Source organism: Knoellia pratensis (assembly GCF_042666395.1).
Taxonomy (GTDB): domain Bacteria; phylum Actinomycetota; class Actinomycetes; order Actinomycetales; family Dermatophilaceae; genus Knoellia; species Knoellia pratensis.
Genome location: NZ_JBHTDJ010000003.1, coordinates 1013881 through 1070185, shown reverse-complemented (window position 1 = coordinate 1070185; position 56305 = coordinate 1013881). Strand labels below are relative to the sequence as shown.

52 protein-coding genes (1 of these 52 cut by a window edge) are annotated in these 56305 nt (G+C 69.0%); 20 read left to right on the top strand and 32 right to left on the bottom strand.

What is annotated here, in order from left to right; translation table 11 throughout:
* On the bottom strand, positions 1-283 hold the 5' end (the start) of the coding sequence (gene map, locus ACFQRE_RS14975; protein ID WP_380123742.1) for a type I methionyl aminopeptidase. It extends 491 nt beyond the left edge of the window; 283 of the gene's 774 nt are visible here — the first part of the coding sequence; the start codon lies at positions 281-283; its stop codon lies off the left edge, out of view.
* Between the two features lie 215 nt (positions 284-498).
* Between map and ACFQRE_RS14970 the strand changes: the two genes are divergently transcribed.
* Positions 499-897, top strand: a complete 399-nt coding sequence (locus ACFQRE_RS14970; protein ID WP_380123740.1) for a VOC family protein — start codon at positions 499-501, stop codon at positions 895-897.
* A 105-nt stretch (positions 898-1002) separates the two neighbouring features.
* Here the strand turns inward: ACFQRE_RS14970 and lpdA are convergent, their stop codons facing one another.
* The 8 genes from lpdA to ACFQRE_RS14930 are packed head-to-tail and all read right to left on the bottom strand — an operon-like array spanning position 1003 to position 9093.
* Positions 1003-2400 (bottom strand): dihydrolipoyl dehydrogenase, encoded by a 1398-nt coding sequence (gene lpdA, locus ACFQRE_RS14965; protein WP_380123737.1) that lies wholly within the window; start codon positions 2398-2400, stop codon positions 1003-1005.
* A 43-nt stretch (positions 2401-2443) separates the two neighbouring features.
* Positions 2444-2857, bottom strand: coding sequence for a type II toxin-antitoxin system VapC family toxin (vapC, locus tag ACFQRE_RS14960; protein WP_380123734.1), 414 nt, complete (start codon positions 2855-2857; stop codon positions 2444-2446).
* A complete protein-coding gene (locus ACFQRE_RS14955) occupies positions 2854-3087 on the bottom strand; it encodes a type II toxin-antitoxin system VapB family antitoxin (protein WP_380123731.1) in 234 nt (77 codons plus the stop codon). Before ACFQRE_RS14955 ends, vapC begins: the two co-directional genes overlap by 4 nt.
* Positions 3088-3133: 46 nt before the next feature.
* Positions 3134-5152: a penicillin-binding protein 2 gene (mrdA, locus tag ACFQRE_RS14950; protein ID WP_380123728.1), complete on the bottom strand. Its 2019-nt coding sequence runs from the start codon at positions 5150-5152 to the stop codon at positions 3134-3136.
* On the bottom strand, positions 5149-5637 hold the full coding sequence (mreD, locus tag ACFQRE_RS14945; protein ID WP_380123725.1) for a rod shape-determining protein MreD: 489 nt from the start codon (positions 5635-5637) through the stop codon (positions 5149-5151). Before mreD ends, mrdA begins: the two co-directional genes overlap by 4 nt.
* The gene (mreC, locus tag ACFQRE_RS14940; protein WP_380123723.1) at positions 5634-6473 is read right to left on the bottom strand and encodes a rod shape-determining protein MreC; all 840 of its coding nucleotides are present in this window, start codon (positions 6471-6473) and stop codon (positions 5634-5636) included. The genes mreD and mreC overlap by 4 nt, the downstream gene beginning before the upstream one ends.
* A complete protein-coding gene (gene mreB, locus ACFQRE_RS14935) occupies positions 6470-7501 on the bottom strand; it encodes a rod shape-determining protein (protein WP_380123719.1) in 1032 nt (343 codons plus the stop codon). Before mreB ends, mreC begins: the two co-directional genes overlap by 4 nt.
* Positions 7502-7533: 32 nt before the next feature.
* Positions 7534-9093, bottom strand: a complete 1560-nt coding sequence (locus ACFQRE_RS14930; protein WP_380123717.1) for an MFS transporter — start codon at positions 9091-9093, stop codon at positions 7534-7536.
* A 100-nt stretch (positions 9094-9193) separates the two neighbouring features.
* On the opposite strand from ACFQRE_RS14930, the gene ACFQRE_RS14925 reads away from it, so the two are divergent.
* The gene (locus tag ACFQRE_RS14925; RefSeq protein WP_380123713.1) at positions 9194-9946 is read left to right on the top strand and encodes a TetR/AcrR family transcriptional regulator; all 753 of its coding nucleotides are present in this window, start codon (positions 9194-9196) and stop codon (positions 9944-9946) included.
* A 147-nt stretch (positions 9947-10093) separates the two neighbouring features.
* Here ACFQRE_RS14925 and ACFQRE_RS14920 read toward each other — a convergent pair whose 3' ends face one another.
* The 4 genes from ACFQRE_RS14920 to ACFQRE_RS14905 form a co-directional block, all read right to left on the bottom strand.
* Positions 10094-12175, bottom strand: a complete 2082-nt coding sequence (locus ACFQRE_RS14920) for a M14 family zinc carboxypeptidase (RefSeq protein WP_380123709.1) — start codon at positions 12173-12175, stop codon at positions 10094-10096.
* Between the two features lie 124 nt (positions 12176-12299).
* A complete protein-coding gene (ndk, locus tag ACFQRE_RS14915) occupies positions 12300-12722 on the bottom strand; it encodes a nucleoside-diphosphate kinase (RefSeq protein WP_380123707.1) in 423 nt (140 codons plus the stop codon).
* A gap of 9 nt (positions 12723-12731) precedes the next feature.
* Positions 12732-13127, bottom strand: coding sequence for a DUF4233 domain-containing protein (locus ACFQRE_RS14910; RefSeq protein ID WP_380123704.1), 396 nt, complete (start codon positions 13125-13127; stop codon positions 12732-12734).
* Positions 13124-13390: a hypothetical protein gene (locus tag ACFQRE_RS14905; protein WP_380123702.1), complete on the bottom strand. Its 267-nt coding sequence runs from the start codon at positions 13388-13390 to the stop codon at positions 13124-13126. Before ACFQRE_RS14905 ends, ACFQRE_RS14910 begins: the two co-directional genes overlap by 4 nt.
* A 99-nt stretch (positions 13391-13489) precedes the next feature.
* On the opposite strand from ACFQRE_RS14905, the gene ACFQRE_RS14900 reads away from it, so the two are divergent.
* Entirely contained in the window at positions 13490-14071 is a 582-nt protein-coding gene (locus ACFQRE_RS14900) for a cation transporter (protein ID WP_380123698.1), read from the top strand.
* 98 nt (positions 14072-14169) lie between these two features.
* Here the strand turns inward: ACFQRE_RS14900 and ACFQRE_RS14895 are convergent, their stop codons facing one another.
* The 6 genes from ACFQRE_RS14895 to ileS all read right to left on the bottom strand — a co-directional run bounded on the left by ACFQRE_RS14895 (position 14170) and on the right by ileS (position 21615).
* Positions 14170-15561, bottom strand: coding sequence for a bifunctional folylpolyglutamate synthase/dihydrofolate synthase (locus ACFQRE_RS14895; RefSeq protein ID WP_380123695.1), 1392 nt, complete (start codon positions 15559-15561; stop codon positions 14170-14172).
* A 51-nt stretch (positions 15562-15612) separates the two neighbouring features.
* Positions 15613-16056 carry a VOC family protein gene (locus tag ACFQRE_RS14890; RefSeq protein ID WP_380123693.1) on the bottom strand — a complete coding sequence of 148 codons (444 nt, stop codon included), beginning with the start codon at positions 16054-16056 and terminating at the stop codon, positions 15613-15615.
* 23 nt (positions 16057-16079) lie between these two features.
* A complete protein-coding gene (locus tag ACFQRE_RS14885) occupies positions 16080-16544 on the bottom strand; it encodes a helix-turn-helix domain-containing protein (RefSeq protein WP_380123691.1) in 465 nt (154 codons plus the stop codon).
* The gene (locus tag ACFQRE_RS14880; protein WP_380123689.1) at positions 16541-17146 is read right to left on the bottom strand and encodes a class I SAM-dependent methyltransferase; all 606 of its coding nucleotides are present in this window, start codon (positions 17144-17146) and stop codon (positions 16541-16543) included. Before ACFQRE_RS14880 ends, ACFQRE_RS14885 begins: the two co-directional genes overlap by 4 nt.
* 74 nt (positions 17147-17220) lie before the next feature.
* Positions 17221-18138, bottom strand: a complete 918-nt coding sequence (locus tag ACFQRE_RS14875) for a sterol desaturase family protein (protein ID WP_380123686.1) — start codon at positions 18136-18138, stop codon at positions 17221-17223.
* 138 nt (positions 18139-18276) lie between these two features.
* Positions 18277-21615, bottom strand: coding sequence for an isoleucine--tRNA ligase (ileS, locus tag ACFQRE_RS14870; RefSeq protein WP_380123684.1), 3339 nt, complete (start codon positions 21613-21615; stop codon positions 18277-18279).
* Between the two features lie 526 nt (positions 21616-22141).
* Between ileS and ACFQRE_RS14865 the strand changes: the two genes are divergently transcribed.
* The 6 genes from ACFQRE_RS14865 to ACFQRE_RS14840 are packed head-to-tail and all read left to right on the top strand — an operon-like array spanning position 22142 to position 28861.
* Positions 22142-23647 carry a hypothetical protein gene (locus ACFQRE_RS14865; RefSeq protein WP_380123682.1) on the top strand — a complete coding sequence of 502 codons (1506 nt, stop codon included), beginning with the start codon at positions 22142-22144 and terminating at the stop codon, positions 23645-23647.
* Complete coding sequence (locus tag ACFQRE_RS14860) at positions 23644-24555, top strand: hypothetical protein (RefSeq protein WP_380123680.1); 912 nt, start codon at positions 23644-23646, stop codon at positions 24553-24555. The genes ACFQRE_RS14865 and ACFQRE_RS14860 overlap by 4 nt, the downstream gene beginning before the upstream one ends.
* A gap of 21 nt (positions 24556-24576) precedes the next feature.
* Complete coding sequence (locus ACFQRE_RS14855) at positions 24577-25761, top strand: energy-coupling factor transporter transmembrane component T (protein WP_380123678.1); 1185 nt, start codon at positions 24577-24579, stop codon at positions 25759-25761.
* Positions 25758-27431, top strand: a complete 1674-nt coding sequence (locus ACFQRE_RS14850) for an ABC transporter ATP-binding protein (protein ID WP_380123676.1) — start codon at positions 25758-25760, stop codon at positions 27429-27431. Before ACFQRE_RS14855 ends, ACFQRE_RS14850 begins: the two co-directional genes overlap by 4 nt.
* Positions 27428-28291, top strand: coding sequence for an ECF transporter S component (locus tag ACFQRE_RS14845; protein ID WP_380123674.1), 864 nt, complete (start codon positions 27428-27430; stop codon positions 28289-28291). The genes ACFQRE_RS14850 and ACFQRE_RS14845 overlap by 4 nt, the downstream gene beginning before the upstream one ends.
* Before the next feature lie 30 nt (positions 28292-28321).
* Entirely contained in the window at positions 28322-28861 is a 540-nt protein-coding gene (locus ACFQRE_RS14840; protein WP_009775455.1) for an NUDIX hydrolase family protein, read from the top strand.
* Between the two features lie 185 nt (positions 28862-29046).
* Here the strand turns inward: ACFQRE_RS14840 and ACFQRE_RS14835 are convergent, their stop codons facing one another.
* From ACFQRE_RS14835 to eccCa, 6 genes are all read right to left on the bottom strand, one after another.
* Positions 29047-29811: a lysophospholipid acyltransferase family protein gene (locus tag ACFQRE_RS14835; protein WP_380123671.1), complete on the bottom strand. Its 765-nt coding sequence runs from the start codon at positions 29809-29811 to the stop codon at positions 29047-29049.
* A 30-nt stretch (positions 29812-29841) separates the two neighbouring features.
* The gene (locus ACFQRE_RS14830) at positions 29842-30261 is read right to left on the bottom strand and encodes a hypothetical protein (protein WP_380123669.1); all 420 of its coding nucleotides are present in this window, start codon (positions 30259-30261) and stop codon (positions 29842-29844) included.
* A gap of 1 nt (position 30262) precedes the next feature.
* Positions 30263-30979 (bottom strand): hypothetical protein, encoded by a 717-nt coding sequence (locus tag ACFQRE_RS14825; RefSeq protein WP_380123667.1) that lies wholly within the window; start codon positions 30977-30979, stop codon positions 30263-30265.
* Between the two features lie 11 nt (positions 30980-30990).
* A complete protein-coding gene (locus tag ACFQRE_RS14820) occupies positions 30991-31308 on the bottom strand; it encodes a hypothetical protein (RefSeq protein ID WP_380123665.1) in 318 nt (105 codons plus the stop codon).
* A gap of 24 nt (positions 31309-31332) precedes the next feature.
* Positions 31333-32082 carry a YbaB/EbfC family nucleoid-associated protein gene (locus ACFQRE_RS14815; RefSeq protein ID WP_380123663.1) on the bottom strand — a complete coding sequence of 250 codons (750 nt, stop codon included), beginning with the start codon at positions 32080-32082 and terminating at the stop codon, positions 31333-31335.
* A 95-nt stretch (positions 32083-32177) separates the two neighbouring features.
* The gene (gene eccCa, locus ACFQRE_RS14810) at positions 32178-36146 is read right to left on the bottom strand and encodes a type VII secretion protein EccCa (RefSeq protein ID WP_380123659.1); all 3969 of its coding nucleotides are present in this window, start codon (positions 36144-36146) and stop codon (positions 32178-32180) included.
* 137 nt (positions 36147-36283) lie between these two features.
* Between eccCa and ACFQRE_RS14805 the strand changes: the two genes are divergently transcribed.
* Positions 36284-37921 (top strand): hypothetical protein, encoded by a 1638-nt coding sequence (locus ACFQRE_RS14805; protein WP_380123657.1) that lies wholly within the window; start codon positions 36284-36286, stop codon positions 37919-37921.
* A gap of 71 nt (positions 37922-37992) precedes the next feature.
* On the opposite strand, the gene ACFQRE_RS14800 is transcribed toward ACFQRE_RS14805, so the two are convergent.
* From ACFQRE_RS14800 to ACFQRE_RS14780, 5 genes are all read right to left on the bottom strand, one after another.
* The gene (locus ACFQRE_RS14800; protein WP_380123655.1) at positions 37993-39489 is read right to left on the bottom strand and encodes a hypothetical protein; all 1497 of its coding nucleotides are present in this window, start codon (positions 39487-39489) and stop codon (positions 37993-37995) included.
* Positions 39482-40924 carry a S8/S53 family peptidase gene (locus ACFQRE_RS14795; protein ID WP_380123653.1) on the bottom strand — a complete coding sequence of 481 codons (1443 nt, stop codon included), beginning with the start codon at positions 40922-40924 and terminating at the stop codon, positions 39482-39484. The genes ACFQRE_RS14800 and ACFQRE_RS14795 overlap by 8 nt, the downstream gene beginning before the upstream one ends.
* Before the next feature lie 2 nt (positions 40925-40926).
* The gene (locus ACFQRE_RS14790) at positions 40927-41469 is read right to left on the bottom strand and encodes a hypothetical protein (protein ID WP_380123651.1); all 543 of its coding nucleotides are present in this window, start codon (positions 41467-41469) and stop codon (positions 40927-40929) included.
* Positions 41470-41619: 150 nt separating this feature from the next.
* Entirely contained in the window at positions 41620-41913 is a 294-nt protein-coding gene (locus tag ACFQRE_RS14785) for a WXG100 family type VII secretion target (protein ID WP_380123649.1), read from the bottom strand.
* On the bottom strand, positions 41913-42233 hold the full coding sequence (locus ACFQRE_RS14780; RefSeq protein ID WP_009775463.1) for a WXG100 family type VII secretion target: 321 nt from the start codon (positions 42231-42233) through the stop codon (positions 41913-41915). Before ACFQRE_RS14780 ends, ACFQRE_RS14785 begins: the two co-directional genes overlap by 1 nt.
* A 224-nt stretch (positions 42234-42457) precedes the next feature.
* On the opposite strand from ACFQRE_RS14780, the gene eccD reads away from it, so the two are divergent.
* From eccD to ACFQRE_RS14755, 5 genes are all read left to right on the top strand, one after another.
* Positions 42458-43789 carry a type VII secretion integral membrane protein EccD gene (eccD, locus tag ACFQRE_RS14775; protein WP_380123646.1) on the top strand — a complete coding sequence of 444 codons (1332 nt, stop codon included), beginning with the start codon at positions 42458-42460 and terminating at the stop codon, positions 43787-43789.
* A 9-nt stretch (positions 43790-43798) separates the two neighbouring features.
* Complete coding sequence (gene eccB / locus ACFQRE_RS14770) at positions 43799-45139, top strand: type VII secretion protein EccB (protein ID WP_380123644.1); 1341 nt, start codon at positions 43799-43801, stop codon at positions 45137-45139.
* Entirely contained in the window at positions 45136-46353 is a 1218-nt protein-coding gene (locus tag ACFQRE_RS14765) for a S8 family serine peptidase (protein WP_380123642.1), read from the top strand. The genes eccB and ACFQRE_RS14765 overlap by 4 nt, the downstream gene beginning before the upstream one ends.
* A gap of 113 nt (positions 46354-46466) precedes the next feature.
* Entirely contained in the window at positions 46467-49145 is a 2679-nt protein-coding gene (gene valS, locus ACFQRE_RS14760; RefSeq protein WP_380123640.1) for a valine--tRNA ligase, read from the top strand.
* Positions 49142-49852 carry a lysoplasmalogenase family protein gene (locus ACFQRE_RS14755; protein ID WP_380123637.1) on the top strand — a complete coding sequence of 237 codons (711 nt, stop codon included), beginning with the start codon at positions 49142-49144 and terminating at the stop codon, positions 49850-49852. The genes valS and ACFQRE_RS14755 overlap by 4 nt, the downstream gene beginning before the upstream one ends.
* On the opposite strand, the gene ACFQRE_RS14750 is transcribed toward ACFQRE_RS14755, so the two are convergent.
* On the bottom strand, positions 49841-50674 hold the full coding sequence (locus ACFQRE_RS14750; RefSeq protein WP_380123635.1) for a hypothetical protein: 834 nt from the start codon (positions 50672-50674) through the stop codon (positions 49841-49843). The genes ACFQRE_RS14755 and ACFQRE_RS14750 overlap by 12 nt on opposite strands.
* On the opposite strand from ACFQRE_RS14750, the gene ACFQRE_RS14745 reads away from it, so the two are divergent.
* The 5 genes from ACFQRE_RS14745 to ACFQRE_RS14725 are packed head-to-tail and all read left to right on the top strand — an operon-like array spanning position 50653 to position 54777.
* Positions 50653-51357 carry a DUF4129 domain-containing protein gene (locus tag ACFQRE_RS14745; protein WP_380123632.1) on the top strand — a complete coding sequence of 235 codons (705 nt, stop codon included), beginning with the start codon at positions 50653-50655 and terminating at the stop codon, positions 51355-51357. The two genes, ACFQRE_RS14750 and ACFQRE_RS14745, sit on opposite strands and share 22 nt — an antisense overlap.
* On the top strand, positions 51354-51851 hold the full coding sequence (locus ACFQRE_RS14740; protein ID WP_380123630.1) for a hypothetical protein: 498 nt from the start codon (positions 51354-51356) through the stop codon (positions 51849-51851). The genes ACFQRE_RS14745 and ACFQRE_RS14740 overlap by 4 nt, the downstream gene beginning before the upstream one ends.
* A complete protein-coding gene (locus ACFQRE_RS14735; protein ID WP_380123628.1) occupies positions 51852-52847 on the top strand; it encodes an AAA family ATPase in 996 nt (331 codons plus the stop codon). It abuts the gene before it with no gap.
* A complete protein-coding gene (locus ACFQRE_RS14730) occupies positions 52844-54235 on the top strand; it encodes a DUF58 domain-containing protein (protein ID WP_380123626.1) in 1392 nt (463 codons plus the stop codon). The genes ACFQRE_RS14735 and ACFQRE_RS14730 overlap by 4 nt, the downstream gene beginning before the upstream one ends.
* Positions 54232-54777, top strand: a complete 546-nt coding sequence (locus tag ACFQRE_RS14725; RefSeq protein WP_380123624.1) for a hypothetical protein — start codon at positions 54232-54234, stop codon at positions 54775-54777. Before ACFQRE_RS14730 ends, ACFQRE_RS14725 begins: the two co-directional genes overlap by 4 nt.
* A 90-nt stretch (positions 54778-54867) precedes the next feature.
* Here the strand turns inward: ACFQRE_RS14725 and clpX are convergent, their stop codons facing one another.
* Positions 54868-56142, bottom strand: coding sequence for an ATP-dependent Clp protease ATP-binding subunit ClpX (gene clpX, locus ACFQRE_RS14720; RefSeq protein ID WP_009775476.1), 1275 nt, complete (start codon positions 56140-56142; stop codon positions 54868-54870).
* Positions 56143-56305: the final 163 nt, after the last annotated feature.

The window sequence follows — 56305 nt, the reverse complement described above, 5'->3', positions numbered from 1 at the left end:
CACCGCCGGCGAGTGCGTAGTCGTGCGGGAGTCCGTGAAGGACAGCGTCATTGACCGAGGTGCAGATGTAGTGACCGAACGGCCCACGCCCGAAGGACGGCTCGTAGTCCACGTAGCAGGACTGCGCTCCGGCCTCGAGCATCATCGTCCTGGCCCACTGATCGATGTCGAGCAGGTTGGTGCCGACGGTGGCGCGGGCCCTGAGCGCTTGGAGGATGTCGGCCACGAGGGCGCCGGTGCCTCTGGCTCGCTCGAGCTCGGTCGCGTTCAGGATCTCGATCATGCGGTGCCTCCCGGCTGACATACCCCTGTTTCGGCTCTTGGTCAGCGTGCCATCCGGCGCCGGCGAGAGCGATGCCGGGGCTCCTGTCCCGGACGGAGTGGCCCGGCAGGGCCCCGACGGGGGTCGGATAGACCCATTGCTTTGGCACAGACCGCACTTCTAGGCTCGAGTGGGCCGATCGTGCGAAGGTCGTCCGGTCCGCCCGAGGAGAGATCATGATTGGCGACCACACCCCTGTCACCACCCTCGGCGTCTCGGACCTCCAACGCGCCCGGGACTTCTACGAGGGCACCCTGGGGTTCGCCCCCGGGACCGAGATGATGGACCAAGGCATCACCTACCAGTCAGGTTCTGGCGCCTTCTTCGTCTACATGTCGGGTTTCGCCGGCACGAACAAGGCCACCGCCATGATGTTCGAGGTCCCCGGCGACGCCTTCGACGCCGAGATCGCGACCCTGCGCGAGAAGGGCGTGACGTTCCAGACCTTCGACCTGGAGGGCACGGAGTGGGACGACGGCGTCGCGAGCATGGGCGAGGGAGACAGCGTGTTCCGCAGCGTCTGGTTCGCGGACCCCGACGGCAACATCCTCAACCTCGGCTCCGGCATGAGCTGACCCGGCCACAAGACGTGGGTAGGCCGCCCGCCCAGGTGGGCGCGGGTCCCACGCTCTGCGTGGGCCGGCATACCGAATCCGTTGCGGCACAGGGCCGCTCAGGCCTCAGAGGTTGATCATGTGGCCGACGATTCCGTGGACCGACTCCTTGACGGCCTCGGACAGGGTCGGGTGCGCGAAGACGTTGCGGGCAACCTCGTCGGCGGTGAGGTCCCACTTCTGCGCGAGGTTGAGCACGGGGAGCAGCTCGGTGACATCGGGGCCGATCATGTGCGCACCGAGGATCTCGTTGTGCTTGGCGTCGGCGACGATCTTGACGAAGCCGACAGCGTCGCCGAGCCCCATCGCCTTGCCGTTGGCGCTGAACGGGAAGGTCGCCGTCTTGACGTCGTAGCCCTTCTCCTTGGCCTGCGCCTCCGAGTAGCCGAACGAGCCGATCTGCGGGTGGCAGTAGGTCGCACGCGGGATGAAGTCGTACTCGATCGGCATGGTCTCGGCGCCCGCGATGGTCTCGGCTGCGACGATCCCCTGGGCCTCGGCGACGTGCGCGAGCATCAACTTGGCGGTGCAGTCACCGATGGCGTAGACGTTCTCGACGTTGGTGCGGCAGAAGACGTCGATCTCGATGGCGCCGCGGTCGGTGAGCTTCACGCCGGCGGCCTCGAGCCCATAACCCTCGGTGCGCGGCGCGAAGCCGATGGCCGAGAGGAACTTGTCGGCCTCGAGCACTTGGGAGTCGCCACCAGCGGCCGGCGAGACCGTGACCTTGACGCCGGATCCGGTGTCCTCGACACCATCGACCTTGGTCGACAGCAGGACCTTGACCCCGAGCTTCTTGTAGTGCTTGAACAGCTCCTTGGACACGTCGGCGTCCTCGGTGGGCACCATGCGGTCGAGGAACTCGACGATCGTGACGTCGACGCCGAAGTTCTTCATGACGTAGGCGAACTCGACCCCGATGGCACCCGAGCCGGCAATGATCATGGAGCCGGGCAGGTTCTCGTCGAGGATCTGCTCCTCGTAGGTCACAACGTTCTGCGAGACCTCCACGCCGGGCAGCATCCGGGTGACGGCGCCGGCCGCGATGATGAGCTTGTCGAACGTGATGGCACGCTTCTCGCCCGAGTTGAGCGCGACGTCCATCGAGGTCGGGCTGGTGAGCGTGCCCCAGCCGTCGATCTCCTCGATCTTGTTCTTCTTCATGAGGAAGTGGACGCCCTTGACGATGCCGGCCGACACCGTGCGCGAGCGCTTGTGGGTCGGGCCGTAGGACATCGTCGCGTCACCCTCGATGCCGTACTTCGCCTTGTCGTGCTGGAGTGTGTGCGCCAGCTCGGCGTTCTTGATCAGCGCCTTGGACGGGATGCACCCGACGTTGAGGCAGACACCGCCCCAGTACTTGGACTCCACGACAGCGGCCTTGAGACCCAGCTGCGAGGCGCGGATCGCCGCGACGTACCCGCCGGGTCCGGCACCGAGGACGACAACATCGAAATCAGCCATGCGCAAAGACTAGTTGTATGCCGTCCGCCCCCGTCGCGCTCCCCTACCTCTCGACCAAGGAGCGCGTCTTCAGGTCGGAGATGCAGGCGATGACCTCGAAGTCCACGTCGCGGTGAACAAGGGTCGCCCCGGTCCGGATCGCCACGGCGGCGATCAGGCAGTCATTGAGCTTGCGGACTGTTCGACCGCTCTGACGAGCCGCACGGTGGAGAGCAGCCGCAGCTGGGAAGTCAAGGGCAGGGACGATCCTGACAAGAGTCAGGCTGTCAACGAGCTGGGCGACCTTCGCCAGGGCGAGCTCGTCCGCCGGCCCGGCAAGCAGCTCCATCCCGACGGGTTCGGTGGTCGAGATCGTCGATGGGTCGGCGATCAGGCGCGCTTCGACGTAGCGACAGGCAGTCGATTCGGTCCCCCGGAGGAACTCGATCCAGACGGAGGTGTCGAAGAGCTCGTTCACTGATGAGCAGTCTCGGTTCGCGGCTCATCCTGAACATCCGCACCTCGCATCTCGTCAAGGTCACCGTCCCACCCGATGCCTTTGAGGCTCCACGCAAAGTCTGGCGTGATCGACGAACCCGCGGCCTTGCGCAGCGCAAGGTCAACCGCTTCCCGCTTCGAGGACAGGGCGTACTTCCGGATCACCTGAGCAACCAGGTCGTCGTCAATCTCAATGTTCGTACGCGTCATACACCAAAGATACACCCTGATGGTGTATCGATCGCAGAGTGAAGGCTCACCGTGGGAGCAGCCGCAGGGCTTCGTGGATCGAGCGCGAGATCGGTGCGGCTGTGTCGGCTCCGTGGCCACCCTGGCTCACAGCGACGGACACGGCATACCGCGGCGTATTCGTCGGCGCGTAGGACTCGAACCACGACGTGTCCGACTTCCCGAAGACCTCCGCGGTCCCCGACTTCCCCGACACCGGCCAGTCGGCCGGCATCCCGGCAAACGTCAGTTCCCCGGTGCCGGACACGACGACGGCCCGAAGGGCATCACGCACGTATGCCGCGACGTCCTTGGGGAGCGCGGCGGCGTGCGTCGGACCAGCCGGAATGGCCTGTGCCACACCGGAAACCGGATCGACGATCTTCACTCCCACGCGCGGAGTCCGCACGACTCCCCCACTGGCGATCGCGGCATACGCGACTCCCATCTGCAGCGGCGTCGTCGCGACGTCACCCTGACCGATCGCGAAGTTCGCCGCATCACCGGCACGGAAGTCGGCGCCGGTCGCGCAGTTCTCCTTCGCCAAGGACCTCAGGTATGCCGCTCGCGCAGGATCGTTCTTGGCCACCTCCGGGTACCCGGAGGTTGCCCTCTTGCAGGTTTCGTCCTTGGTGGACTCCCACACCGACCGCTTCCATGCCCTGTCCGGGATCCGCCCTGCGGATTCGCCCGGGAGGTCGATGCCGGTCCGCTTGCCGAGTCCGAAGTCACGAACGGTCCTGATGAACGGGTCCTTGGCGTCGGAGGCCCTGAGGCCACCCAGCGCGAGCCAGGACCGGTAGGCGACGTCGTAGAAGACCGTGTCGCACGAGACCTCGAGCGCCTTGTGGAAGGTGATCGGCCCATAGCCGCGCGACTCGAAGTTCTGGAAGGCGCGGTTCCCGATCTCGTAGCTCGAGCCGCATTCATACGTGCCGGTGAGCGAGTTGCCTGCGGCCACCGCCGCGGGGACGCTCAGCGCCTTGAGGGTCGACGCCGGCGACATCGCCGCTGCAGTGGTGCGGGAGAGGAGTGGCGTCCCGGCATTCGGCGAGGTCAGGGCGGCGTACTCCTTGGCCGAGATGCCGCCGGTCCAGACGTTGGGGTCGTAGGTCGGGGCGCTCGCCGAGGCCACCACCTGCCCGTTCGTGACGTCAAGGACCACGACGCCACCGGAGTCCGCCGGTTGCCCGCGCTTGCGCGCCGCGGCCATCTCGCGGGCCAACGCCTTCTCGGTGGCGGCCTGAACGGCGGCGTCGATGCTCGTCACGAGGTCGCGCCCGGGGACGGGGTCGGTCTGCGACACCACCCCGGTCACGAGCCCACGCGGGTCAACCGAGACCGTCGTCCGACCCGGTGTCCCGCGCAGCGCCGAGTCGTACTGCTGCTCCAGCCCGGCTCGACCCACGAGGTCATCGCCGGTGACTCGACCGTCCGAGGCCGAGACCTCCTTCTCGGTGGCGCGGCCGAGATAGCCGAGGAGGTGAGCAGCATTGACTCCGAGGGGCGCTGGATAGCGGCGCACGGGCACGGCCTCGACGGCCACCCCGGGATAGAGGTCCGGACGTTCGACGAGGCTGAGGGCACGCTGCGGGTCGACACCACTCGCCACGGGGATGGGCACTTGTGGTGAGCCTGCCCAGCACGCGGGCGCTGGCGGCGCTTCGGGTTCACCGCACAGGTGGGTCCGCGCGAGGAGGTCGTCGACCGGGAGTTCCAGGGTCTTGGCCACTCTCGTCAACAGTGCTCGGGCCCCGTCATCGCTCTCGGCGACGACCCGGCGTTCGAGCGTCACCACAGTGACAGAGGTGTTGTCCGCCAACGCTTTTCCCGTCCGATCGAGAATGCGTCCTCGCACTGCTGGAACGACGATCTCGCGTGTGTTGAGGGTGGAGGCGGCTGCCGCATAGTCCGCGTGGTCGGTGAGCTGCACCTGCCCGAGCCGACCGAAGAGGACGACGAAGAGCAGGGCGACCACGGCGCCAGCGGCAAGGAACCGGCCCTGGTGTGCCGACCCGTCACGCGGGCGGATCCCGATGTTCGTCATGCGAACCGCCGCTGCTCGGCGTGCCGCTCCACAGCGGTCACGAGTGGCACGACGACGAGGGCCACGGTCGCCGTGGCCAGCACTCGGCCCAGCGACGATGCCAGGTCCACCGGCACTCCCTGCGCCAGGGCGATCAAGGCCCGCACCGACTCGAGCCCGCACCCGGCGCACGCGACCACGGTCACGACCCACACGAGCGACACCTGACCGGGGCGGCGGGCGAGTCCGAGACCAAGTCCGCACACGGCATACAGGAGGGCTTGGGTGCCGAGCACCGGCGAACCCGGCGGCAAGAGGTCGAGGAGCCAGCCGCCGACGAGCCCGGTCGCGACTCCGACTCGCGGCCCGGAGCGCAGGGCGGCGGAGGCCACGACGACGAGAACGAGGTCGGGCAGGGGCGCGAGGTGGCGAGCCCCGAGGGTCACCGCGAGCACCGCTCCGACGAGAAGCAGCGCGCCTCGCACCATCACACCCGCCGGGGTCACGGCGCCTCCCCGGTGACCGCGGCCCTCGGCGCCGCCCGAGGCGCGGTGAGCAGGACGCCGACGATGGACAGGGCGCCGACGTCGACTGCCGGGCGCACCGTGCCCGACGGTGCGAGCCGACCTCGTTGTGGCTCCACGGCGCTGACCGTGCCGACGACGACGCCCGGAACGAAGGGCCGACCGTCGACGCTTCCGAGAGTGCGGACCTCGTCGCCAATGCGCAGAGCGCCGGTCTGGACGAGGGTGAGCCCCAGTTCACCCGGGCGCCGCTCCGCAGCTGAGGCGGCCGACCCCCCGACGGTGGCCAGCGCGCCAGCGGCTCCCACGCGCACGCCGACGGCGACGTCGGGTCCGCCGACGACGAGGACGTCGCTCGTCCAGGGGGCGACTGACGCCACTCGTCCGACCAGCCCGTCGCCGGACACGACGGTGCGGTCCGTTGTCACGCCGTCGCGACTACCCACGTCGATGGTGATGCGCACAACGCCCTGCGGACCCGGTGCACCGACCCCGACGACCCTCGCCGGGACGACGCGTGCGCCGGCCGTGGAAGGTGCGGCGAGCAGAGCCTTCAACGCGGAGGCGTCGGCTCCGGCCAGCTGCGACTCGCGCAGGTCGCTGGCCAACCGGTCGTTCTCACGGCGCAGCTGCTCCTCGTTCGGGCGCCCGGCGGGAGCCAGCACGCGTTCGAGCGGGCCCAGCACCGTGGCAGCGCCGCGGCGCAACAGCCCCGGGCCCGGCCCACCGACGAGGTCGACCAGCACGAGGACCAGGGTGAGCAGCACCGCGACCGCGACGAACCGACGGCGTCGACGGTCGGACGCGTCGCCCCTCACGGCCGACGGTTGTCGACGAGGACGCGGTGCAGCGTGTCGAACTCCTCGACACACTTGCCAGCGCCCCGGGCGACGGCGCGCAGCGGATCGTCAGCGACGACAACGGGGACACCCAACTCGTGGTGCATCCGCTCGGCGAGGCCCCGCAGCAGCGCACCACCCCCGGTGAGGGTGATTCCCCGGTCGAGGATGTCGCCGGCGAGCTCGGGCGGGCAGACGTCGAGGACGGCCCGGGCCAGCTCGACCATCTGGAGGACGGGTGCCTCGATGGCCCGGCGGACTTCCGCCGACGAGATCGACACGGTCTTGGGCAGCCCGGACACGAGGTCTCGCCCGCGCACCCGCTCGCTCAGTTCGTGACGCATCGGGAAGGCCGACCCGACCGCGACCTTGATCTGTTCGGCGCTGCGTTCACCCATGAGCAGGGAGTACTCGGACTTCACGTGGGCGATGATCGCCTCGTCGATCTCGTCACCGCCGATGCGGATCGATCGTGACGTGACGATGCCGCCGAGGCTGATGACGGCGACGTTGGTGGTGCCGCCACCGAGGTCGACGACCATCGAGGCGTTGGTCTCCTCGATGGGCAGGTCCGCACCGATCGCGGCCGCCATCGGCTCCTCAATGACGTGGACGCGGCGAGCGCCGGCCCGCAGGGTCGAGTCCTCGAGCGCGCGGCGTTCGACGCTCGTGATGTCGCTCGGCACGCACACGACCATCCGCGGCCGGAAGATCCGTGACGGCGCGACCTGGTCGACGAACCAACGCAGCATCCGTTCGGTGACGTCGGCGTCGGAGATGACCCCGTCGCGCAGGGGGCGGATCGCGCTCACGGAGTCGGGGGTGCGGCCGAGCATCTCCTTGGCGCGATGGCCCGCAGCGAGCAGTTGGGAGGTCCCAGTGCGGACGGCGACGACCGACGGCTCGTCCAGGACGACCCCCCGACCCCGTTCGTAGATGACCGTGTTGGCGGTCCCGAGGTCGATCGCGAGGTCTCTCGCGCGCACCCATCGGTCCAGTCCAGCCACGTCCGCGATGCTACGCGTGGAGCCACGCCGGGTCAGTCGCCAACACGCGCAGGAACGGGCTCATCTGTCGATCGAGGCAGCCGCGTGAGGGCCACGAGCACGCCCACCAGCATGAGCGCCGCCGCCGCGACGTCGGCGATGTGCATTCCTGCCATGTATGCCGTCCGGCCGGCTGCCGTGAGCAGCTCACCCGGGATTGAGGGCAGGTGGCTGGCCACCGCGAGCGCGCCGGCCAAAGACTGGCTGGCCTCGTGCAGGTCGGCGTGGGGCAGAGACACGGTCGACGGAACCTCGAATCCGTGGCGGTAGCCGGCGTTGAGCATGGACCCGAGCACGGCGATGCCAAGGGCGCCGGCCATCTCTGAGGTGGTCTCGAGGAAGCCAGCCACCGAGCCGGAGCGGTCGGCGGGCACGGTGCCGACGACGTACTCCGTCACCAGGGTCGCCACGGAGACGATGCCAGCGGCGACGAGGGTCGCGCCGATGAGGCAGACCCAGACCGAGGAGTCGGCCTGAGCCCGGGTGAGCTCGACGAAGCCTGCCGCAGCCAGTGCCAGCGCCACCGCGATCACGCGAGGGCGACCGATGCGCGCGGCCATGGCACCCGCCGCAGGCGCGACCCCCGCGACGACGAGGCTCGGCGCCAGGCTCCACAGCGCCGCCCGCAGGGGGCTGAGTCCGAGAACCTGCTGGAGGTACTGGGTCAGCAGGATCGCGTTGCCGATGATCCCCGCCTGGGCGATGACGTTGACCGCGATCGACCCACCGAACCCGCGCCGGGCGAACAGGGAGAGATCGAGCAGGGGCTCGGCGCTGCGCAGCTGACGCACGACGAACAGGGAACCGCTGGCCACGCCGACGACGAGGCCCACTCCTGCGGGCACCGACCAGCCGACGGCCGCCGCCTCCTTGACGCCCCAGATGAACGGAAGCACCGCCGCCAGCACGAGGAACGCGCTGAGGACATCGATCCGGTGAGGGCGCTCGGAGCGGGACTCCGGCAGAAGCCGCGGCGCGACGACGAGCAGGGCAATCATGACGGGCACGTTGACCAGGAACACCGATCCCCACCAGACGTGCTCGAGGAGCACTCCGGCCAGGATCGGGCCGAGCCCGACTCCCCCTGCCATGACCGCCGACCAGATGCCGATGGCCTTCGCGCGCTGGACCTCGTCGTGGAAGATCGTGCGCACCAGGGCCAGGGTCGACGGCATCAGCGTGGCCCCTCCGACTCCCATGAGGGCGCGGGCAGCGATGAGCATCTCCGCGCTCGTCGACCAGGCCGCGAGCAGTGATGCCGCCGAGAACGCGACCGCTCCGATCAGGAGCAGGCGCCGCCGACCGATCCGGTCGCCGATCGCACCCATGGTGAGCAGGAGCCCAGCGAGGACGAACCCATAGATGTCGAAGATCCACAGCAGCTGGGTCGCGGACGGTTCCAGATCCTCGGCGATGAACGGCACGGCAAAGAACAGCACGGAGACGTCCATCGAGACGATGAGCAACGGGAGGCACAGGACCGCGAGTGAGATCCACTCGCGGCGGCCGGCCCTCGGCGGGCTCACCGTGGACGGTGAGGTGGTGTTGGTCATGGCAGAACCTTTCTGTGTACGACATATAGGTATATGCAATACGCAGAAAGTACCCCAGCATCCGTGTACGACGCAAGCAGTAATGCCCTAGGCTGGAATCATGCCCACCCCGAACCCGCCCCATGCGCCGATGCAGCCTCCGCTCCCCCGCTACCTGCAGCTGCTCTGGGACATCGAGCCGTCGGGTCGTCGCGGCCCCAAGCCGGGGCGCAGCATCCAGGAGATCGGCGCCGCTGCAGTGGGTCTCGCCGACCGCGAAGGACTCGAGGCGGTCTCCATGAAGGCGGTGGCAGCCGAGCTGGGCCTCACCACCATGTCGCTCTACCGCTACGTCGACTCCAAGGACGAGCTCGGGGCGGTCATGCTCGACGTCGCCTACGGACCGGTGGCCGATCGGCTCACCCATCGAGGGCGCTGGCGCACCCGGGCGGAGGCGTGGGCCCGAGCGGTCGCCGGGCTCTGCCGCGAGCACCCGTGGATCGTCGACCTCTCCCTCCCCGGACCGCCCCTCACCCCCAACGCCATCGACTGGATGGAGGCCGGGGTGCGCGCGCTCGCGCCGACGCCCCTCACCGGACAGCAGCAGCTCTCCTCCCTGCTGGTCATCGACGGCTACGTGCGCGACCACGTGCGCATGTGCGTGAGGTTCGGATTCCTTGGCGAACCCCGGGACGACGGACAGCTCTACGGCGCCCGCCTCGCCCAGCTCATCGACCCGTCCAGGTTCCCGCTGGTGAGCGCCGCGCAGGGCGCGTTCGAGGAAGACGACACCGACTTCTTCGAGACGGAGCTGACCTTCGGCCTGGGCCTGCTGCTCGACGGCATCGGTGCCATGGTCGACCGCGCCGGCTGAGTCCCTTCACGGCGGTGCTTGCGTCCGGCACTTCGACGACCTGGCCACCAAGGTGACGGACGCACGTGGCACAGACGCAAAAGGTATGCCGTCCGCGCACGTGCGCGGATGGCATACCTCAGGCGTGGTCTCACCTCAGGAGTGAGCTCACTTCTTGCGGTTGCACGGGTTGCCGACGTCCACGGACTGGCCGCGGTCGACGACGATGCTGCGCGTGCCCATCACCTTGCCCTGCTTGTTCTCGCAGGTGAGGTTCCAGGTCTCCTTGACGCCGGTGACGATGGCCGGGGTCGGAGGCTCGAACGACATCGTGCCGGTCCAGTCGGCACTGGCGCCGTTGGCGTAGTTGATGGCCTCGACGCGGTAGCCACCGGGCACCGGGTCGAGGGCCGCAGCGATCTCGGGGTTGGCGAGAGTCGCGGCCGACGCGACCTGGTTGCCGGCCGAGTCATAGATGTAGAAGTCCCAGTCGACATTCGGATCCGGGTTCGGGCCAGTCCAACCGAAGGTGAAGAGCACCTTGCCGTTGTCGTAGGTCGGCAGACCCTGGATGGTCACGTTGGAGAACTCGGACCCATTCACGGCGGGGATTCCTGCAGGGTTGGCGATCGGGGCGCTCGGCTGCGTCGGTGCGACCGGGTCACGTCCGTAGCGGCCAGCGACGAGCGGACGCGTTGACGGGTTGACCGCCCACGAGAACGCCCCGCCCTTGCCCACGAGCGACGAGGTGAGGACGTCGGTGAACGGGATCGGCGCTCCTACGGTGCCGTTCGGCTGGATGACCGGTGAGGTCATGCCCTGGTACGTCTTGCGGATGGTGAGCGTGGTGTTGGCCGGTGCCTTGCCCGTGATCGTGGAGTGCATCGACGGATCCACCGTGGCCGCTGCCATCCTGTAGTACGCCTCACGGTTGCCGCCCTTGCCGGCTCCGGCCGCGGGGGCCAGGCCCGCGTACTCGGCGACGACTCCGGTCTCGAACGTCGGGTGGAAGCCCTCGGTGCCGATCTCGAAGGTGAAGCCGAGGCCACCGGTGTTCCAGTAGCTCCAGTCCTCGGTCGACCCTGAGGTGTCATAGAGGCCGAACGACGGGATGTTGGCGTAGTCGTTGTGCTCGGCCATGTCGGCGCCGAGCGCGCGGTACTTGATCTCGTCGGGGCTGAAGCCGGTCGAGGCCAGCGATGGCGGCCGCAGGATGAGGTTGCTGTAGGTGTGGTTGGTGATGAGGTTGGTCACCTGGCGTCCGCTCACGAGCTTGCGGATGTTGTCGACCTCGGGCTCGCTGCCCGGAGCGTCGCCGCGGAAGGTGTCGCTGCGCCAGTTGGTCGATGCTCCGGGACCGCCCCAGAAACCGGGGTAGTTGCGGTTGGGGTCGGTGCCACGGAGACGACCAGCGAGGTTGTTGTCACACGTGCCGGGGATGTATGGCGCCGGTGTGGCGGCGCTGATCGCGCAGTTCTTGCGCTTCATCTCGTAGTCGAAGGTGCCGAAGTCGCCGATCGGCGAGGCCTCACGAGAGATCTCGAACCCGTCGACGTTGACCACCGGGACGACGATGGTGCGCATGTTCTTGAGCAGTCCGGCGTTGCGGGCGTCACCGCTCTCGAGGAGGTCGTAGGCGAACTCCAGAGCGTGCTCGGACGACGGCCACTCGCGGGCGTGGTGGGCACCCATCATGAGGAAGACTGGCTTGCCATCCTTGATGTTCGCGGCGTTGTCGGTGATCTCGATGCCGTGCACAGGCTTGCCGAGGACCGAGGTGTTCTCGAGCGTGAGCGGCTTGACCCGGGTCGGGTACTTCTGGGCCAGCGCCGCCATCTCCGCGTTGTAGTCCGCGAGGTGCCGATAGCTCGTGCGACCGCTGGGGAGCTGGGACATGGCCACGCTGGCGGCGTAGGCCTTGTCCTTCCTGGCGTTGGCGCGCGTCACCGCGGCGAGATCTGCCACCTTGACCGTCCATCGCTTCCCTGAGGCGCGCAGTCGGGCCACGTCAGCTGCTCCGTGCAGAACGACGTCGACACCGGTGGCGTCGGCGTGCTCGGTGGTGTCGAGCCCCAGGGCGTCGACTGCCGAGCGCTCCTTCTGCGTGGAGGCGTGGACGGTGACGATCTGCACCTTGTCGTCCTGCGCACTGGGCCGTGGCGCCGCGGTAGCGACTCCCGCACCCGCGAGACCGGCGGCGACCAGCGCGACGGCCGACACCACCCCCGGCCCGACTCGAGTGATCCTCATGCTTGCTCCTTCGATCAAGAGTGCGGCCCGAGGGGGACGCTGGACTCAACCTAGGGCGCTACTGCCGAGTTCGACCCTCGCAGAATCAACCGCTCTGGAGCGGAGGGTTCCAGCCGGGCGCGGCTCAGAGCTCGGGGAACCAGATCGCAATCTCGCGCGCAGCCGACTCCGGGGAGTCCGAACCGTGGACGATGTTCTTCTGGACTGATCCGCCCCAGTCGCGGCCGAGGTCGCCGCGGATGCTGCCGGGCGCCGCCTCGGTCGGGTTCGTCGCACCAGCGAGCGAACGGAAACCGGGGATGCAGCCCTGACCCTCGATGACCGCAGCGGTCACCGGGCCGGACGACATGAACTCAAGGAGCGGCTCGTAGAACGGCTTGCCCTCGTGCTCGGCGTAGTGCGCCGCGAGCATCTCGCGGGTCGGGGACGTCACCGCGAGGGCAGCGAGGGTGTAGCCCTTGGCTTCGACGCGACGCAGCACCTCCCCGGTGAGGCCGCGGGCGTAGCCGTCAGGCTTGACGAGGACGAGCGAGCGTTCGATGGTCACGCGGTCAGCCTAGCGAGCGGTCTCGGCGTCGCGTGCGCGGGCCGCCATCATCGCGTCGACCTCCTGGCCCTTGACGAGGCAGAGCACCCACAGTCCGGTGAAGACGAGGCCGACGCCGATCATCGCGGGCACCACGAACGCGCTGAGCCAGGTCAGCAGCTGGACGAGCCAGCCGAGCGGGAGCCCGAGCGGTCCGCGCAATAGTCCGGCCGCGACGAAGGCGAGGACAGCGAGTCCGCACCCGGCCCACAGGAGGGTCTGGGCGTTGTCGGCGCCGTCGGCGATGGCGTGCCCGCGTGCGAGCAGGGCGCCGAGAAGGATGATCAGGGCTTGGCCGCCGAGCACGCTCGCGAGCATCCGCCAGGTCATCTTGCCCGTCTGGCCGAAGAGGGGAAGGCGGGTCATCCGCGCTTCCACTCGCGCACGTCGATGGCGGCCTTGGCAGCCTCGAGCGGAGCCTTGGTCGCCTGCCGGTAGAGCTTGATCGCCGTGATCTTCTTGCCCTTGGCGAGAGCGAGGTCGATCGACTGCTGCACCTCGAGTGGCAGATCCTCGACCGGCCGGAAGCTGACCTTGTCGCCGCGCGTGTTGTCACGGAACTTGGTCACGAGCCAGAACACCAGCGCCGCGATGGCGATGATGAGGACCAGTTTGGTGAGCGGATGCATGCCACGAGGGTATGCCGCGTGCACTGGTTTGATGGACGGGTGCCTGTCCCAGCGTCGCCACCCCCACCTCGGCAACCCTCACCTTTGCGCCTGCGCCGGGTGGTGCTCGCGGTTGCGGGTCTGAACTTCGCGTGGTTCTGGGTCGAGATCGCGGTGGCCCTCGCCATCGGGTCGGTTGCGCTCTTCGCCGACAGTGTCGACTTCCTCGAGGACACCTCCATCAACCTGCTCATCGCGCTCGCCCTCGGGTGGGGTGCACGCCATCGAGCGATCGCCGGCAAGGTCCTGGCCGGGATCCTGCTGGTGCCGGCAGGGGCGGCGCTGTGGCAGGCGGTCTCCAAATGGGGCGACCCTGTGCCGCCGGACGTCGGGTGGCTGGTGGTGACCGCCGGGTCTGCCGCGCTCGTCAACGGGTTCTGCGCGTGGCTCCTCGCACGAGTCCGGACGACCGGCGGCAGTCTGTCGCGGGCGGCCTACCTGTCGGCTCGCAACGACGTCCTCGTGAACCTAGCGATCATCGCCATGGCCCTGGTGACCGCTCTGACGGGGTCAGGCTGGCCCGACCTCGTCCTCGGTCTCTTCATCGTCGTGATCGGCATCCACGCAGCCGCCGAGGTCTGGGAGGTGGCAAGTGAGGAGCACCTCGCCGCCAAAGCCCTTGCCGGCGAAGAGATCGACTGACCACCCCCGACCCGACTTCGTGCCCCTGACGGACACACGAGAGGGCCTTCGGCCCGACCGTCGTGTCCGTCAGGGGCACGAAGTCGAAAGAAGGTGGGTCAGACGTCGGTGACGCCGAGCAGCATGCGGACCTCGGCGGCCGTGATGACGGAGCCGGTTGCGAGGACTCCCCCACCGACGCCGCTCTCGTCGGCGATGCCGGCCGCACGGTCGAGGGCGTCGGGCAGGTCGTCGACAACCGTGACGCGACCCTCGCCGAAGATGCCCTTGGCGATCTCGCCGAGGTCGTTGGGACGCATGGCCCGGGCCGACGTGGTGCGCGTGATGATGACCTCGTCGAGGACCGGCTCGAGGATCTCGAGCATCTCGGAGGCGTCCTTGTCCTTGAGGATCGCGACGACGCCCACGAGCTTGGTGAAGGTGAAGGCCTCCTGCAGTCCGTCGCGCAGGGCGATCGCACCGGCCGGGTTGTGCGCGGCGTCGACGAGGACGGTGGGGCTGCGGCGCACGACCTCGAGCCGGCCCGGGGACGTTGCTGCAGCGAGTCCGGCCTTGAGGACGTCGAGGTCGAGCTCCTGCTCGCCGCCACCGAGGAACGCCTCGACCGCAGCGATGGCGAGCGTGGCGTTCTGGGCCATGTGCGCCCCATGGAACGGTAGGAAGAGATCGCCATAGGTCGTCGACAGGCCACGGACCGTCAGGGCCTGACCACCGAGGGCGACGTCGGCACCCTCGAGGCCGAACTGTTCTCCCTCGACGGCGATCTGTGCGCCGACTTCTTCGGCTCGCTCGGCCAGGATCGCCGTGACCGCCGGATCGCCCTGGTCGGCCGAGATGGCGATGCCACCAGCCTTGATGATCCCGGACTTCTCCAGGGCAATGTCGGTCACCCGGTTGCCCAGGAAGTGCTGGTGGTCGAGGGCGATGGGGGTGATGACGGAGACGACTCCGTCTGCGACGTTGGTCGCGTCCCAGCTGCCGCCCATGCCGACCTCGATGATCGCGACGTCCACCGGCGCATCCGCGAACGCTGCGTAGGCCACGGCCACGAGCACCTCGAAGTAGGTCATCCGTGGCTCGTCGTTCTGCGCCGACTTCGCGTCCACGAGGTCGATGAGCGGGATGACCTCGGCGTAGGAACGCAGGAACTTCTCGGCCTCGATCGGCCGACCACCGATGGCGATCCGCTCGAGCATGCTGTGCAAGTGCGGGGAGGTGAATCGCCCCGTCGTCAGGCCCATCTCGCGCAGAATCGACTCGACCACGCGAGCCGTCGTCGTCTTGCCGTTGGTGCCGGTGAGGTGGATGACCGGGTAGGTCCGCTGGGGATCACCGGCGAGCTCCATGACGGCCTGGATGCGGTCGAGAGAGGGCTCGAGGTCGTGCTCGGGTGCGCGAGCGAGGATCGACTCCTCGACCTCACGCAACCGCTGCATGATCTCGAGGTTGCGCGCTGCTTCGCGCTGGGAAGAGTCAGGAGCCGGTGCCATGCCCTCATTCTCTCAGCCTGGCACCGGCGCCTCGACCCACACGGTGTGCGCTCAGTCGAAGGAGACGCCTTCGAAGTCCTCCGGGGTGTACTCCCGAGGCTCGACGAGCACCATCCAGTTGCCGGAGTTGTCGCGCATGAGCGCCTCGACGCCGTAGGGCCGGTCCTCGGGTTCCTGGAGGAACTCCACCCCCTTGGCCTTGAGGTCCTCGACCGTCTTGCGGCAGTCGTCGACGTGGAGGCCGACTCCGGGGAGGCCGCCTTCCAGCTGCGCGCGCTGCATCGCGCCGATGAGCTCGTCGGACAGGGGCTTGCTCGGGGTTGTGAGGTGCAGCGAGAGCTCGGGCTGGCTCGGGTGGGTCACGGTGACCCAGCGGAAGTCCTCCCCGAGGACGATGTCGTCGCCGGCAGCGAAGCCGAGGACGTCGGTGTAGAAGGCGAGGGACTCATCGAGATCCTTCACCCAGACGGACACGAGGGACACGTTGGTGATCATGTGATCGACGGTATGCCGCCGTGTCAGGGTCGTGCTTCTCCCGAATTGCTGCGTATGCCGTCCGCTCCCGTTCCGGGGTCGACGCGCTTCTCCACGAGACCGGCCATGAACACCCAGCAGCCCGGGATGCGCGGGGCGCCGCTCACGGCATACCGGGATTGAAATGCGCTGGGAGTCTCGCCCACGATCTCGCGGAACCGACTGCTGAACGACCCGAGACTCGAGTAGCCGACCGCGTGACAGACCTCGGTGACGGTGAGGTTCGTCGTGCGAAGCAGATCCTGGGCTCGCTCGACCCGCCGCTCCCCGAGATGGGCGAGTGGGGTGAGGCCGTAGACCTTCGCGAAGGACCGGAGGAAGTGGAACTTGCTCAGCCGGGCGATCGCCGCCAGCTCTTCGAGGTCGAGTTCCTCGGCAAAGTGTCGGTCGATGTGGTCCCGCGCTCGACGCAGGTGCACGAGGACGTCACCGGGTACGCGTCGGGTCACCTCGTCGCCACGATGACGTGCCAGAGGAGACCCCGGTGAAGGTGCTGCGCGGTGAACCCGTGGTCCCGCAGGGTGGCGATCAGGTCTGCGGGTGGATGGGCGAAGGATCGGTACTCCCGCCCCATGACACGCAACCCGATGTTCTCCACCGCGGCGACAGCGCGAGCGACGACATTGCCCGGCGGATGACTGAGGACGACCATCGCGCGCGCGTGGTCGGCGGCGGCGCCGAGCAGCCGGTCTGCGTCCGGGTAGCAACAGATCACCCGGTGCATCACGACGACGTCAGCGGACTCTGCGACCGCACCGTCGGCGGCAACGTCCCCGATCCGTCTGACAGTGCGATCGGCGACACCGGCCTCGTTGGCGAGGGCCGCGGCCTGGTCGTCATACGAGCTGCTCAGCTCAAGGTTCGTCGTGCGTGCGGCACCGTGCCGCAGCAGCTCGAGCTGGATCTCGCCCACTCCCCCGCCGATCTCGAGGACGGTCGAACCCTGGACCCCCTGCGAGACAAGCCAATCGACCATCCGTTGCGCGGTCTTGTCGAGACCTCGCTTGCGGTAGCGCGACGCGACGTGCCGGGCGAACTTCGGCCCGAACACCTGGTCACACCCTCGTGGGTCACAGCAGCCTGACACCTCCCGAGTATGCCCCGCGCGGCCTCGCACCGGGAGGCTCAGCGGTGGACGACCTCGGACTCCGGCGGCAGCGTGGGCTCGCCGGGCTTCCAGCCGGGAGGGGCGAAGAGGTAGCCCGCCCGGTCGTGCCACGATTGGGCGCCACGCACGTCGCGCACGGCCGCAAGGAACTCGCCGTACTGCAGCCGGAACGGGTTGTGCGTCGTCACGGGGACGGTGAGCCCGTAGATCGGGATGTCCTCCTCCTCGGCGTAGGTGCCGAAGATGCGGTCCCAGATGATGAGGATGCCGGCGTAGTTCTTGTCGAGGTACTGCTTCTGGCTCGCGTGGTGCACCCGGTGGTGACTCGGGGTGTTGAAGATGAGCTCGAACGGCCCCCACAGCTTCGGGATCGTCTCGGTGTGCACCCAGAACTGGTAGATGAGGTTGAGCGAGAACGCGAAGAAGATCATCCACGGCGGCACCCCGAGCAACGGGAGCGGCGTCCAGAAGAGCAGCTCGCCCCACGGATTCCACTTCTGCCTCAGGGCCACCGAGTAGTTGAAGTGGACCGACGAGTGGTGCGCCTGGTGCGCGGCCCAGAGGATGCGGATGCGGTGGCTCGCGCGGTGGTAGCCGTACCAGAGCAGGTCGACGGCGAGCAGCGTGAAGACCCAGGTCCACGGGTTGCTCGCGTCCATGTGCCACGGCGCGATGTTCCACAGGGCGAAGTAGAGGAAGAGCGCCGCGAAACGGGCACCGAGGTTGATGATCACCGAGCCGACGGCGCTGCCGAGGTTGGCGGCCGTGTCGGGCGAGGAGTAGCCCTTCCTGGGGTTGTCTCCCAGCTCGTCGTCGTGGTCGTCGAGGTACTTGAGCGCGAACAGTTCGAGCACGATGAACAGCGCGAAGAACGGGATCGCAAACGTCACCGGGTCGTGGAACGGGTTGCTGATGATCTCCCACGGGCTGCCCATGGCGCCAAGTTACTAGACCGTAGGGTGGCCCGCCGTAACCCGCGCCACACCCAGCGACTTCGTGCCCCAAACGGACACGCAGACGGAGGCCTGCGGCCGACGAAGCGTGTCCGTTTGGGGCACGAAGTCGAACGTGCTTCAGGCGAGTTTCGACACGAGGATCCGGACCGCTTCGCCGTCACCGACCGTGGCATCCGTGGCGCCGTTGCCCGCAGGGATCGCATCGAGCTGGGGCGCCGAGCCGAACTGGGTCGCGAGGGTCTCGTCGACGATGAGCGCCTGGTGGGCCACCGTCGCCTCCCACACGACCTGAGATCCCGTGACCGTCAGGGAGATGCGATCGCTCACGTCGAGGCCGGCCTCGCGGCGAGCCTGCTGGACGGCGCGGATGACGTCGCGAGCCAGACCCTCGGCCGCCAACTCGGGCGTGACCTCGGTGTCGAGCACGACGAAGCCACCACCGGGCAGGACCGCGGTCGCACGTGACGCTTCCCCGCCACCCTCGACGACGGTCTCGAGCGAGTACTCACCCTCGACGAGTTCCAACCCGCCACTGGTGACGGTGCCGTCCTCGGCGACCGACCAGTCGCCGGACTTCGAGCCCTTGATCGCGGTCTGGACCTCACGGCCGAGGCGCGGTCCAGCTGCACGGGCGTTGACGGTGAGCTTCTGCGTGACGCCGAAGTCACTGTCGCCAGCAGCGTCGAGGTCGAGCAGCGACACCTGACGAACGTTGACCTCGTCGGCGATGATCGCCGCGAAGTCCTGCAGGTCTGCGGCACCGGGCACGACGACGGTGAGGTCGCGCAGGGGCAGGCGCACGCGCAGCTTCTCGGACTTGCGCAGCGACGACGCCACCGAGCAGATGATCCGCGCCTGGTCCATCCGCGCGACGAGCTCGTCATCGGCCGGCAGCTCGTCAACCGACGGCCAGTCGGTGAGGTGCACAGACCGTTCGCCGGTGAGTCCGCGCCAGATCTCCTCGGAGACGAGCGGCAGCAGGGGCGCGGTCACTCGAGTCAGCACCTCGAGCGTCGTGTAGAGCGTGTCGAACGCAGCGCGCGTGTCAGCGTCCGATCCGTCCGCCGCGTCACCAGAGGCGGTGTCCCAGAAGCGTTCTCGCGAACGACGGATGTACCAGTTGGTCAGGACGTCGACGAACCCGCGCACCGAGTCGCACGCACCGGCCACGTCGAGACCGTCGAGCTGGGCCGTCGTCGTCTCGACGAGCTGGCGCAGCTTCGCCAACAGATAACGATCCAAGGGTGCCGTCGAAGCGGTCGACGACTGTGCGGCATACCCCGCTCCGTCCGAACCACTACCAGCGCCGTAGGCGTTGGCGTAGAGGGAGAAGAAGTACCACGTGCTCCACAGCGGGATCTGCACCTGGCGCACTCCCTCGCGGATGGCCTCCTCGGTGACGATGAGGTTGCCACCACGCAGGATCGGCGAGGCCATGAGGAACCAGCGCATGGCGTCGGCGCCGTCACGGTCGAAGACCTCACGCACGTCCGGGTAGTTCTTCAGCGACTTCGACATCTTCTGGCCGTCGGAGCCGAGGACGATGCCGTGCGAGATCACCGAGCTGAACGCGGGACGGTCGAAGAGGGCCGTCGACAGGATGTGCAGCATGTAGAACCAGCCGCGGGTCTGCCCGATGTACTCGACGATGAAGTCGGCCGGGAAGTGGTGCTCGAACCACTGCGCGTTCTCGAACGGGTAGTGCACCTGGGCATAGCTCATCGACCCGGAGTCGAACCAGACGTCCAGCACGTCCTCGACGCGACGCATCGTGGACTTCCCCGTCGGGTCGTCCGGGTTGGGGCGCGTGAGCGAGTCGACGAAGGGGCGGTGCAGGTCGGGCTCACCCGCGGCGTTCCGCGGCAGGCGCCCGAAGTCGCGCTCGATCTCCTCGAAGGAGCCGTAGACGTCGATGCGCGGGTGGGCCGGGTCGTCGGACTGCCACACGGGAACAGGACTGCCCCAGAAGCGATTTCGCGTGATCGACCAGTCGCGGGCGTTCTCGAGCCAACGGCCGAACTGACCGTCCTTGACGTGCTCGGGCACCCACTCGATCTGCTGGTTGAGCTCGACCATGCGGTCCTTGAACTTCGTCACCTCGACGAACCAGGACGACACACCCTTGTAGATGAGCGGCTGACGGCAGCGCCAGCAGTGCGGATACGAGTGGTCATAGGTCTCGCGGCGCAGCAGCACGGTGCCCGCCGTCACGGACCCGGCCTCACCCGACCCCCGAGTCGAGGCCTTGAGGTGGTCGATGATCGGCGCGTTGGCGTCGAAGACGAGCAGGCCTTCGTATTCCGACACGGGGAACGTGAAGGCACCGTCGGCGCCGACCGGCATGACCGGTTCGATGTTCTCGCGGTCGGTGACGATCTTGTCGTCCTCACCGAAGGCGCCCGCGCTGTGCACGAGCCCGGTGCCGTCGGTCGTCGTGACGAAGTCGGCCTCGACGACGCGGAAGGCGTTCTCGTGCCCGGCGTAGTAGGAGAACGGCGGGGTGTAGCCGCGGCCGAGGAGGTCCGCACCCTTGAGCCGCTCCACCACGGCGTCGTCCAGCGCACCGGTGTCGAGACCCAGGTCCTTGGCGTACGCCGCAAGGCGCCCCTCGGCAAGGATGTAGCGCTCGGTCGCGCCGGTGAAGTCGGACTCCACGACGACGTAGTCGATGTCGGGGCCGACCATGATCGCGAGGTTGCTCGGCAGCGTCCACGGCGTCGTCGTCCAGATGAGCGCCAATTCGCCTGTCTCGAGCCGCAGTCCGACGGTGACGGCCGGGTCCTGGCGCTGCTGGTAGACCTCGTCGTCCATGCGGAGCTCGTGGTTGGACAGCGGCGTCTGGTCGTTCCAGCAGTAAGGCAGCACACGGAAGCCCTCATAGACGAGGCCCTTGTCGTAGAGCGACTTGAACGCCCACATGACCGACTCCATGTAGGGCGCGTTGAGCGTCTTGTAGTCGTTGTCGAAGTCGACCCAGCGCGCCTGGCGGGTGACGTAGTCGCGCCACTCGTCGGTGTACTTGAGGACGGAGGAGCGGCAGGCGTCGTTGAACTTCTCGATGCCGAGCTCGAGGATCTCGTCCTTGGTCTTGATGCCGAGCTGGCTCATGGCCTCGAGCTCGGCGGGCAGCCCGTGGGTGTCCCAACCGAAGCGGCGCTCGACGCGGCGGCCACGCATCGTCTGGAAGCGCGGCACGAGGTCCTTGACGTAGCCGGTGAGCAGGTGGCCGTAGTGCGGCAGACCGTTGGCGAAGGGAGGGCCGTCGTAGAAGACGAACTCGTTGTCACCGTTCTCGCCTGCATCGCGCTGCTCGATCGAGGCCTTGAAGGTGTCGTCGGCGTCCCAGTAGGCGAGGACGGCTTCCTCGATCTGCGGGAAGCGGGGGCTCGAAGGCACCTTGGGGGTGCCCGACTGCTCCGGCTGGTCGCCGCTGGTGGAGACCTGGGGGTAGGCCATCGTCGTCTCGTCCTCTACTCGATCGGCTGCGCGTTGCGCTCCTGCTGACCGAGGACGACGTCACCGGGATCGATCCCGGCAGCACCGCGGTACCACCCCGCTTGCCGCACCCGCGCACTCTCTCGAGTGCCCGGCATACAACCGCTCTTGTCGTGGGTCGTGACGCGACCCGCACGTCCGGTTCTAATGAGCGACCCGAGGGACGCCGTTCTTCCGGAGGCTCGCCGCTGATGACGGCTCGAACGCCTGTGAGCCCAGTCTAACGGCAGTTGGGAGGCGTCTGGGAGCGCGCTAGACTCGGCCCGTTGCCGAGCCTTCGGTGACTCCAACCGCGTCCGCGGGGGAAAGCCGGTCCAACTCCGGCGCTGACCCGCAACCGTAGGCCCCCGTGAGGGTGGCGAGCCGGACCTCCTCGTTGGCGCGAGCGGCTCCACATCACCCGTCGAGGTCACGGGACGGAGCCCGAACAGCCACTTGGCCGGGTTCGGGCGATCGTCACGAACCGCCGAGGAAGGCTGTACCCCTCATGCTCCGCACCGCTCTTCGCGTGCGCGTCGCCGCGCCCTTTGCGCTGGCTGCGCTCACCCTGGGTATGCCGTCCCTCGCCGTTGCCGAGACCACGCCGACTCCCAGCCCGACCACGTCCGCGAGCAGCACCCCGACCCCGTCGGCGACCCCCACGGAGTCCCCCTCAGCGACCACGACCCCCACCTCTACCCCCACGGACGCGACGACCGCGACCCCCAGCCCCACCACCAGGGCGTCGCAGACGCCGGTGGCGCCCCAGCTCGCGCCCCAGCTCGCGCCCCAGACCGCTGGGGACCCGGCGTTCGCCCTGGTCCCCGTGGGCAACTCCGAGCTCCAGCAGGGTCGGTACGCGGCACACTTCCTCGCCCAGCAGCTCCGGGCTGCGGGCGATCACCTCAACTTCCCCGTCTCCGAATATGGCACGTCCGCGGACACCGGCAACACGATCGACGCGATCCTCGCGCTGGACGCGACCGACACCGGAGGCACGGCCGCCGCGGCTGCCACTGCCTGGGTCGAGAAGAACGTCGGGGACTACATCGCCTACCCGGGCAGCCCGGTGAGCAGCGGCGGCACGGGCAAGACGCTCATCCTCGCGGCGGCTCAGGGCCGTGACCCGCACGCCTTCGGTGGCTTCGACCTTGTCGCCGAGCTGCAGAAGCTCGTCACTGCGGAGGGTCGCTTCGGCACCGCCGACAACGACTATGGCTTCACGATCAACCAGATCCTCCCGATGATCGGGCTGCAGAAGGCTGGCGTGGCCGTGCCCGACGCCAGCCTCGCGTTCCTGGGCGCCCAGCAGTGCGCCGACGGCGGAGTGCGGGGTGGCCTCGTCGGGGCGGCCTGCACGAGCGACCCGGACGCCACGGCGTTCGCGGCGCAGGCCTTCCTCGCACTGGGCGATACCGCGCGTGCCACCAAGGCTCTGGACTACCTCGTGTCGCGTCAGCGTGCCGACGGCGCCCTGACCAACGCCAGCGGTGAGGGTGCCAACGCCAACACCACGGGTGTCGCCGCTCAGGCCTTTGCTCTCGGAGGGCGAGACGCCGCCTACCTCAAGGCAGCCTCCTTCATCGTGAGCCTGCAGTGGAAGTGCGAGGTCGCGACGCAGTACCGCGGCGGCATCGCCTTCACGAGTGCCGACCGCACCGTCAACACTGTCAATGTCGAGAAGGCCGTCCGCGCAACCCCGCAGGCCGTGCTCGGCCTCGTCGCCGGCGCCCTGCCCACCGTCGACAGCGACGGCATGGTGGCCACGACCACCGCTCAGCCCTGTGCGGCGCCGACCACGACGACCTCGAACCCGACGTCGACGGCCACGTCCACCGGCTCCACCGGGCCGACAACGGGGTCCCCCACGACCTCGGGCCGCTCAGCGCCCACCGGCCAGGGTCTGGCCTACACGGGTGCGTCTCCGCTCATGCCTCTCACCATCGCAGTGCTCCTCCTCCTCGCCGGCGCTGCGACGATCCTCGTCTCGCGCCGTCGGGGGACTCACCAGTGATCCTGAGGCACCTCACCCACCGGTTCCTCGCCCTCGCGGGGAGCCTGACCATCGCGGCCGCTGGCTTCGTCGGGGCAGCCGCCCCGGCGCAGGCGGCCGCCTGCTCCAGCACCAACGGGGTGACCGTCGTCGTCCAGTCCTCGGCGGGCACATCGACGAAGTGCGCAGGCGGCGACCCGTCGTCGGCGATGGCAGCCCTGCGCGATTCAGGCCACTCGATCACCTTCATCCGCAACCAGCCCGGATTCATCTGCCAGATCGACGGTTTCCCCAACGTCACGTGTGCGACTCCGCCCCCGGTTGACGCCTACTGGGCCTTCTTCCACGGGCCTGCCGGTGGCTCGTGGACCTACAGCCAGAGCGGTGCGGGCAGCTACAACCCCAAGCCGGGCTCGTCGGTGGGCTTCCGTTTCGGCTCGGGCACACCGCCGTCGGTCCGACCGGCTGCACCTGCACCTGCGCCCGCGCCTGCGCCGAAGCCGACCTCGGCCAAGCCGAAGCAGACGACCGCCGCCCCCAGGCCCACGACGGCGGCGCCTCGTGCGACGACCAATGCACCACGCCGCACCGCCGCTCCCGTGCCGGCGCAGACCAGCGCGGCCGCTCGCAGGGCAGCCACAGCGGCATCCTCAGCTGCGTCGGCTGCGGCGTCGGCCAGCGCCTCCGCATCTGCGTCTGCGTCCGCCGCCAGTGCCAGCGCCAGCACCTCGGCATCCCCGACCGCGTCCGCTGCGTCTGACGTGAGCGCACAAAAGCCCCCCCGCACGGGTTCGGGCAGCTCCGGCCGCCTCGTCGGCGGCGGAGTCCTGCTCCTCGCCCTGGCCACTGCTGTCGGGGCCGTTGCCCTGCGCCGTCGTCAGGCTGCAGGTGCATCGTCCGCAACGCCCACGGACACGCCGGCACCGTGACCCGCCCCTGATGATGCACTGATGAGCCCACTCCTTCCTCGCGCCGTGCACCCCGCGGCGTGGTGGGGATGGGCCATCGGGCTCGCCGTCGCGGTGAGCACCGTGACCAACCCCTTCCTCCTCCTCACGGGCCTCGGGGTCGCGGCTCTCGTCGTCACGTCACGTCGAGGCAGCTCCCCCTGGGCGAAGTCGTTCCGCCTCTACCTCTGGCTCGGCGCCTTCATCGTCGGGGTACGCGCACTGCTCCACGTCCTCGTCGGCCTGAAGTTCGGCGACACCGTCGTCCTCCCCCTCCCCGAGGTGACGCTCCCGGCCTGGGCCGCGGGCATCGACATCCTTGGCGACGTCCGCCTCGAGGGTCTGCTCGGCGCCGTCACCGACGGTCTGCGCCTCGCGGTGATGATCGCCTGCATCGGCGCCGCCAACGCCCTCGCCAACCCCAAGCGTCTGTTGCGCAGCCTGCCCGGAGCCCTCAGCGAGATCGGGTCGGCCGTCGTCGTGACGATCACTGTCGCCCCTCAGCTCACCGAGAGCGTCCAGCGCGTCATGCGGGCACGCGCGCTGCGTGGGGACACGGCCCGAGGCATCCGGGCGCTCCCCCGCATCGCCCTGCCCGTCCTCGAGGACACCCTCGACCGCTCGCTCCTCCTGGCGTCCGCGATGGACTCCCGTGGCTACGGTCGTCGCCGCGAGGTCGCTCCGGCGCTGCGCCGCCTCACCGCCGTCTGCACCCTCGGCGGGCTCCTGGCGAGTGCGGTCGGCATCTACGGCATCCTCGACGCCACGACGCCCGAATGGCTCGGCGCTCCCGCCCTGGCTGCGGGAATTGCGTTGTCGCTCACCGGAATCTGGCTCGGAGGACGGGCCAACGCTCGCTCGACCTATCGCCCCGATCCGTGGCGCTGGCCCGAATGGCTCACGGTCGCGTCAGGCTTCGCAGCCGCCCTGGCCGTGCACCTCGTCGCACGCGGCGATGCCGCATCCTTGGGTATGCCGCTCGCCCCCCTCACCGTGCCCGCCCTTCCCCTGATGGCCGTGGCGGGCTTCCTCCTGGCGGGGCTGCCGGCCTTCCTCACCCCCGCGCCCCCAGCCCCCGCAGGCCGACTTGGTGCCCCGGACGGACGCGCGCTCCCGGCCGAAGGCCGCTCGAGGGTGTCCGTCCGGGGCACGAAGTCGGGAGTGGGACAGGAGGGGGTCTCGTCATGATCGAGCTCGACCGCGTCTCCGTGACCTTCGACGGTGCCCCGGCCCCGGCCCTGCGCGACGTCACACTGAGCATCGACGAGGGCGAGCTCGTCCTCGTCATCGGCCGGACCGGCTCGGGCAAGTCCACCCTGCTCGGCACGATCACTGGTCACGTCCCTCACTTCACGGGCGGCAGGCTCGCCGGGCACGTCCGCATCCATGGGCGCGACACCCGTGACCACCGGCCGCGCGACCTCGCCGACCTCGTCGGTGTCGTCGGCCAGGACCCCCTCGCCGGGTTCGTCACGGACACCGTCGAGGAGGAGCTCGCCTACGGCATGGAGCAGCTCGGTCTGTCGGGTTCGACGATGCGCAAGCGGGTCGAGGAGACCCTCGACGTCCTCGGCATCGCCGACCTGCGCGGCGCGGCCCTGCGGGAGCTCTCGGGTGGCCAGCAGCAGCGCGTCGCCATCGGCTCGGTCCTCACCGCCCACCCCAAGGTCATCGTCCTCGACGAGCCTACGTCGGCCCTCGACCCCACTGGCGCAGAGGACGTCCTGGCGACCATCACGCGCCTCGTCCACGATCTCGCCGTCACGGTCATCGTGGCCGAGCACCGCATCGAACGCGTCCTCCAGTACGCCGACACGGTCGTCCACGTCGGCCTGGATGGCGTTGTCTCACAGGGAGATCCGGCGCAGATGATGGTCGCCGCCGACGTCGCCCCACCCGTCGTCGAGCTCGGCCGTTGGGCTGGCTGGTCCCCACTGCCCCTGTCCGTCCGCGATGCCCGCCGCCGCGCCAAGGAATGGCGTTCCCTCCCCGTCGCCCCTCGAACCACGCCAATCTCCGACGGCCCCGCCCTCGTCGTCGCCAAGGGCGTCGTCATCCAGCACGACGCCGTGGTCGCCGTCGCCGATGTCGACGTGACCCTGCGCGGTGGCGAGATCACCGCCCTGATGGGGCGCAACGGCGCGGGCAAGTCCTCGCTCCTCTGGGGTCTCCAGGGTTCGGGCGCACTCCGATCCGGCAGCGTCCACGTCACGACCGACTTCGTGCCCCGTACGGACGAGCGAGCGCCAGCGAGCGCGTCCCTACGGGGCACGAAGTCGCAGGCGGAGGTCGACGTGCACCGGCTCGACGCGGCGCAGCGGAGACGCCACATCGGGCTCGTCCCCCAGTCGGCGGCCGATCTGCTCTACCTCGACTCCGTCGGGGCCGAGTGCCACCAGGCCGACCGCGAGAGCCAATGCCAGCCCGGCACCTGCCGCAGCCTGCTCGACAACCTGGCACCCGGCATACCCGATGATCGTCACCCTCGCGACCTGTCCGAAGGACAGCGGCTCGCCGTCGTCCTCGCCGTCCAGCTGACCGCCGACCCGGCCGTCCTTCTCCTCGACGAACCCACTCGTGGGCTCGACTACTCCGGCAAGGCGGCACTGCGGCGCGCGCTGCACGACCTCACCGCGCGAGGACGCTGCGTCGTCGTGTCCACCCACGACGTCGAGTTCGTCGCCGAGACCGCCGACCGCGTCGTCGTCCTTGCCGCTGGCGAGATCGTCGCCGACGGACCGACCTCCGATGTCGTCATGTCCAGTCCGGCCTTCGCCCCGCAGGTCGCAAAGATCACCGCACCCCAACCGTGGCTCACCGTCGAGGACGTCCGGTATGCCGTCGGGGAGCCTTCGTGACCGCGCTCGCAACTCCCCCTCAACCCGCCACGCGGGTGGACCGAACGCGCGCAATTCGGTTGCGGCCGCGCTCGATCGCGGCCATCACGGCAGTGAGCCTCGCCGGAGTCGTCGCGTTCGGATGGCCACTCATCGTCGACCCGGGGACGGCCTTCGGACACTCGACCGACGCGCCGCTGCTCTTCTCGCTGCTCATGCCACTGCTGCTCGCCGTCGTCCTCGCCGAGGTCTCCGAAGGCGGGCTCGACGTCAAGGCGATCGCGATGCTCGGGGTCCTGTCGGCCGTCGGCGCGGCACTGCGGCCCGTCGGTGCCGGAACCGCCGGACTCGAGACCGTCTTCTTCCTGCTCATCCTCGGCGGCCGCGTCTTCGGTGCCGGGTTCGGTTTCGTCCTCGGTGCGACCACGCTGTTCGCGTCGTCCCTCATCACCGGTGGCGTCGGACCCTGGCTGCCGTTCCAGATGCTCGGGGCGGCCTGGGTGGGCCTTGGTGCTGGTCTGCTCCCACCGCTCAAGGGCAAGGCGGAGATCGCCCTGCTGGCGGCATACGGCGCGGTCTCCGGTCTCCTCTACGGCGTTGCCCTCAACCTCATGTTCTGGCCCTTCACGACCGGCCTCGACAGTGACCTCTCGTTCGTCGCCGGCGCCTCCGTGGTCGACAACCTGCACCGGTTCCTCGTCTACTCCTTCGCCACGTCTCTCGGTTGGGACCTCGGCCGCGCCATCACCAACATCGTTCTCGTCAGCCTCACCGGCAGTGTCGTCCTGCGAACCCTGCGCCGCGCAGCCCGCAGGGCGGCCTTCGAGGCACCGGTCGAGTTCACCGCACCCCCCACCGTGGCACCGGACACCCCGCGCTGACCTTCGGCGCCCTTTGGCACAATCGCGACCATGGGTCCCCTCGAAGTCGACAGCACGCCCGCCTGGCTGAGCCGCGAAGAGCTCGACAACGCCCGTGAGCGCCTGCCCATCCTCTACGTTGACGCCGTCCCCGTCCGGGTCGACGAGCGTGGCGCGGTCACCGCGGTCGGCCTCCTGCTGCGCGCCTCCAGCGACGGCGACATCCAGCGCGAACTCGTCTCGGGCCGCGTGCTCTATCACGAGCGTGTGCGGGACGCCCTGCTTCGCAACCTCGAGAAGGACCTCGGCCCCATGGCCCTCCCGCAGGTCCCCACCAGCCCGGTCCCCTTCACCGTCGCCGAGTACTTCCCCACCCCCGGCGTCACGCCCTTCCACGACCCCCGCCAGCACGCCGTCTCCTTGGCCTTCGTCGTCCCCGTCACCGGCGACTGTGCCCCCCAGCAGGACGCCCTCGACCTCGCCTGGCTCACCCCCGACGAAGCCCTCGCCCCCGGCGTCCTCGCAGAGATGGAACGCGGCCACGGAGTCCTTCTGAGACAAGCCCTCGCCCACCTGGGCCACCCCGTCTGAGGCCGAGAAAGGGCTGCGAGCGAAAGGGGACGCGGGCCGGCCAAGCGACGAAAATGCCCGTTCGCCGCTGGCTGGGCCTGGCGGGAGCACGGAGCGCGCTCAGCGCGCGGAGTGCGGATGGGATAGCGGCGAACGGGCGTTTTCGGCGCGCAGCGCCGTTGACCGGACCACCCGAGCGAGGCGGGTCAGGCCTTGCGGCCTTTGTTGAACTTGTCGACGGTGCGGGCCATGTCGGCGTCGTCCTCGGCCTTGGCCTCTTCGGGCGTCGGGGCCTTGCCGCCAAGTCGGGCGGGCAGGAAGATCAGGTCGTCGCCGGTCATGGGTGGGTAGGCGGCCTGCTGGGCCCCGAGCTGGGCGTTCATGAGCTCCTGGAGACGGCTGGTGGCCTCGACGCGGTTCTCGGTGGGGTCGACGTGGATCGGCTCGCCGACGGTGAGGAAGATCGGGATCTTGCTGCGCTTCAGGTGCTTGGGGGTGTTCTTGCTCCAGACGCGCTGCGAGCCCCAGATGGTCGTCGGGAGGATGGGGACGCCGGCCTCCTGGGCCATGCGGACTGCGCCCGGCTTGAACTCCTTGAGCTCGAAGGAGCGTGACATCGTCGCCTCGGGGAAGACGCCGACGATCTCGCCGTCCTTGAGGGACTGGACGGCGCGGTTGAACGAGCCGCGACCGTCCTTGCGGTCGACCGGGATGTGCTTCATGCCGCGCATGAGCGGACCTGCGACGCGGTGGGAGAAGATCGACTGCTTGGCCATGAAGCGCACGAGACGCTTCGAGTCCAGAGCGGCCAGGCCGGCATACGTGAAGTCGAAGTAGCCCGTGTGGTTGATCGCCATCACCGCACCACCGACACGCGGAACGTGGTGGGCGCCCTCGATCCTGAACTTCAGACCTTGTGCGGCGAACAGGACGCGGGCGGTGGAGATGACCGGGGTGTAGACGGGTTCCATGGATCTCAGCCTACGGCCCCGTAGGTTGCGTCACTGCTCGGATCGGTGGAGCAGGCCGCGTCCTACCAACGTCAGCACCACGGCGGCCGCAGCGGGGATGGCAACGATGAAGGACATTCCCACGGCGTCACCTGCGGGCACGCCGGTGACGACACCGTAGATCCCGCCCAGGACCAGCCCCAGGATCGTGGCCCATCCCAAGAAGACTGCTGCCGTCGACACGGAGTCCTGTCGCCCGCTCAGCCGCACGATCGAGGAGCCGGCCACGAGCAGGCAGGCGACGACGCCGCCGACGGCGCCCACCAGCCACACGATGCCCGCCGACTCCGGGGTCCCGGGGGTCACGGCGGACGGCGCCATGAAGGCGACCGCGCCACCCACGAGCGCCATCACCAGTGCTGCCGTGAGGCGAAGTGCCTCGCGCCTCTTTGTCAACGCGTCGGTGGCCACGTCAGAGAACCGCACCCTTGGGCCACCCCTCGTTGGGGAAACCGTTGTTGTCGTTCATCTTCTGCGTCAGGGACGTGTTGGCCGTGGTGCAGTCGCTCTTGAGCAGCGTGCCGCCGGTGTAGAAGGCTCCGATGGCCACGAGGGCGGCGCCGGCAGCAATGAAGATGCCCGCCGGAATGCCGAAGATGGTGGCGGAGCTGGCCAGGGCACCGATGATGCCGACGACGAGAGCACCCAGTGCCGTGATGAGGCCCATGTAGTACTTGACCAGCCCGCCCCGCACCGTTTCGAGCGCCGCTGACGCAGTCGTGGTGTAGGTCGTCACGATCTTCTCGAGAGCGGTCTGGTGCAGCTTGGCCTTGCCCGCGTAGGCACCAGCCGCGTCACCCTGCCACTTGTCGTCTGCCTTGAGTATCGCGGAGGCGTCCACCGTGTCCTTCTTGGCCGACACGGGACCGCCGATGTCCGTCGACCAGGAGTTCCCTGTGGTTTCGAGGAACCCTCGATCCCCGGGATTCCCGAAGATGAACGTCACGCCGTCCCAGAACTCGTTGAACTTCTCGACCAGCCAGTCCCAGGCATCCTTGATCTTGTCGGCCAGCCAGCCAAGCCCCCACGGGATCCACCCGAGGAAGTCGTTGACGATCCCCAGCAGCTCGTCCAGCTTGCCCTTGATCTTCTCGATGAGTCCGTTGATCTGCTCAATGAGTGCATCCATCGTCTTCCCCGTCAGCTCTTCGGTGACCAGGCCGCCGCGAGCCGCTGCTTGGCAGCCTCGTCGTGCCCTTCGTAGGTCGTCTTCACCGTGCGCAGATTTGCAGCGATGGTGTCAGTCTCAGTGGTTCCTTCACGAAGCAGGCGCTCGATCTTGGCGCGCATCGACTCGTATGTCGTCGTCAGACCCACGACGTCTGCCGCCCAGGACAACTGGGACGTCGAGAGCGTCAGGCTCGATGCGCTGGTCGTGGCGGTGCTGAGCGTGCTGGACACGTCGTCCCAGACCGCGGCATCGTCGCCGAGGGCCTGCAGGGCAACTTCGAAACTCATGTCAGGTTCCTCCCCTTGTCACTGTCACAAAGCCCTGAACCGGCTGGCCAGGGCACTCGGGTCGGCACTGAGCCGACGCAGTTCTCCGAACACGGACTGCTCAAGGATCTGATCGACCCCACGGGTGGAGGCGATCTGGCGCAGGGCGTCGTCATAGGCCGCCAAGATGTATCTCGAGATGTTTGCTGCGTGGTGGCGCGTGGCGCTCTCCGCGACCTCGACACCCGAAATGATCCCGGCGCCCGTCAACCTGACCGTGACGTCCGCCCCGCTGGCGCGGCCCGCGAAGGTCCGGGAGGTCACCGCCTCGACCTCGTTGGACACCGTGTCGATCTCGCCGAGCATCCCCTCGAGCGTCTCGACCATCGCCTCCAGGGAGGCGCGGTCATTCGAAGCCAGCGCAGCCGTCGTGGTCACCTCGTCCAGACCGGCCGCGATGCTGTCCGCGAAGGACGGAAGCGGGCGCGTCTGCGGCGCCGGGCCATCAAGGGCGTCCGAGAGGGAGGTGCCCCATTCGACCGCGAACTTGGCCCCGGCATCAGTCATGGCCGCCAGCACGGCGGGCCCGAGTTCGGTCGCGCCCAGATGCTGCGCCCAACCAGCGCGGATCCGCACCGCCTTGAGGTGCCCCTCTGCCGAGACGGACACCGTCACTTGGTTCGAGGGGTCAGTGCCGTCGGCTGGCCTCCGGTCCTGCCCTGCGCGCTCGAAGGCTTGGCTGGCGCGGTCGAGCTCGTCGCGCGTGTCAAGCAGGCGCTCCATCGGATCGGTCATGACCTCTCCCCTTTGACGTTGTCCGGTGATGCACACCAGCCAAGCATCGCTGTCCTCGCGCGTCGATGGGGAGCACTCCCCGTGACCGGCTGCGGTCAGGAGTGCTGCGCCGGGAGCCAGCCGAGTTGCACGACCTGGTTGCCCCGGTCACGCGTCACGAGGCGACCACGACCGGGCGGCTGGAGCGAGCCCTTGATGTTGCCGACCAGTGCGCCCTCGTCGGGCGGGGTGCTGAGCATGATGGCTGGGCTGGCGAGGTCACGCATGGCCTGCAGGACCGGCTCATAGCTCGCCCGCGACGCACCACCGGCACGGCGGGTCACCACGAGGTGGAGACCCACGTCGGCGGCCTGCGCGAGCAGCGGGATGAGGGGGCGCAACGGTGAGCCGGCCGAGGTGACGACGAGGTCGTAGTCGTCCACGAGGATGAACGCCTCGGAGCCCGACCACCACGAGCGTGCCCGCAACTGCTCGGGTGTGACGTCGGGCCCGGGCAGGCGAGTGCGCAGGAACGCTGTCAGGCCCTCGATCTCGGCCGTCACCTGCTCCTCGGTCGTCATGTATTCGGCGAGGTGCTCGTTGGGCAGCTCGCCCAGGAGGGCTCGGCGGTAGTCGACGACGAACAGCTTGGCCTCGTCGGGTGTGTAGAGCCGGGCGATCTCGCTGGCATAGGCGCGCAGCATCGCCGACTTGCCCGAGTCGCTGTCGCCGTAGAGGTAGAGGTGGGACTCCTCGGCCACGTTGACGCCGACCGGTTCGAGGTTGCTCTCGTTGATGCCGAGGAGCACCCGCTTGTCCCCCGCGCCGGCCTGCTCGCGAATCGTCTCGAGCGAGATCTCTTCCGGGAGGAGGCGGAGCTTGGGCGGGCGCGCGCCCTTCCAGGCGGCGGTCACCTTGGCGACGAGGTCTTCGACCCCGTCACCCAGGTCTTCGACGCTGCCGGAGTTGTCGATGCGCGGGATGCCGGCGAGGAAGTGGTGCTTGGTCGTCGTGATGCCTCGGCCAGGGCGACCCTTGGGCACGTTGGCCGAGACCTTGCGGTCGATCTCGGAGTCGCCGGGATCACCCAGACCGAGTTCGACCTTGGTGCCGAGGACGTCGCGGATCTGCATCCGGAAATCCATCCAGCGCGACGTCGTGATGACCACGTGGATGCCGAACGTGAGGCCGCGACCGGCGATCCCGCTGATCGTCTGCTCGAGCTCGTCGAACTCCGCCCGAATGGTGGGCCAACCGTCGACGACGAGGAAGACGTCGCCGTAGCCGTCGTCGACGCGGCCCTCGGCCCGGCGGCTGCGGTAGGTCTCGATCGAGTCGATGCCGTTGGCGCGGAAGTAGGCCTCGCGCTTGTCGATGATGCCGGTGATCTCGGCGACGGTGCGACGCACGACGTCGGGTTCGTTGCGGTTCGCGACACCGGCGACGTGTGCCAGGCCCGCGAACGGCGTGAAGGTGCCGCCACCGAAGTCGAGGACGTAGATCTGCGTCTCGAGTGGGGTGGTCGTGAGGGCCAGCGAGCTGACCAGGGTGCGGGCAAAGGTGCTGCGCCCGGTGCGCGGCCCACCCACGACGGCCACGTGGCCGGCAGCGCCGCCGAGACGCAGGACGAAGAGCTCACGACGCTGTTCGAGTGGACGGTCGACGATGCCCATCGGGATGACATAGGAACCCTGGCCGCGCCACCGCTTGCTCACCAGACCCAGCGCAGGGTCCGGTGCGAGGTCGCCGAGCAGCTGGTCCATGGAGTTGGGGACGTCGAGCGGCGGCAGCCACACCTGGTGCGCGGGACGACCGTGACCCTTCATCCGCGCGACCGCAATGTCGAACACGGCCCGCGTCTCATCGGGCTCGTTGAGGGCCTGCGGCTCCTCCTCGACCCGTGACACCGCTGACACGGCTTTGCTGGTCGTGAAGGGCAACACCTGCATGTTGGAGCCGGTGCCTCCGGCGGCCGTGCGCCGACCGCGACCCTTGGGCGGTCCGGAGACGTATGCCGCCTTGAACTTCAGCAGCGTGGTCTGGTCCGGCTTGAGGTAACCCAGGCCGGGGATGGGCGGCAGCTCGTAGGCGTCCGGCACACCGATGACGGTCCGGGATTCGCCCGCCGAGAAGGTGCGCAGACCGATCCGGTAGGACAGGTGCGACTCCAACCCGCGCAGTCGTCCCTCCTCGAGGCGCTGCGACGAGAGGAGCAGGTGCATGGACAGGGATCGGCCGAGTCGACCGATGGCCACGAAGAGGTCGGCGAACTCCGGCTTGGCAGAGAGCAACTCCGAGAACTCGTCGGCCACGATGAGCAGGGCCGGCAACGGCTCGAGGTCCGCGCCACCGGCGCGCGCCTTCTCGTAGTCGGTGACGTTGGAGAAGTTGCCCGCGGAGCGCAACAGCTCCTGTCGACGGGTCATCTCGCCCTGGAGCGCGTCCTGCATGCGCTCGACGAGGGTGAGCTCCTGACCGAGGTTGGTGATGACGGCCGAGACGTGTGGCATGTCGGCCATGCCGGCGAACGTCGCACCACCCTTGAAGTCGACCAGGACGAAGTTGAGCTGCTCCGAGGAGTGGGTCATCGCGAGCGCCAGGACGAGGGTGCGCAGCAGCTCGGACTTGCCGGAACCGGTGGCACCGATGACGAGGCCGTGCGGGCCCATGCCCTGCTGGGCGGACTCCTTGATGTCGAGGGCGACGACCTGGCCGCTGCCACCGACGCCGATCGGCACACGGAGCCGGTCACGCTGCAGGCGAGGTCGCCAGGCGGTGGCCGGATCGAAGTCGCGCACGTCCCCCAGACCCAGCAGGTCGACGAGCTCGGTGCTCGAGGTGAGCGCATCACGCACCTCGACCTCACCGCTGACGAACATCGGGGCGAGGCGCCGGGCTGACGCCTCGGCCTGGGTCACGCTCATCTGGTCGGCGAGACCCCTGGCGCCTCCGCGGCTCAGGCTGAGGATCTCGAACGGAACCTGACCGGCCGGCGTACCATGCCGTGCCGCATCCACAGCGAGACGCAACGTGGTGGTCGAGTCGAGCTCACCCCACTGCTCGGGAAGGTCAAGGACCGTGACCCCGAGGACACCGTCGTCGGTGACGAGCGGGTTGTGGCGCGGGAGCCGGGCGCCGTCGACGATGACGAGGACGTGAGGTGTGGGCGGCTGGCCCCCGGGTCCGAACCGCGGCCGGTCGGTGATGTCGTCGGGCAGCAGCTCGAGGAGTTCGTCGATCGACTCGGCAACGAGGCGCATCGGGCCGATCGCGTCGCGCTCACGCGGGCTGAGGGCGTGCGGCAGCCACTTGAGCCAGTCCCACTCGTCGCGCGAGTCGGGGCTGGTGAGCGCGGCCACGATGAGGGAGTCCGGCGAGTGCATGATCGCCGCGTTGACCACGAGGGAGCGCGCGAGAGCACGCGCCGGCCCGGCCTCGCCGGTGACCTGGATCCGCGACCAGGCCGACATCGAGACCGACGCCGGCAGTCCGTGCTGCACGCGGTGGGTCGTGAGCAAGCGGTGCAGGCCGGACGCGGCGACCGGGTCGAGCTGGGCCAGCGGCGGCGTCTCGGCAGGTTCGAGGGTCAGGCACAGGGGCTGGGACGTCGTCCCCATGCGCACGTGGAGGAAGTCGTCGTCCTTGGGCAGTCGCTCCCAGACTCGACTCTTCTCCTCCGCGAGGAGAGCGAGCGACGCTGGCGCGGGGTAGTTCCAGAGCCCCGCCTCGCGCTGCTTGGCGGCAGCGTCGCGGACGGTGCCGCGGACCTCGGCGAGGTAGGCAAGGTATTCACGCCGGTTGGAGATGACCTCGGCGTTGTGCTGCTGGCGGGTGCGCAGACCACTCGAGAAGACGAATCCGAGGGAGGCCACGAGGAACATGCCAGCGCCGATGATGCCCTTGGGCCCCGGCGACGACAGCGCGACGAAGCCCATCGAGCCCACACTGCCGAGCATCGGCACCGCCTGCATCAGGGTGTTGCTGAGCCCCTCCGCAGGTGTGATCTCCGGCGGTGGCTGCAGGACGATACGTCCCGTTGGGACCGACGGTGCTTCCTGTCGAGTCCCTGCGACTGTGGCGGTCACGCTTTCCTCCCCGAGTACTGGTACCGGCTCAACTTATCCCGAGAGCGTCGAAAGGGTGGAGGGCGCCGCACCACGAATCGCCTCGGACGCCTATCCTTCGATGAGGCCAAGGCCGTTGAACGAGGAGGGGGTTACGTATGCCGGGTACGGACGCGAGCGCGGGGCTCCAGATCAGCCTCACTGCCGGCGGACGTCGCTATGACCTTGTCGTGCCCGTGGGCGCACAGGTCACCGAGGTGTTGTCGGTCCTCGGCATCGCCTCCCGCGCCAACCCCCATGCCATCGCGACCCCGAGTGGACGGGTCCTTGGACCGCACGACACTTTTGACGATTCGGTGCCGACGGGTTCGGTCCTCACCGTGGTGCCCGTGACGACGCACGCCATCACCCGCGACATCCTCAACCTCGACCGTGGACGCAGCGCCCGTGGGGCCCGGGCCAGCGCCCCCGCCGGTTCGGGTGGACGCCATCGCGAAGTTGTCGAAGCACCCCGCGGCCCGGACGTGGACGAGTCCACGCGCCGCCGCGGAGAAGCACCCGCCGCAGAAGCCTCCGACATCACCGCTCCGCGATCGAGCCTGGGCGCCACCAGCCCCGTCCGTGCAGCGCCCCGGGCCTCGGACGCTGCCCGTCGGACGCCACCTTCGACTCCAGCACCGTTGCCCTCGACTGCCGCTCAGCTCATCTGGTTGGCAGCGGCCTTCGGTGCCGTCATCAGTCTCGTGGCCGTCTGGAGCCTGTCCAGCAACGGTGACAGCACGTCCGCAAGCCTCACCTTCTGGGGCACCACGACCGCGTGGATGCCCACGGCCGCCGCAGCGCTGCTCGCCGGCGGCGCCATCGGACTCGCAGCGCTCAGCAACCAGCGATCCCACCAGTTCGCCGCCGCGGCAACGGCTCCGGCCCTCGGGCTGGCTGCTGGTCTGACGCTCCCTCTGCCCGAGTCTCCCGGTCGCGCGGCGGTCGCCGTCGTCGCCGGATGCGCGGTCGCCGTCCTCGCTCTCGCCATCACACGGACCCGAGTGGCGGTCGACTCACCCGGCGACCGGACGGTGATGTCGGCGATCGGCGGCCTGGGACTGCTCGTCGGGCTGGGCACGGTGCTCGACTGGTCGGGTCCCTCGATCGCGGCGCTCGTGACGGGACTGGGGCCGCTGCTGATGCGCCTGCTGCCCACGACCAGCCTCACGGTCGACCTCAACCAGCTGGTCGACACCGAGCGGCTCTCCACCACGATCTGGTCCGTGCGCGAGCGAGGCGCCGGTCGACGTCAGCGCATCACGCGTGGCGACATGCGTGCCCGGTTCGACGCCGCCCGAGAAATCGTGGCGATCGGCACGGCATACCTCTCGCTGTCCACGGCCGTGAGCGGATGGCTGCTCGTGACCACACCGGCACGCGACAGCGTGACTCGTTGGGGATCAGTGGCTGTCCTCGTCGTTGCGGCTCTCGCCTGTGGCTACCAGTCACGCTCCGTGCGCGACCGGCTCCCCCGCTACAGCATGCTGGCCGCGTGTAGCTCCCTGCTGCTCGCCGCCGCCGTTGCCCTGCTGGCCACGGGCTGGTCCGGCGCCACGCTCGTGGTCTTCCTCGTCGGGACCGGCATCGCCTGGATCAGCGTCGTCAGCGCCTCTGCCATCGTGCAGGGCTACCGCTCTACCAGGATGTCCCGGTTCGCCGACTCCATCGAGACGATGACCGTCGCATTCTGCCTGCCGCTGGGCATCGTGGCCGCAGGCGGCGTGGAAGCAATCCGGCGGATGACCTCGGGTTGAGGCCATCCGCCGGATGAGTCGCTGACACCGTCAGCCCACAGCCAGAGCTGGAGGTCAGTGCTGGAGCTCAGTCACTCCCAGACCTGGGGGCTGGAATCGTCTGTGCCCTCGAACCACTTCTCCTCGTCCTCGGTGGTCAGCTTGTCGACATCCTCCGGCTGACCGTTCTTGTCACCCTTGCGGGCGCCCCCGGCTCCGGCTGCTCCCAGGGAGGTGCGGCCACCGCCGCGCGCGCCAGCCTTGGCGGTGCCTGCGCCCTTGCCTGCACCCGAGCCCTTGCCTGCCTGTCCACCGCCACCGGCAACGCCACCGTTGCTGCCCAGCTTCGGGACGCCGTAGCGACCCGAGCCCGTTGCTCCCTTGACCGCACTGCCGCGGCCCGAGGCTCCGCCTCGCGCGGATGCTCCACCGCCGCCGGGGATCGCCTGCGCCCCACCGGGACGCCCGACACCACCGGCACGCGTCGCCGATCCGCGTGCTCCGGCACCGTTGCCCCGGGCTCCGGTCGCACCGCCACGGGCCGCGCCACCGTTGGAGAACATGCCTCCCGCGCCGCCACGGAGCATGCCACCGAGACCGGCGGCACCGCCGATGCCTCCGGCCGCGAGCCCGCCTCCACCGACGCCACCACCGCCACCGCCACCGGTCGGGTAGGTGCCCGTGGGGCCCGTGCCCGTCCCGGTCGAGACTCCCGTGGAACCCGTGACGGGCCCGTCGGAGCTGATCGGGTCGTAGTTGACCTCATCGACGGTCGGTACGTGAGTCGGGTCGCCGGTGCAGATCTCGGTGGGTGGCTGTGGGTGAGCCGTCGGGACTTCGGTGCCCGTGTGGTTTCCGTTGTCGACCGGATCGAGCTGCCCGGTGACCACGGCCCGACCGCCGTTGATGTAGCCACCCGACGTGGAGGACTGCGAAGCCGTCCCCGACGTGCGGTCGGAGGAAGCCGGACCATCGTTGCTGTAAGGCGTCTGGGCATCACTCTTGGCGTCGATCGGCAGCTTGGCGGAGGCTGTCTGCGTGTCAGCACCCAGGGAGTCCAGCACCACCTTGGCCGCCTGGTTGCGTTCCTCCCACTTCGCGTCCTCGGCAGCAGCAATGGCCTCGCCGTCAGGGACGCCGTAGAGGTTGATGTCCGGCTTCGGGGCACCCGCCGGGAGCTTCTGGTGAGCAGCAGGGTCGACCCACGTCGAGATGCTGTTGACCTTGGAACTGAACTCATCCTTGGCGAGATTGACGGCCTTGTAGATCTTGTCGAGGCTCGCCTTGACGTCCCCCAGCTCGCGGGAGCGGTCGTCCAGCGACGTGCTGAGCCGGTCGAGACTCGTGTATGCCGCATCGGCGGCCGGGCCGGACCACGGCTTGTCGCCGCTGGGCTCCTGCAGCGACGCCTTCGTGGTGCGCACGGCCTTGGCCAGGTCGGTCACCTGGGTCTCAGCGGTCTTCCAGTCGTTCCACGTGAGCCAGATCGAGGCGGTGTCGACCGCGAAGATCTTGTGGAGCTGTCGCTCGTAGTGCTTCGCGTTGGCGTTCAGCACCGGATCCGGTGCCGGTGCGTCGGGGTCACGCATGACTGTTCTCCTTCGTCGTGGCAGCGGCCCCATCCGCCGCTGCCGTCGGGTCGTGTTCACGTTCAGCTGGTCGGTGTGCCGTGGATCGTCGCCGCACGACGAGAAGCACGCCTCCGACGACCAGGAGTCCGAGGACTCCGGCGCCGAGCCACGGAAGCGCCGCGTTGTCGGACGTACCTGATGCCTTGGTGGGCGGTTTCGTCGCCGCACCCGTGGCCGGGGTCGACGCCGACGAGGACGCGCTCGGTGTCGGCGCACTGGACGCGGAGGCCGCGGTCGCCGCAGCGATGTCGGCGGCCGAAGGGTCCTCCGTGCCACGCTCCGTGACCATCGGATTGACGGTCGACAGCTTCTCGACATCGAGCTTGATCGCGTCGGCCGGGGAGAAGATGCCGAAACCGTAGGACTCTGTCTTGCCCGTTGCTTCGGGCAGGTCGGCCCCGACCCGGCGGAACCAGGTGAGGAAGGTGCCGTTCTCGGCACGGAGTCCGATCGCGTCCTTGGCCGCCTGGAGGACCTGGTTGCCGGTGGCGCTCGGGTGTGCCGACCACACGGCCGCCAGGCCACCAGCCGTGATCGCCGTGGCCTGCGAGCTGCCGTCAGCGACGACGTCGCTGCGCCAGCCCGAGGGAGTCCACCGGCCCGCAGCGATCTTGGTGCCGGGGGCGGCGAAGTCCACGAGGGAGCTGCCACGGACGGCGCTGTCGTCGAGGTTGCCCTTGGCGTCCACGTGCGTCACGGTGACGACGCCGTTGCCGATGGCCGGCCAGAAGACGTTGCGCCGGTCGTTGTTGGTGGATGCGACCACGATGGCTCCAGCTCGGTAGGCGTCGAGCAACGCCGGAATGTACTCATCGGTGTAGTCGGTCGTCAGGCTGATGCTGATGATGCGCGCACCATCCCTGACCGCTTGCCGGATCGCACGTGCAGTCGCGTCGTCGACCGCGTCGCTCACACCGCCCTTGAGCTGGCACCGGAGCTTTTCGGGCTCGTCGTTCGTTCCGAAGGCCACCGCGTAGTGACGCAGGGTGACTTGGGGAGCGATGCCAGCCACACCTCGACCGCCCGAGGCAGTGCCCTTGCCACTCCCGACCAGGAGCGAGGCCATCATCGTCGCGTGGTCCGCGGTCAGGCCAGCCACGGTGGACTTCTGCGGGCTGCCGTCAGCGGTCACGCACTCCGTCTGAGAGGACGCCACGCGCCCCTTGAGCTCGGGCACACTCGAGTCGATCGGGCCATCGATCAGGGCCACAGTGATTCCTTGGCCCGCACCGGAGCGGTGCAGCTCGTCAACCCCCATGGCCGTGCTCCACCACTGGCCATCGGTCAGTGGATCGGCCCCCGCAGATGCAGCACCGAGGGTCACCGTGGCGGCAGCGACTGCCGCCGTCAGAGCGACGCCGGTGCAACGCGCGAGGAGTGGTGGAGTGGACATGGTCACGACGTGGGCGGTTCGTGCCCAGGCCCCGTCCCGGTCGGCACGGCACCCTCGTTGCGGGTGTCGGGGTTGGTTGCAGGTCCCTCGACCGGAGTCTCGGAGTCGGGAGATGCTCCCGTGGCCACCTCGGCCTGGTCGGTCGCGGCCGCAGCGGCCTGCGCCTCGGGAGTGGCCGCAGCCTCATCGCGCTGGCGCTCGCTCTCGAGCGGCCCGCGGTCCCACTTCTGCCAGAGCGCGACGAGCGCGGCTTCGGCTTCGTCGTCCTTGTCGGAGGTGTGCTTGGCCGATGTCGTGATCCCGTCTGCGACGGCGACGAGGTCGGTCTTGACCCCTTCCATCGCCTTGACGTAGATGCCCTTGACCTGGTCGAAGACCGAGCCGTACTGGGCGAGCACGGGAATGTCCCCGAACGAATCCTTGGCCGCCGCAGCGCCGTTGAGTGTCGAGTGCGTCGAGCCCGCGTCCTTCTCCCAGTCCGTGCGTGCCTTGCTCGCGACGGACCTCATGTGCGCGGTCGGGTAGTGGATGTCTTCGCCGCCCATGGCTGCCTCCCCTGAATCTCTGCGTCAGTTCTACGTCAGTCCTGCGTGTCTTCGGTACCACCAAGCCACTTGCGCCGCTGGGACGCAGTCCGTGCCGACAACCCGGATGTCGGGATGTCGGCACGGACTCAACTGTTCATGACCGGAAGGTCAGCTCCAGCTGTTCTTGTTCTTGAGCTCGCCCGCGAGGTAGTTCTCCTTGGACGTCTGGACAGCCGTCTTGATGTCAAGCAGGAGCTGGTTGAGGTCTTCGACCTCACCGTTCCACTTGCGCTTGACGTCCTCGAACGCCTGCTTGGAGCCGGCTTCCCACTCGCCCATGTGGGGCTTCATGTCGTTCTCCATGTCGGTGACCTTGCTCTTCAGGTCGTTGACACCCTTGACCATCGCGTCGATGAGGGTGTCAATCCCGCCACCGGCAACCTTGATGTCCTGGCCACTCATCACTTACCACCCATCTGCGACGTGTACTTGCTGAGCATGTCGGACGCGCCCTGGTCGTCCGCGGTGTACTGCTTGTCGTTGGCCACGAGGTTCTCGCGGAAGTTGTCGAGGATGTCGACGAGGTCCTTCGCCTGAACGGTCCAGGCGTTCTGGACGTTCTGGAAGGCGCCTGCACCTGCACCCTGCCAGTGCGCCTTCACCTCTTCCATCTGACCCTGAAGCGTGCCCAGCTTGGTCTTGAGGTCGGTCCTCGCCTGGTCGACGATCCCCGCACTCTTGGCGATTGCTCCAGCGCCGACGCTGTGTGTCGTGTTGCCCATGCCACTTCCCTTCTCTCAATTGGTCCCTTGAGGACCTCGGTGGCCCTACCGACCACACCTGGTGGTTGGACCCCGGCTTGCTGTTCCCCCGAAGTCCTGACAAGGAAGACCATACGGGTGGATGCCGCACCCGCCAATGGGGAGAACTCCCCGTCTATGCTCGGGTGCGATCTCCGCTGCGGCGGAGCGAACCAGAGCAGGCATGATCGGGGAGGATCACACTCGTGAGTCAGAGCACGACGACGTCGCTCGTCAGGCTGTCCGTCACATCGGGGACGCGGCGGGCTGATCTCGGCATCCCCGGTTCCATCCCCGTCGCAGAGGTCATCCCGGATCTCGCGCGCGAGTTGGGCGTCCTCGACGCGCACTCCGCCAGCATGGGATATCGGCTGGTGCGCGCCGACGGACAAGTCGTCGAGAGTGACAGAAGCCTTGCGGCACAAGGGATCGAGGACGGCGCCGTCCTGGCCCTCGAGCCGAACCGCCCCGATGACGAGAAGGTCTACGACGACGTCGTCGAAGCAGTTGCCGACCTCGTCGAGACCCAGTTCACGCCGTGGACCCCGGCACACAGCGCCGGCACAGCGGTCGGTGCGTCGGTCGTTCTCTTCCTTGCCGCGGCATACGCACTCTTCACCGCACGCGACAGCAGCATCCTCATCGCGGCCCTCGCCGGGGTGTGCGCGCTGCTCCTCGTCGGAGCCGCTGCCGTCCTCGCGCACGTTCGCGACCAACCTTCCGCTGCCGTTGCGCTCGCGCTGACAGCCGTGGCGTATGCCGGCGTGTCGGGTTGTGCGGCCGTGCCCGACGCCCGCTTGTGGGGCGAAGGCCTGCTGTATGCCGGGGCCTGCGTCATCGTCGTCGGTGTCCTCGGTGCCGTGGCCGTCACCCACCACCGGCTACTCGTCGCGACCACCGCCGTGGTTGGCGTGGCGATGGCCGCGCTCGGCGCCCTCAACCATTTCGCTGACTGGGGCCTGACCGGGATCGCTGCCGTCGTGTTCGTCATCGCGGCTGTCGCTGGCAACGTCCTGCCCTGGGTCGGCATCTCCTCGAGCCGCCTCACGACGCACCCGCCCAAGTCGGACCTCGAGATCTACGGCGACACGCCCGAGGTGGAGCGCGATCGGGTCCGCAGTCAGGTCGCAGCGGGTCACGAGCTGATGGTCGCCCTCGGAGTCGCCAGCGCCGGCGTCATGATCCTGTGCACGCCCCAACTCGTCGCCTCGGGCGTGCCCGGTGCGCTGCTGACCTTCGTCGGGTTCATCGCCACCCTGCTGCGAACGCGCCACAGCCGCACCCGGACGACGGTGCTCATCGCCATGATCGCGGGGGTCACCGGTGTCGCCGTCGCAGCAGTGACTGCGGCCCACACCCACCCCGACTGGAGACCGATCCTCGCGCTTGCCCTGGCCCTTGCGGCCGCCCTGGTCGTGGGAATGGCCCTCGTCCTTCCCCGCACGAGGGTGCAGCTCGGTCGGATCGCCGACGCCGTCGAGGGACTCGCCCTGGTCGCCCTCGTCCCCCTGGCGGCCTTTGCCGTCGGGCTCCTCTGAGGCGGCGGGATGGCAACCAAGAAGGACCTCGTCGAGGCCCAATCCTTCAGCAGGCGTCGCCTGACGACGGCGTTCGTGAGTGGTGCACCGGGCGGGCGTGAGGTCGAGCCGCACCGACCGATGAAGGCCGTCATCGGCGGGTTGGCGCTCACCGTCGTCCTCGTCCTCGGAAGCCTCGCGTTCGGCTGGCTCAAGGGCTCCTTGCCGGACAACTGGGGCAACAACAAGCTCGTCATCGCCAAGACCAGCGGCGCCCGATACGTCTCGATCAAGGAGACGTTGCACCCCGTCCTCAACACGACGAGCGCACGCCTGCTCATCCCGGCCAACAGCTTCGAGGTCATCACCGTCGCCGATGACAAGCTCGCCACGAAGAAGCGTGGCAGCACGATCGGCATCCTCGGCGCCCCCGACTCGCTCACCCCGCCCAAGTCCTTGACCAACACCGGATGGGTCTCGTGCCTCGGTTCTGAGGCTGGGGTCGCGACCTCCGTGGGCCCGTCGGTCAAGAGCACCCCCACGGCGCCGGGTGCGTCCGTGGTGATGACCGGCCGCCAGCCCTTCATCATCGCCGGTGGGATGCGCTATCCCGTGGCCGCCGCCAACATCTCCAAGGTCATGCTGACCTTCGGCCTGGAGGGCCAACCGCCCCGTCAGGCACCGGCCGTGTGGACCAACCTGTTTGCCCTCGGCCCGGAAGTGAAGCCGTTGCAGCTCCCCGGCTTCGGCAAGTCCGCGCCCGGTCTGCCGCCGGGCGCCACCGTCGGATCCGTCCTCGCGGTGGCCAACAGCGGCCAGGCTGCGCGCCGCTACCTCGTCAACTCCGCCGGTGAGCTCGAGCCGCTGCCTGACTTCGCCCACGCGCTCTATCGACTCGGCTCCGGCAGCAACACGGACGACCTGCCGGTGACCCCGGCCCAGGTGACCCAGCTCAAGGTGCAAACCCAGCGGGTGGCACCCACGCAGTGGCCGACGGCGATGCCGACCCTCGTGTCCGAGACGCCGTGCGCCAAACTCACGGCGGCGACAGGCACGCGACCGTCCGTGACCTTGTCCATCTCGGAATCGGTGAGGCCAGAGGCCGGAGCGAACAAGGTGGCCGTGGACCTTGGCACCGGGGCACTGGTGCGCGCCGTCGGCGCCGGCTCGATCAGCGCGGGTCCACTGCTTGCCATTGACCAGACCGGCACGTCCTACCCCATAGATGGCTCGACGCCGGATCTCCTGCAACGTCTCGGCTACGAGCCCGTCGACGTCGCCCCCGTGCCCCAGGCCTGGGCCGAGCTCTTCCACCCCGGGCCGGTCCTCAGCGTCAAGGCTGCCCAGACGACCGTGGCCGCCGCGTCGTGACCCGTCGTTCGGTGGGTGTCGCCGCGACACTCGGCGCCCTCGCAGTGGTGGCGAGCGGACTCGTCGTCCCGACGGCAACTCCCACGGCCCACGCTGACGTCCGGCAGTGCACCGAGGGGCAGACTCGCTACGTCACCGAGTCCCCTCCAGCCCTTGCTCGGCTCGCCGCAGCGCAGTCCTGGACCCTCTCGACGGGCAAGGGCGTCGTCGTCGCGATCGTCGACTCCGGGGTCCAGGCCAGCAACCTCCACTTCCCTGCGGGTTCGGTCCTCACGGGCAAGAGCTTCGTCGGAGGCGCCGCCACGACGGACGAGACGGGCCACGGCACCGCCCTCGCCGGCATCATCGCCGCCCGCGACATCGGTGAGAGGTCCGGCGTCGTCGGCGTGGCCAAGGACGCCCAGATCCTCCCCGTGAAGATCACCGGTGGAGAAGCCGGTGACCCGGAGCAGCAGCGCTCCGCCAACCTTGCGGCGGGCATCGCGTATGCCGTGTCGGCCAAGGCCGATGTCATCAACCTCTCGCTCTCGACCACGGGCAACCGAGCCGATGTCCGTGCGGCCGTCGCCGCCGCGGTCCGGGCCGGAATCATCGTGGTCGCCTCCGGAGGCAACCGCGAGCAGGGAGCGGACGTCAAGGACGGACTGCGCTACCCCGCTGCGTACCCTGGCGTCATCGGGGTCGCGGCAACGACGACGACGAGTGACGTCGTTGGCGAGAACTCCATCCACGGTCCTCAGGTCGACCTCGCTGCGCCCGGCGACAACGTCATCACGACCTTCCGGGGCTGGGGCGACTGCGTCTTCTCCGAGGAACAGCAGTCGAGCAGCTACGCCACCGCCTACGTCAGCGGGGCGGCAGCCCTGTTGCGCCAGGAGTTCCCGGCAGCATCCTCCGACGAGATTGGCTACCGCCTCACGGCCACGGCCTCACGAGGTTCGCGCACGGCCCGCGACGACGTGTCCGGATGGGGTGTGGTGCAGCCCTACGAAGCGATGACCGCAGAGCTCGACAACAGCGTGGCCGGTCCTGTGCCCCCCGGCGGCACCCCCCGTCCCACTCCACGCCCCAAGGCCTCGACCGTCGACCTCACCCCAGCGCGCGACCCGCGCGCACCCGACCGCAGCGCCGTCCAGTGGCTCCTTCTCGGGGTCGGCGCCTCCGTCCTCGGCCTCGCCATGGCCCGGATGCTGCGCAGGTCCACGCACGCCTGACCCGCCAGACGTCGACGATCGGCAGGTGCGCGGGTCGCGGAGGCGAGCGAGCGGCATACGCCGCAAAGGAACCCGGTTGGGAGCACGCGTGACGTTCTGGGAGAATCACGCCCATGTCTGTTGATCACACGCTTGTCCGCGCTGCCATCATTCCGGAGCGCCCCTCGCTGGACGGCCTCGAGGACAAGTGGGGGCAGGTATGGACCGAGCAGCAGACCTACGCCTTCGACCGTGACGCAGCGCTGACGGGCGACCGCTCGCAGGTCTTCTCGATCGACACTCCCCCGCCGACGGCGTCCGGCAGCCTGCACATGGGCCACATCTTTTCGTACACGCACACCGACTGCATGGCGCGTTACAAGCGGATGGCCGGTTTCAACGTGTTCTACCCGATCGGCTGGGACGACAACGGCCTGCCGACCGAGAAGCGGGTCCAGAACTTCTACGGCGTGCGCGGTGACGCCTCGCTCCCCCACGACCCCACGTTCGAGCCGCCTCACCGCGGCGACGCCAAGAGCCTGCGTGCCGGTGATGCCCTGCCGATCTCGCGCCAGAACTTCATCGAGCTGTGCGACGAGCTGACCGTCGAGGACGAGAAGGCGTTCGAGTCGCTCTTCCGTCGCCTCGGGCAGTCCTTCGACTGGGACATCTCCTACCGCACGATCGACGACCACTCGCGCGCGACGGCGCAGCAGGCGTTCCTGCGCAACCTCGCTCGCGACGAGGCCTACCAGGCCGAGGCACCGGGCCTGTGGGACGTGACGTTCCAGACCGCCGTGGCCCAGGCCGAGCTCGAGGCGCGCGACTACCCTGGCGCGTACCACCGTGTGGCGTTCCACTCCCCTGCAGGACCGCTGTACATCGAGACCACGCGTCCCGAGCTGATCCCCTCGGTCGTTGCGCTCATCGCGCACCCCGACGACGAGAGGTATGCCGGCCTGTTCGGTTCCACGGTCACCTCACCGTTGTTCGGTGTCGAGGTACCCGTCGTGGCGCACCCCATGGCCGAGAAGGACAAGGGCGCCGGCATCGCCATGTGCTGCACGTTCGGTGACCTCACCGACGTCATGTGGTGGCGTGAGCTGCAGCTGCCGACCCGCTCGGTCATCACCCGTCAGGGACGCATCCAGGCCGAGACGCCGGAGTGGCTGGCCGGTGGTCCGGGTGCCGAGCTGTTCACCGAGTTGGCGGGCAAGACCGTGCACTCGGCCCGGGAGGTCGTCGTGGCCGCACTGCGCGAGGCCGGCGACCTCGACGGTGAGCCCAAGGCGACCCAGCGCAAGGCCAACTTCTACGAGCGCGGCGAGAAGCCGCTCGAGATCGTCACCTCGCGCCAGTGGTACATCCGCAACGGTGGCCGCGACGCCGAGCTCAATGCCGCCCTGGTCGCCCGTGGCGACGAGGTCGACTTCCACCCCGACTTCATGAGCGCCCGATACAAGAACTGGGTCAGTGGCCTCAACGGTGACTGGCTCGTGTCCCGTCAGCGTTTCTTCGGTGTGCCGATCCCCGTCTGGTATCCGCTCGACGCCGACGGCGATCCGTTGTGGGACAAGGTGATCGTGCCGTCCGAGGCCTCGCTGCCCGTGGACCCTGCCGCACAGGCGCCCGAGGGCTACGACGAGTCGCAGCGCGACCAACCCGGCGGCTTCATCGGCGACGCCGACGTGCTCGACACGTGGGCCACGTCCTCACTGTCTCCGCAGATCGCCGCGGGCTGGCGTCGGATGGATGAATCCGGTTCTGTCACAACCGATCCGGTGTTCGACAAGGTCTTCCCGATGGACGTCCGCCCACAGGCCCACGACATCATCCGCACGTGGCTCTTCGCCACGGTCGTGCGATCGCACTTCGAGCACGGCACGGTCCCGTGGACCAACGCCGCGATCAGTGGCTGGATCCTCGACCCCGACCGCAAGAAGATGAGCAAGTCCAAGGGCAACGTCGTCACGCCCGAGGACGTGCTGCGGGAGCACAGCGCCGACGCCGTGCGCTACTGGGCGGCTTCCGGTCGTCTGGGCGCGGACGCGGCCTATGACGTCGGTCAGATGAAGGTCGGCCGCCGCCTCGCCATCAAGGTGCTCAACGCGTCGAAGTTCGCGTTGTCGTTCGGGGAGGTCGAGGGCGAGGGCGAGGGTGCCGGTGCGCTGGCCGACCAGGTGACCAACCCGCTGGACCGGGCGTTGCTCGCCGGGCTGCGCGAGGTCGTCGAGAAGGCGACTGCCGGCTTCGAGTCCTGGGACTACACCCGCTCGCTCGAGGTCACGGAGACGTTCTTCTGGACCTTCTGCGACGACTACCTCGAGCTGGTCAAGGACCGCGCTTACGGCTCGCTGGGTGACGCCGAGGCAGCGTCGGCCCGGGCCACGCTGCGCATCGCCCTGGACGTCCTGCTGCGCCTGCTCGCGCCGTTCCTCCCCTACGTCACCGAAGAGGTGTGGTCGTGGTGGCACGACGGCTCGGTGCACGTCACGACGTGGCCGACTCCCGACGAGGCTGCAGTGTCCGGGAGCACCGGGGACACCGTGGACCCGGCGATGCTCGGAGCCGTGGGCGCTGCCCTGGCGACCGTGCGCAAGAGCAAGTCCGAGGCCAAGTTGTCGATGCGTGCCGAGGTGGCTCGCATCGTGCTCGGTGGCCCCGAGTCGCTCCTGCACCACGTCCGCGCCGGAGAGCAGGACCTCCGGTCGGCCGGCAAGATCACCGGTTCCCTCGACCTCGTCGCCGCCGATGCATGGGGTGCGAGCGACGTCGAGCTCATTCCGGTGGAGAAGCCCAAGCCGCAGTCGTGAGCGCCGCGCCACCAGTCCCGCGCCGCTTCCCGCCCCACACCTCCCAGGGCAGCCGACTGACGCCCGGAGCGGGAGGTGCGCTGACGGCATACGCCGTCGTCGTCGTGGTGCACCTCGGTGCACATCTGGCCGGTGCCGAACCGCTCGCGAACGCGTCGCAGTGGGTCGCCGTGCCGTGGCTGCTGCTCGCGCTCGTCACCCAGACCGGGTTGCGGTCGCGGCTGGCCCGTTTCACGGCGGGTGGGCTGGTGTTCTCGTGGATCGGCGACACGCTGCCGGACTTCGTGCCCGACTCGGTCGCCTTCATCGCGCTCATGGGTTCGTTCCTCCTGGCGCACGTCCTGTTCATCGCCGGGTTCTGGCCGTGGCGTCGACAGTCGCTGCTGGGGAGCCGGTGGGCGTGGGGCTATGCGGCATTGGCCGTCGTCATGGTGGTCGTGTGCGCGCCACGCGCCGGTGCGATGACCGTCGGAATCGCTGTGTATGCCGTGGCGCTGGCGCTGATGGCGTTGCTGTCAGCGGGTATTCACCGCCTGGCCGGAATCGGCGGCGCGCTCTTTCTCGTGTCCGACGGGCTGATCGCGGTGGGTGAGTTCGTGCCGTCCGTGGACGTGCCACTGCCCGGGTTCTGGATCATGGCGACCTACCTTGCAGCGATCCTGCTCCTCACCCTGGGGGTCGTCCGACGGCTCTCGTCACGCCCCTGAAGTCATCCGTGCGCCGTTGAGGGACGGCGACGCCGAGAAGGCACGCACCCGGCGATGCCCCGTGGGCTGGACGGCGAACCACGGGACCTGCCAACCACTGAGACCCAGCCGCCGCTCCACGACGGTGTCGCGACGCAGATGGCCAACGCGACCGGTGCCGGGGTCGTAGACGTCAAGGACGCGGTCACCGTCACCGGGCAACACGAGGACGACGTGGCGCGGCAGGTGGGCCGAGCCGACATAGAGCAGGCCCGGCTCCCCCTCCGCCACGACGTCGACGAGGTGGTCGAAGGCGTCCCTCAGGCTCTCGTCGGAGAGCTGACGCAGCGCCATGACGTCGTAGCGGGTGCCAGTGGTCGCAGCGCCGAACTCCAGCTCGCGCTTCGCACCCCACGGCGGCGTGCCCAGGGCGCGGGGCCAGGGAGCATTGACGCGGTGGGGCCCTGCGAAGAGACCGTTGGTGCGCCGCATGACAACGCGTTCGTATGCCGCGAAGCGCTCGGCCTCGGAGTTGCCCTCCGGCGAACCCGGCAGATGCGGGCTGCCGGTGCGTACCCAACTGGCAAAGACGGAGTCGACAAGCATGCGCGCGACGGTGAGGCAGGCCGAGCCACACGTCACCGGGGACTGCTGCACCGGGCCCGTGTCACCAGCGCGAAGTCGGTATGCCGTGGCCACATGGCCATCTTGTCTCTCACGTGCCCCGAGCGCCACCACCGCGCGACCTGGCTTTGCCGCGAAGGAGCATCCGGCGGCCGATCCGCCCGTGTGCGGCGCGACCGCGTCGTAGGCTCCTCGCCATGGGGCGTCGAGAGTGGGCATGGGCCGTGGGGGCTGCGTGCGCCCTGTTCCTCGCCGCCTGGGTCTCCGGCGCCGGCTCCATCTCTGCCTTCACCACCCAGGGGCTGTCTCCCGAGACGGACAAGGAGTTCGGCGAGAGCTTCGAGCCGGACCAGACCGACAACGCCTCGCGAGGTGGCGCCCGCGGGCGCATCGGGGAGGACAACCACATCGTCACGACCATCGTCGTGTGGACGCTGCGGGTGCTGTTGGTCCTCATCATCCTCACCGTCCTCTTCTTCGTGGTGCGGACCATCCTGCGCCGACTGGGCCGCGACCCCGTCTCGACCAAGGACGACGTGCGGGCCGGGCTCCTGCCTGATGTGCTCGTCACCGGACTGCGCGACAGCGAGGCCCAGCTCGACCGTGGCACCTCAGCCGAAGCCGTCATCAACGCCTGGCTCACCCTCGAACGCACCGCGATCACCGTGGGGATCGACGACGACCAGTCACGCACGCCCACCGAACTCGTCACCGCGGTGCTCAACGAGTACGACGTCGACCAGGGCGCCATCGAACGCCTGGCCGCGCTCTACCGTGAGGCCCGCTTCTCCCGACACCTGATCGGTGAGGAACACCGCGAGGCGGCACGAGCAGCGGTGCGGCAGGTGCGGGAGGACCTCACCCGACCGCTCCAGGGCCTGGGTCAGGACGCCCCGCGATGAGGGCCAGACTTCTTGACCTGTTGCGCGGGCGCGAGGTTGCCGCCGCGGTGGCCCTCGCCGCCTTCCTGGGGCTGGTTCTCGCAGTCGTGCCAGCTCTCGACCGTGTCTTCCTGCTGGTCGCCTCCGCCGGACTGCTCGTCGCTGCGGGGGCCCTCGGCGTGTGGCTCCTGCGCGATCACCACGAGCTCGAATGGACCACCAGCGCTGGCACCGTCACACGGGTGCGCGGCAGCGATCGCAGGGTCACCGCACTCGCCCGCACCATCGATGCCTCGCTCACCGGCAACCACGACGCGGCGCTCACGGTGCAGTCCACTCTGAGATCCCTCGCGGACGCCCGCCTCGCCCCGCAGGGCCTGACTCTCGACGGCCCGGGCGGAGAGGCCGAGGCGGCGCTGGGACCGGACCTCACGGCATACCTGAGTTCGCCAAGGCCACCACACGTCAACGCGGACGAGCTCGCCTCGTTCATCACCACACTCGAGGAGCACTGAGTGACCGAAACCCTTTCCCTGCATGACGTCACCGATCACACGGCGCACATCCTCGCCGCGGTCGAGCGGGCCGTCGTCGGCAAGCGCGCCAGCCTCGAGCTCGTCCTCGCAGGAGTCCTCGCGGGCGGGCACGTCCTCATGGAGGACTTCCCCGGCCTCGGCAAGACCTTGGCCGCCCGCTCGTTCGCCCAAGCGCTCGGTCTGGACTTCGCCCGCGCCCAGTTCACCCCCGACCTGCTGCCGAGCGACCTCACCGGTGCCTTCATCTACGACCAGCGCACCCACGAGTTCGTCTTCCGGCGCGGGCCGCTGTTCACCGAGCTGCTCCTTGCCGACGAGATCAACCGCACTCCCCCCAAGACGCAGTCGGCGCTGCTCGAAGCCATGCAGGAGGGGCAGATCACCGTCGAGGGCGAGACCTTCGCGCTGGCGCAGCCCTTCCACGTGCTGGCCACGGCCAACCCGGTCGAGTACGAAGGCACCTATCCGTTGCCCGAGGCCCAGCTCGACCGCTTCCTGCTGCGCATCTCCTTCGGCTACCCCACAGCGGGCGAGGAGTGGGAGGTCCTGCGACGCCGGGTCGAGCGACAGCAGGAGGCCCAGACGGTGTCGGCCATCACCGATGCCGCCGGGCTCGTGGCCATGCAGCGCGCCGTGGAGACCGTCACGGTGGACGAGGGCGTCGGGCGCTACTGCGTGCGACTCGCCGCAGCGACCCGCTCGCACGCGAGTCTCGTCCTCGGCGCTTCGCCGCGCGGCTCCCTCGCGCTCATGCTCACCAGCCGGGCGTATGCCGTGATCCGCGGCCGCGACTACGTCACTCCCGAGGACGTGAAGGCCGTCGCGCACGCCGCCCTCGACCACCGTGTCACGGTGCGGCCCGAGCTCTGGATCAACGACGTCACGGCGCAGAGCGTCATCTCGTCGATCCTGTCGACCGTGCCGACTCCCTCACCCACCGGGCGTGAGGTGCGGACCGGGTACGAAGGACCGTGAGCGACACCGAGGTCCGACCCGAGGCGCCGCAGGGGAGCCGCCTCTTCGCACGCTGGCGATCGACTCCGGCCTTCGCGCGCTCCGTCGTCCTCGCCATCGCGGTGGTCGGGGTGGGGGCGATCATGCGACGCCCGGACGCGGTGGCGATGGGAGCTCCCCTCGCCATCGTCGCCGTGTGGTCGATGGTGCGACGCCCGGTGCTGTCGCCCGTCGTGCACACGTGGTTGCGACACACCGTGCTGCGTGAGGGCCAGACGACCGCCTGGACCGCGACCGTCGAGGCCGGCCCAGGGGTCGAGGACGTCGGGTTCGCGGTGACGGAGACCGCGTTCACCCGCTACACGCCGACGAGCCAGTCCGTCGCCACCGGTGACGCGGGAGTGGAGGTGCGCCAGCTCGACGTGCTCTGCCAGAGCACCCGCTGGGGGCTGCGTCGCCTCGGCCCGGCGACCTGCGCGGTGAGCAGTGCGTTCGGCGCCTTCATCTGGGACCCGCCGCCTGCGCCGGGCGCCCTGGTGCCGACCGTCCCTCTGCCAGAGGCGTTCTCGGCACGATCGCCTGTCCCTGACCCCGACGGACTCGTGGGTCGCAGCCGCTCTCGTCACCAGGGCGACGGCAGCGAGATCGCCACGGTGCGTGCGTTCCGCTTCGGCGACCGCCTGCGCCGCATCCACTGGCCGGTGTCCGTGCGCACCGGCGAGCTGCACGTCACCACGACCTATGCGGACCAGGACAGCGAGATCCTCATCCTCGTCGACGCGATGCAGGACCTCGGGCGCAGCACCGGCTTCGAGGGCGAGGACAGCAGCCTCGACAACGGGGTTCGGGCGGCCGCGGCCGTCGCCGAGCACTACCTGCGCGCGGGCGACCGCGTGGGGCTCCAGGTGCTGGGAGCCCATCAGAGCCCACGGCTCTCCCCCGGACTCGGGAGCAACCAGCTGCGCCGCCTGCTCGACGTGCTCGCCCGGGTCCGCGTCGCCGACGGTGGTGTCATCGACGAGAAGCGCCTCCAGGGTCAGCTCCGCCACCCGGTGTCCGTCGGCACGCTCGTCGTCTTCCTCACCCCCGCCATCTCCGTCGAGGTGCTGGCTCATGCCAGCGCGCTCGCTCGCCGAGGCACGTCGACGGTGGTCGTCGACACGCTGCCGCGGTCGATGGCCGTCGCCCACCTCACCGATGAGGAGCTCAGCGGGCTCGTCCCCGAACACGAGATCTCGAGCGGAGCCCGCCTCGCGTGGCGCCTGCGCCTCATGGAGCGCTCGCGCGAGATGACTCGAACCCGGCTCAGCGGTGTCCCGATCGTCACGTGGATCGGCCCCGGAACTCTCGACCTCGTCCTGCGCGACATCGGTCGCCAACGCCGCTCACCACGGATGGTGTCGCGATGACCCCCACGTCGCAGAGAGTCCTGCGGATCCTCATCGCCGTGCCCTCCGTCGGGCTTGCCCTCCTTGCCGCGTTCGCTGGACCGCAGGGAACGCTCGTCGGCGCCTTCGTGCTCATCGTGCTCACGCCGTTCGTGGTCCTGGACCCGGCCTCGCGCCTCACGACCCTGTTGTTGGGACTGCACGTCGTGAACTGGCTGTCGAGCACGCCGGTTCCCACGACCACTCGCGACTGGGCCCTGACGTTCGTGGCGGCGCTCGCGTTGCTGACGATCCATCTGGCTGCTGCCCTCGCCTGCGCCCTGCCTCCAGCGGCGCCGCTGCCTCGGGCAACCGTGGTCCGCTGGGTCGGGCGAGGGCTCATCGTTGTCGGCCTGTCCGTCCCCGTGTGGGCCCTGCTCGTCGCGCAGACCGCTGACGCTCCCCCCGGGTTGCCCTCCATGACGTATGCCGCGGTCGCCGCACTTGCGATCCTCGCTCTCGCCTTCTGGGTGACCCAGGCGCAGACACGGGCACCGTCGGCCCCTGACCAGAGACCACGGTGACGGCGCCGCGCGTGGTGGGCGGGCGGCATACGCCGCAGGTCTGGGTCAGTCGACGATGGCGCCGAAGGCGTCGCGTCGGCGGGGTGTCGCTCAGGCCGTGCGCTTGCGACGCTTGGGGCCGGCCTCGCGACGCACGATCGTGGGCAGGACGTTCTTGCGGACGACCTCGTCGGTGACGACCACCTTGGTGATCTCGTCATCGCTGGGCACGTCGAACATGACGGGGAGGAGGACCTCCTCCATGATCGCGCGCAGTCCGCGGGCGCCGGTGCCGCGCGCCTGGGCCTGCTCGGCGATGGCGACGACGGCCTCGTCGGTGAACTCCAGCTCGACGCCGTCGATGCGGAACATCTTCTGGTACTGCTTGACGAGGGCGTTGCGCGGCTCGGTGAGGATCTCGGTGAGCGCCGGGATGTCGAGTGGCGACACGGTCGTGATGACCGGGAGACGACCGATGAACTCGGGGATGAGGCCGAACTTCATCAGGTCCTCGGGCATGACCTCGTGGATCGACTCGGCGAGGTCCTTGGGGTTGTGCAGCTCCGAACCGAAGCCGAGTCCCTTCTTGCCGCTGCGCGACTCGATGAGCTTCTCCAGGCCGGCGAACGCACCACCCACGATGAAGAGCACGTTGGTCGTGTCGATCTGGATGAACTCCTGGTGCGGGTGCTTGCGACCACCTTGGGGCGGGACACTCGCGGTCGTGCCCTCGAGGATCTTGAGCAGGGCCTGCTGCACGCCCTCACCGGAGACGTCGCGGGTGATCGACGGGTTCTCGCTCTTGCGGGCGATCTTGTCGACCTCGTCGATGTAGATGATGCCCGTCTCGGCCTTCTTGACGTCGTAGTCCGCGGCCTGGATGAGCTTGAGGAGGATGTTCTCGACGTCCTCACCGACGTAGCCGGCCTCGGTCAGCGCGGTCGCGTCAGCGATGGCGAACGGCACGTTGAGCATCTTGGCGAGCGTCTGCGCGAGGTAGGTCTTGCCACACCCCGTCGGCCCGATGAGCAGGATGTTGGACTTGGCGATGTCGACGTGGTCGGCGTCCTTCTTGCCGACACCCTCACCCGACTGGATGCGCTTGTAGTGGTTGTAGACGGCCACGGCGAGCGATCGCTTGGCGACGTCCTGACCGATGATGTACTGCTGCAGGAAGTCGAAGATCTCTTTGGGCTTGGGGAGCTCGTCGAGGCCACCGAGGTCCGAGGACTCAGCCAGCTCCTCCTCGATGATCTCGTTGCAGAGCTCGATGCACTCGTCGCAGATGTAGACCGCCGGTCCGGCGATGAGCTTCTTGACCTGCTTCTGGGACTTGCCACAGAAAGAGCACTTCAGCAGATCGCTGGTCTCTCCGACTCGTGCCACTTGGCTTCGGTCCCTTCATCAAGACGGTGGTGTTTCGCTCCACGACATCGGCGTGCCTTCGAGCCGACGACCCGTGGACGACGCGTCCGACGCTACCTCGCGGCAACGCCGACACCACCCATTGAACGCCCCCGACACGGCGCGAGTCGCCCTTGTCCGCTCA

Bases quoted from the DNA above. Each gene is read 5' to 3' on its own strand.
- ACFQRE_RS14970 (WP_380123740.1), top strand. From the start codon at position 499: ATGATTGGCGACCACACCCCTGTCACCACCCTCGGCGTCTCGGACCTC.
- lpdA (WP_380123737.1), bottom strand. From the start codon at position 2,400: ATGGCTGATTTCGATGTTGTCGTCCTCGGTGCCGGACCCGGCGGGTAC.
- ACFQRE_RS14955 (WP_380123731.1), bottom strand. From the start codon at position 3,087: ATGACGCGTACGAACATTGAGATTGACGACGACCTGGTTGCTCAGGTG.
- mrdA (WP_380123728.1), bottom strand. From the start codon at position 5,152: ATGACGAACATCGGGATCCGCCCGCGTGACGGGTCGGCACACCAGGGC.
- ACFQRE_RS14930 (WP_380123717.1), bottom strand. From the start codon at position 9,093: ATGACCAACACCACCTCACCGTCCACGGTGAGCCCGCCGAGGGCCGGC.
- ACFQRE_RS14925 (WP_380123713.1), top strand. From the start codon at position 9,194: ATGCCCACCCCGAACCCGCCCCATGCGCCGATGCAGCCTCCGCTCCCC.
- ACFQRE_RS14920 (WP_380123709.1), bottom strand. From the start codon at position 12,175: ATGAGGATCACTCGAGTCGGGCCGGGGGTGGTGTCGGCCGTCGCGCTG.
- ACFQRE_RS14910 (WP_380123704.1), bottom strand. From the start codon at position 13,127: ATGACCCGCCTTCCCCTCTTCGGCCAGACGGGCAAGATGACCTGGCGG.
- ACFQRE_RS14905 (WP_380123702.1), bottom strand. From the start codon at position 13,390: ATGCATCCGCTCACCAAACTGGTCCTCATCATCGCCATCGCGGCGCTG.
- ACFQRE_RS14895 (WP_380123695.1), bottom strand. From the start codon at position 15,561: ATGGCACCGGCTCCTGACTCTTCCCAGCGCGAAGCAGCGCGCAACCTC.
- ACFQRE_RS14890 (WP_380123693.1), bottom strand. From the start codon at position 16,056: ATGATCACCAACGTGTCCCTCGTGTCCGTCTGGGTGAAGGATCTCGAT.
- ACFQRE_RS14875 (WP_380123686.1), bottom strand. From the start codon at position 18,138: ATGGGCAGCCCGTGGGAGATCATCAGCAACCCGTTCCACGACCCGGTG.
- ileS (WP_380123684.1), bottom strand. From the start codon at position 21,615: ATGGCCTACCCCCAGGTCTCCACCAGCGGCGACCAGCCGGAGCAGTCG.
- ACFQRE_RS14865 (WP_380123682.1), top strand. From the start codon at position 22,142: ATGCTCCGCACCGCTCTTCGCGTGCGCGTCGCCGCGCCCTTTGCGCTG.
- ACFQRE_RS14855 (WP_380123678.1), top strand. From the start codon at position 24,577: ATGAGCCCACTCCTTCCTCGCGCCGTGCACCCCGCGGCGTGGTGGGGA.
- ACFQRE_RS14850 (WP_380123676.1), top strand. From the start codon at position 25,758: ATGATCGAGCTCGACCGCGTCTCCGTGACCTTCGACGGTGCCCCGGCC.
- ACFQRE_RS14840 (WP_009775455.1), top strand. From the start codon at position 28,322: ATGGGTCCCCTCGAAGTCGACAGCACGCCCGCCTGGCTGAGCCGCGAA.
- ACFQRE_RS14835 (WP_380123671.1), bottom strand. From the start codon at position 29,811: ATGGAACCCGTCTACACCCCGGTCATCTCCACCGCCCGCGTCCTGTTC.
- ACFQRE_RS14825 (WP_380123667.1), bottom strand. From the start codon at position 30,979: ATGGATGCACTCATTGAGCAGATCAACGGACTCATCGAGAAGATCAAG.
- ACFQRE_RS14820 (WP_380123665.1), bottom strand. From the start codon at position 31,308: ATGAGTTTCGAAGTTGCCCTGCAGGCCCTCGGCGACGATGCCGCGGTC.
- ACFQRE_RS14815 (WP_380123663.1), bottom strand. From the start codon at position 32,082: ATGACCGATCCGATGGAGCGCCTGCTTGACACGCGCGACGAGCTCGAC.
- ACFQRE_RS14805 (WP_380123657.1), top strand. From the start codon at position 36,284: ATGCCGGGTACGGACGCGAGCGCGGGGCTCCAGATCAGCCTCACTGCC.
- ACFQRE_RS14800 (WP_380123655.1), bottom strand. From the start codon at position 39,489: ATGCGTGACCCCGACGCACCGGCACCGGATCCGGTGCTGAACGCCAAC.
- ACFQRE_RS14795 (WP_380123653.1), bottom strand. From the start codon at position 40,924: ATGTCCACTCCACCACTCCTCGCGCGTTGCACCGGCGTCGCTCTGACG.
- ACFQRE_RS14790 (WP_380123651.1), bottom strand. From the start codon at position 41,469: ATGGGCGGCGAAGACATCCACTACCCGACCGCGCACATGAGGTCCGTC.
- ACFQRE_RS14785 (WP_380123649.1), bottom strand. From the start codon at position 41,913: ATGAGTGGCCAGGACATCAAGGTTGCCGGTGGCGGGATTGACACCCTC.
- ACFQRE_RS14780 (WP_009775463.1), bottom strand. From the start codon at position 42,233: ATGGGCAACACGACACACAGCGTCGGCGCTGGAGCAATCGCCAAGAGT.
- eccB (WP_380123644.1), top strand. From the start codon at position 43,799: ATGGCAACCAAGAAGGACCTCGTCGAGGCCCAATCCTTCAGCAGGCGT.
- valS (WP_380123640.1), top strand. From the start codon at position 46,467: ATGTCTGTTGATCACACGCTTGTCCGCGCTGCCATCATTCCGGAGCGC.
- ACFQRE_RS14745 (WP_380123632.1), top strand. From the start codon at position 50,653: ATGGGGCGTCGAGAGTGGGCATGGGCCGTGGGGGCTGCGTGCGCCCTG.
- ACFQRE_RS14750 (WP_380123635.1), bottom strand. From the start codon at position 50,674: ATGCCCACTCTCGACGCCCCATGGCGAGGAGCCTACGACGCGGTCGCG.
- ACFQRE_RS14740 (WP_380123630.1), top strand. From the start codon at position 51,354: ATGAGGGCCAGACTTCTTGACCTGTTGCGCGGGCGCGAGGTTGCCGCC.
- ACFQRE_RS14725 (WP_380123624.1), top strand. From the start codon at position 54,232: ATGACCCCCACGTCGCAGAGAGTCCTGCGGATCCTCATCGCCGTGCCC.